This is a genomic window from Micromonospora sp. NPDC049529 (assembly GCF_055586685.1).
Genome location: NZ_JBVJHT010000018.1, coordinates 115,344 through 168,545, shown reverse-complemented (window position 1 = coordinate 168,545; position 53,202 = coordinate 115,344). Strand labels below are relative to the sequence as shown.

At 69.3% G+C, this 53,202-nt stretch carries 59 protein-coding genes and 1 pseudogene (1 of these 60 cut by a window edge); 32 read left to right on the top strand and 28 right to left on the bottom strand.

Annotation, left to right across the window (positions count from 1 at the left end; genetic code table 11):
* Positions 1 to 230 precede the first annotated feature (230 nt).
* A pseudogene (locus ACZ6QQ_RS28455) lies at positions 231 to 653 on the top strand (alpha/beta fold hydrolase); the annotation flags it as partial.
* Between the two features lie 380 nt (positions 654 to 1,033).
* Positions 1,034 to 3,793 (top strand): M36 family metallopeptidase, encoded by a 2,760-nt coding sequence (locus ACZ6QQ_RS28450; RefSeq protein ID WP_465880441.1) that lies wholly within the window; start codon positions 1,034 to 1,036, stop codon positions 3,791 to 3,793.
* An 84-nt stretch (positions 3,794 to 3,877) separates the two neighbouring features.
* Here ACZ6QQ_RS28450 and ACZ6QQ_RS28445 read toward each other — a convergent pair whose 3' ends face one another.
* Positions 3,878 to 4,465, bottom strand: a complete 588-nt coding sequence (locus tag ACZ6QQ_RS28445) for a hypothetical protein (protein WP_465880440.1) — start codon at positions 4,463 to 4,465, stop codon at positions 3,878 to 3,880.
* 22 nt (positions 4,466 to 4,487) lie between these two features.
* Positions 4,488 to 5,384 (bottom strand): nucleotidyltransferase-like protein, encoded by an 897-nt coding sequence (locus tag ACZ6QQ_RS28440; RefSeq protein WP_465880439.1) that lies wholly within the window; start codon positions 5,382 to 5,384, stop codon positions 4,488 to 4,490.
* Positions 5,385 to 5,858: 474 nt separating this feature from the next.
* On the opposite strand from ACZ6QQ_RS28440, the gene ACZ6QQ_RS28435 reads away from it, so the two are divergent.
* Entirely contained in the window at positions 5,859 to 6,827 is a 969-nt protein-coding gene (locus ACZ6QQ_RS28435; protein ID WP_465880438.1) for a hypothetical protein, read from the top strand.
* A 5-nt stretch (positions 6,828 to 6,832) separates the two neighbouring features.
* Here the strand turns inward: ACZ6QQ_RS28435 and ACZ6QQ_RS28430 are convergent, their stop codons facing one another.
* Positions 6,833 to 7,090, bottom strand: coding sequence for a zinc-ribbon domain-containing protein (locus ACZ6QQ_RS28430; RefSeq protein WP_465880437.1), 258 nt, complete (start codon positions 7,088 to 7,090; stop codon positions 6,833 to 6,835).
* Positions 7,091 to 7,225: 135 nt separating this feature from the next.
* Between ACZ6QQ_RS28430 and ACZ6QQ_RS28425 the strand changes: the two genes are divergently transcribed.
* The gene (locus tag ACZ6QQ_RS28425) at positions 7,226 to 8,101 is read left to right on the top strand and encodes an LLM class F420-dependent oxidoreductase (protein WP_465880436.1); all 876 of its coding nucleotides are present in this window, start codon (positions 7,226 to 7,228) and stop codon (positions 8,099 to 8,101) included.
* 10 nt (positions 8,102 to 8,111) lie between these two features.
* Here the strand turns inward: ACZ6QQ_RS28425 and ACZ6QQ_RS28420 are convergent, their stop codons facing one another.
* Positions 8,112 to 8,444, bottom strand: a complete 333-nt coding sequence (locus ACZ6QQ_RS28420; protein WP_465880435.1) for a cold shock domain-containing protein — start codon at positions 8,442 to 8,444, stop codon at positions 8,112 to 8,114.
* Positions 8,445 to 8,622: 178 nt separating this feature from the next.
* Between ACZ6QQ_RS28420 and ACZ6QQ_RS28415 the strand changes: the two genes are divergently transcribed.
* The 5 genes from ACZ6QQ_RS28415 to ACZ6QQ_RS28395 all read left to right on the top strand — a co-directional run bounded on the left by ACZ6QQ_RS28415 (position 8,623) and on the right by ACZ6QQ_RS28395 (position 14,268).
* A complete protein-coding gene (locus tag ACZ6QQ_RS28415; RefSeq protein WP_465880434.1) occupies positions 8,623 to 9,537 on the top strand; it encodes an NAD(P)H-binding protein in 915 nt (304 codons plus the stop codon).
* Complete coding sequence (locus ACZ6QQ_RS28410) at positions 9,534 to 10,376, top strand: NAD(P)H-binding protein (protein ID WP_465880433.1); 843 nt, start codon at positions 9,534 to 9,536, stop codon at positions 10,374 to 10,376. The genes ACZ6QQ_RS28415 and ACZ6QQ_RS28410 overlap by 4 nt, the downstream gene beginning before the upstream one ends.
* A gap of 236 nt (positions 10,377 to 10,612) precedes the next feature.
* The gene (locus ACZ6QQ_RS28405; RefSeq protein ID WP_465880431.1) at positions 10,613 to 13,015 is read left to right on the top strand and encodes a PEP/pyruvate-binding domain-containing protein; all 2,403 of its coding nucleotides are present in this window, start codon (positions 10,613 to 10,615) and stop codon (positions 13,013 to 13,015) included.
* A gap of 19 nt (positions 13,016 to 13,034) precedes the next feature.
* The gene (locus tag ACZ6QQ_RS28400) at positions 13,035 to 13,685 is read left to right on the top strand and encodes a PH domain-containing protein (protein ID WP_465880430.1); all 651 of its coding nucleotides are present in this window, start codon (positions 13,035 to 13,037) and stop codon (positions 13,683 to 13,685) included.
* Between the two features lie 13 nt (positions 13,686 to 13,698).
* A complete protein-coding gene (locus ACZ6QQ_RS28395) occupies positions 13,699 to 14,268 on the top strand; it encodes a TetR/AcrR family transcriptional regulator (protein ID WP_465880429.1) in 570 nt (189 codons plus the stop codon).
* A 10-nt stretch (positions 14,269 to 14,278) separates the two neighbouring features.
* On the opposite strand, the gene ACZ6QQ_RS28390 is transcribed toward ACZ6QQ_RS28395, so the two are convergent.
* Together ACZ6QQ_RS28390 and ACZ6QQ_RS28385 are read right to left on the bottom strand one after the other, a co-directional pair.
* Complete coding sequence (locus tag ACZ6QQ_RS28390) at positions 14,279 to 14,797, bottom strand: pyridoxamine 5'-phosphate oxidase family protein (RefSeq protein ID WP_465880427.1); 519 nt, start codon at positions 14,795 to 14,797, stop codon at positions 14,279 to 14,281.
* A 426-nt stretch (positions 14,798 to 15,223) separates the two neighbouring features.
* Positions 15,224 to 16,888 carry a glucuronyl esterase domain-containing protein gene (locus ACZ6QQ_RS28385; protein WP_465880426.1) on the bottom strand — a complete coding sequence of 555 codons (1,665 nt, stop codon included), beginning with the start codon at positions 16,886 to 16,888 and terminating at the stop codon, positions 15,224 to 15,226.
* A gap of 470 nt (positions 16,889 to 17,358) precedes the next feature.
* On the opposite strand from ACZ6QQ_RS28385, the gene ACZ6QQ_RS28380 reads away from it, so the two are divergent.
* The 4 genes from ACZ6QQ_RS28380 to ACZ6QQ_RS28365 all read left to right on the top strand — a co-directional run bounded on the left by ACZ6QQ_RS28380 (position 17,359) and on the right by ACZ6QQ_RS28365 (position 21,119).
* Positions 17,359 to 17,883: an SRPBCC family protein gene (locus ACZ6QQ_RS28380; protein ID WP_465880425.1), complete on the top strand. Its 525-nt coding sequence runs from the start codon at positions 17,359 to 17,361 to the stop codon at positions 17,881 to 17,883.
* Positions 17,880 to 18,224, top strand: a complete 345-nt coding sequence (locus tag ACZ6QQ_RS28375; protein WP_465880424.1) for a YciI family protein — start codon at positions 17,880 to 17,882, stop codon at positions 18,222 to 18,224. The genes ACZ6QQ_RS28380 and ACZ6QQ_RS28375 overlap by 4 nt, the downstream gene beginning before the upstream one ends.
* Before the next feature lie 26 nt (positions 18,225 to 18,250).
* Positions 18,251 to 19,471: an RNA polymerase sigma factor gene (locus ACZ6QQ_RS28370; protein ID WP_465880423.1), complete on the top strand. Its 1,221-nt coding sequence runs from the start codon at positions 18,251 to 18,253 to the stop codon at positions 19,469 to 19,471.
* A gap of 118 nt (positions 19,472 to 19,589) precedes the next feature.
* The gene (locus tag ACZ6QQ_RS28365) at positions 19,590 to 21,119 is read left to right on the top strand and encodes an MFS transporter (protein ID WP_465880422.1); all 1,530 of its coding nucleotides are present in this window, start codon (positions 19,590 to 19,592) and stop codon (positions 21,117 to 21,119) included.
* 24 nt (positions 21,120 to 21,143) lie between these two features.
* On the opposite strand, the gene ACZ6QQ_RS28360 is transcribed toward ACZ6QQ_RS28365, so the two are convergent.
* Positions 21,144 to 22,058: an NADP-dependent oxidoreductase gene (locus ACZ6QQ_RS28360; RefSeq protein ID WP_465880421.1), complete on the bottom strand. Its 915-nt coding sequence runs from the start codon at positions 22,056 to 22,058 to the stop codon at positions 21,144 to 21,146.
* 89 nt (positions 22,059 to 22,147) lie between these two features.
* On the opposite strand from ACZ6QQ_RS28360, the gene ACZ6QQ_RS28355 reads away from it, so the two are divergent.
* Positions 22,148 to 22,654 (top strand): MarR family winged helix-turn-helix transcriptional regulator, encoded by a 507-nt coding sequence (locus ACZ6QQ_RS28355; protein WP_465880420.1) that lies wholly within the window; start codon positions 22,148 to 22,150, stop codon positions 22,652 to 22,654.
* Positions 22,655 to 22,693: 39 nt separating this feature from the next.
* Here ACZ6QQ_RS28355 and ACZ6QQ_RS28350 read toward each other — a convergent pair whose 3' ends face one another.
* From ACZ6QQ_RS28350 to ACZ6QQ_RS28340, 3 genes are all read right to left on the bottom strand, one after another.
* Positions 22,694 to 23,518, bottom strand: coding sequence for an alpha/beta fold hydrolase (locus ACZ6QQ_RS28350; protein ID WP_465880419.1), 825 nt, complete (start codon positions 23,516 to 23,518; stop codon positions 22,694 to 22,696).
* 111 nt (positions 23,519 to 23,629) lie between these two features.
* On the bottom strand, positions 23,630 to 24,142 hold the full coding sequence (locus ACZ6QQ_RS28345) for a hypothetical protein (protein ID WP_465880418.1): 513 nt from the start codon (positions 24,140 to 24,142) through the stop codon (positions 23,630 to 23,632).
* A gap of 14 nt (positions 24,143 to 24,156) precedes the next feature.
* A complete protein-coding gene (locus ACZ6QQ_RS28340; RefSeq protein WP_465880417.1) occupies positions 24,157 to 25,473 on the bottom strand; it encodes an MFS transporter in 1,317 nt (438 codons plus the stop codon).
* An 81-nt stretch (positions 25,474 to 25,554) separates the two neighbouring features.
* On the opposite strand from ACZ6QQ_RS28340, the gene ACZ6QQ_RS28335 reads away from it, so the two are divergent.
* Positions 25,555 to 26,214, top strand: a complete 660-nt coding sequence (locus ACZ6QQ_RS28335; RefSeq protein ID WP_465880416.1) for a winged helix-turn-helix transcriptional regulator — start codon at positions 25,555 to 25,557, stop codon at positions 26,212 to 26,214.
* Between the two features lie 15 nt (positions 26,215 to 26,229).
* Here the strand turns inward: ACZ6QQ_RS28335 and ACZ6QQ_RS28330 are convergent, their stop codons facing one another.
* From ACZ6QQ_RS28330 to ACZ6QQ_RS28315, 4 genes are all read right to left on the bottom strand, one after another.
* Positions 26,230 to 27,798 carry an acetolactate synthase large subunit gene (locus ACZ6QQ_RS28330; RefSeq protein WP_465880415.1) on the bottom strand — a complete coding sequence of 523 codons (1,569 nt, stop codon included), beginning with the start codon at positions 27,796 to 27,798 and terminating at the stop codon, positions 26,230 to 26,232.
* A gap of 143 nt (positions 27,799 to 27,941) precedes the next feature.
* Entirely contained in the window at positions 27,942 to 28,415 is a 474-nt protein-coding gene (locus tag ACZ6QQ_RS28325) for a molybdenum cofactor biosysynthesis protein (RefSeq protein WP_465880414.1), read from the bottom strand.
* A gap of 76 nt (positions 28,416 to 28,491) precedes the next feature.
* Positions 28,492 to 29,718: a hypothetical protein gene (locus ACZ6QQ_RS28320; protein WP_465880413.1), complete on the bottom strand. Its 1,227-nt coding sequence runs from the start codon at positions 29,716 to 29,718 to the stop codon at positions 28,492 to 28,494.
* Between the two features lie 118 nt (positions 29,719 to 29,836).
* Entirely contained in the window at positions 29,837 to 30,313 is a 477-nt protein-coding gene (locus ACZ6QQ_RS28315; RefSeq protein ID WP_465880412.1) for an ArsR/SmtB family transcription factor, read from the bottom strand.
* A 5-nt stretch (positions 30,314 to 30,318) separates the two neighbouring features.
* Here ACZ6QQ_RS28315 and ACZ6QQ_RS28310 point away from each other — a divergent pair, with 5 nt between their 5' ends.
* The gene (locus tag ACZ6QQ_RS28310; RefSeq protein WP_465880410.1) at positions 30,319 to 30,900 is read left to right on the top strand and encodes a dihydrofolate reductase family protein; all 582 of its coding nucleotides are present in this window, start codon (positions 30,319 to 30,321) and stop codon (positions 30,898 to 30,900) included.
* A 73-nt stretch (positions 30,901 to 30,973) separates the two neighbouring features.
* On the opposite strand, the gene ACZ6QQ_RS28305 is transcribed toward ACZ6QQ_RS28310, so the two are convergent.
* Complete coding sequence (locus tag ACZ6QQ_RS28305) at positions 30,974 to 31,849, bottom strand: endonuclease/exonuclease/phosphatase family protein (RefSeq protein ID WP_465880409.1); 876 nt, start codon at positions 31,847 to 31,849, stop codon at positions 30,974 to 30,976.
* A 154-nt stretch (positions 31,850 to 32,003) separates the two neighbouring features.
* A complete protein-coding gene (locus tag ACZ6QQ_RS28300; protein ID WP_465880408.1) occupies positions 32,004 to 32,678 on the bottom strand; it encodes a hypothetical protein in 675 nt (224 codons plus the stop codon).
* Between the two features lie 103 nt (positions 32,679 to 32,781).
* Between ACZ6QQ_RS28300 and ACZ6QQ_RS28295 the strand changes: the two genes are divergently transcribed.
* Together ACZ6QQ_RS28295 and ACZ6QQ_RS28290 are read left to right on the top strand one after the other, a co-directional pair.
* Complete coding sequence (locus ACZ6QQ_RS28295; protein WP_465880407.1) at positions 32,782 to 33,753, top strand: LuxR C-terminal-related transcriptional regulator; 972 nt, start codon at positions 32,782 to 32,784, stop codon at positions 33,751 to 33,753.
* A 119-nt stretch (positions 33,754 to 33,872) separates the two neighbouring features.
* On the top strand, positions 33,873 to 34,349 hold the full coding sequence (locus ACZ6QQ_RS28290) for a hypothetical protein (RefSeq protein ID WP_465880406.1): 477 nt from the start codon (positions 33,873 to 33,875) through the stop codon (positions 34,347 to 34,349).
* 206 nt (positions 34,350 to 34,555) lie between these two features.
* Here the strand turns inward: ACZ6QQ_RS28290 and ACZ6QQ_RS28285 are convergent, their stop codons facing one another.
* A complete protein-coding gene (locus ACZ6QQ_RS28285) occupies positions 34,556 to 35,125 on the bottom strand; it encodes a dihydrofolate reductase family protein (RefSeq protein ID WP_465880405.1) in 570 nt (189 codons plus the stop codon).
* 229 nt (positions 35,126 to 35,354) lie between these two features.
* Here ACZ6QQ_RS28285 and ACZ6QQ_RS28280 point away from each other — a divergent pair, with 229 nt between their 5' ends.
* Positions 35,355 to 36,161, top strand: coding sequence for a DUF4328 domain-containing protein (locus ACZ6QQ_RS28280; RefSeq protein WP_465880403.1), 807 nt, complete (start codon positions 35,355 to 35,357; stop codon positions 36,159 to 36,161).
* A 106-nt stretch (positions 36,162 to 36,267) separates the two neighbouring features.
* Here the strand turns inward: ACZ6QQ_RS28280 and ACZ6QQ_RS28275 are convergent, their stop codons facing one another.
* Positions 36,268 to 36,996, bottom strand: coding sequence for a hypothetical protein (locus ACZ6QQ_RS28275; protein ID WP_465880402.1), 729 nt, complete (start codon positions 36,994 to 36,996; stop codon positions 36,268 to 36,270).
* A gap of 78 nt (positions 36,997 to 37,074) precedes the next feature.
* On the bottom strand, positions 37,075 to 38,004 hold the full coding sequence (locus tag ACZ6QQ_RS28270) for a hypothetical protein (RefSeq protein WP_465880401.1): 930 nt from the start codon (positions 38,002 to 38,004) through the stop codon (positions 37,075 to 37,077).
* Positions 38,005 to 38,428: 424 nt separating this feature from the next.
* Here ACZ6QQ_RS28270 and ACZ6QQ_RS28265 point away from each other — a divergent pair, with 424 nt between their 5' ends.
* Together ACZ6QQ_RS28265 and ACZ6QQ_RS28260 are read left to right on the top strand one after the other, a co-directional pair.
* Entirely contained in the window at positions 38,429 to 38,920 is a 492-nt protein-coding gene (locus tag ACZ6QQ_RS28265; protein ID WP_465880400.1) for a hypothetical protein, read from the top strand.
* 95 nt (positions 38,921 to 39,015) lie between these two features.
* Complete coding sequence (locus ACZ6QQ_RS28260) at positions 39,016 to 40,251, top strand: low temperature requirement protein A (protein WP_465880399.1); 1,236 nt, start codon at positions 39,016 to 39,018, stop codon at positions 40,249 to 40,251.
* Between the two features lie 66 nt (positions 40,252 to 40,317).
* On the opposite strand, the gene ACZ6QQ_RS28255 is transcribed toward ACZ6QQ_RS28260, so the two are convergent.
* Positions 40,318 to 40,929, bottom strand: coding sequence for a TetR/AcrR family transcriptional regulator (locus ACZ6QQ_RS28255; RefSeq protein ID WP_465880397.1), 612 nt, complete (start codon positions 40,927 to 40,929; stop codon positions 40,318 to 40,320).
* A 102-nt stretch (positions 40,930 to 41,031) separates the two neighbouring features.
* On the opposite strand from ACZ6QQ_RS28255, the gene ACZ6QQ_RS28250 reads away from it, so the two are divergent.
* From ACZ6QQ_RS28250 to ACZ6QQ_RS28235, 4 genes are all read left to right on the top strand, one after another.
* On the top strand, positions 41,032 to 41,586 hold the full coding sequence (locus tag ACZ6QQ_RS28250) for a DUF308 domain-containing protein (protein ID WP_465880395.1): 555 nt from the start codon (positions 41,032 to 41,034) through the stop codon (positions 41,584 to 41,586).
* 143 nt (positions 41,587 to 41,729) lie between these two features.
* Positions 41,730 to 42,638: a hypothetical protein gene (locus ACZ6QQ_RS28245; protein ID WP_465880393.1), complete on the top strand. Its 909-nt coding sequence runs from the start codon at positions 41,730 to 41,732 to the stop codon at positions 42,636 to 42,638.
* Positions 42,639 to 42,897: 259 nt separating this feature from the next.
* Positions 42,898 to 43,269, top strand: coding sequence for a hypothetical protein (locus tag ACZ6QQ_RS28240; protein ID WP_465880391.1), 372 nt, complete (start codon positions 42,898 to 42,900; stop codon positions 43,267 to 43,269).
* 114 nt (positions 43,270 to 43,383) lie between these two features.
* Positions 43,384 to 44,022: an RBBP9/YdeN family alpha/beta hydrolase gene (locus ACZ6QQ_RS28235; protein ID WP_465880388.1), complete on the top strand. Its 639-nt coding sequence runs from the start codon at positions 43,384 to 43,386 to the stop codon at positions 44,020 to 44,022.
* 48 nt (positions 44,023 to 44,070) lie between these two features.
* On the opposite strand, the gene ACZ6QQ_RS28230 is transcribed toward ACZ6QQ_RS28235, so the two are convergent.
* Together ACZ6QQ_RS28230 and ACZ6QQ_RS28225 are read right to left on the bottom strand one after the other, a co-directional pair.
* Positions 44,071 to 44,748 carry a maleylpyruvate isomerase family mycothiol-dependent enzyme gene (locus ACZ6QQ_RS28230; protein WP_465880386.1) on the bottom strand — a complete coding sequence of 226 codons (678 nt, stop codon included), beginning with the start codon at positions 44,746 to 44,748 and terminating at the stop codon, positions 44,071 to 44,073.
* On the bottom strand, positions 44,735 to 45,637 hold the full coding sequence (locus ACZ6QQ_RS28225; protein ID WP_465880384.1) for an alpha/beta hydrolase: 903 nt from the start codon (positions 45,635 to 45,637) through the stop codon (positions 44,735 to 44,737). Before ACZ6QQ_RS28225 ends, ACZ6QQ_RS28230 begins: the two co-directional genes overlap by 14 nt.
* Positions 45,638 to 45,714: 77 nt before the next feature.
* Here ACZ6QQ_RS28225 and ACZ6QQ_RS28220 point away from each other — a divergent pair, with 77 nt between their 5' ends.
* Positions 45,715 to 46,341 carry a TetR/AcrR family transcriptional regulator C-terminal domain-containing protein gene (locus ACZ6QQ_RS28220; RefSeq protein WP_465880382.1) on the top strand — a complete coding sequence of 209 codons (627 nt, stop codon included), beginning with the start codon at positions 45,715 to 45,717 and terminating at the stop codon, positions 46,339 to 46,341.
* A 335-nt stretch (positions 46,342 to 46,676) separates the two neighbouring features.
* On the opposite strand, the gene ACZ6QQ_RS28215 is transcribed toward ACZ6QQ_RS28220, so the two are convergent.
* Positions 46,677 to 46,805, bottom strand: a complete 129-nt coding sequence (locus ACZ6QQ_RS28215; protein WP_465880381.1) for a hypothetical protein — start codon at positions 46,803 to 46,805, stop codon at positions 46,677 to 46,679.
* A 167-nt stretch (positions 46,806 to 46,972) separates the two neighbouring features.
* Between ACZ6QQ_RS28215 and ACZ6QQ_RS28210 the strand changes: the two genes are divergently transcribed.
* Positions 46,973 to 47,842 carry a ribosome-inactivating family protein gene (locus tag ACZ6QQ_RS28210; RefSeq protein ID WP_465880380.1) on the top strand — a complete coding sequence of 290 codons (870 nt, stop codon included), beginning with the start codon at positions 46,973 to 46,975 and terminating at the stop codon, positions 47,840 to 47,842.
* A gap of 242 nt (positions 47,843 to 48,084) precedes the next feature.
* Here the strand turns inward: ACZ6QQ_RS28210 and ACZ6QQ_RS28205 are convergent, their stop codons facing one another.
* From ACZ6QQ_RS28205 to ACZ6QQ_RS28185, 5 genes are all read right to left on the bottom strand, one after another.
* Positions 48,085 to 48,366: a hypothetical protein gene (locus tag ACZ6QQ_RS28205; protein ID WP_465880378.1), complete on the bottom strand. Its 282-nt coding sequence runs from the start codon at positions 48,364 to 48,366 to the stop codon at positions 48,085 to 48,087.
* Between the two features lie 11 nt (positions 48,367 to 48,377).
* Positions 48,378 to 48,614: a hypothetical protein gene (locus tag ACZ6QQ_RS28200; protein ID WP_465880377.1), complete on the bottom strand. Its 237-nt coding sequence runs from the start codon at positions 48,612 to 48,614 to the stop codon at positions 48,378 to 48,380.
* 287 nt (positions 48,615 to 48,901) lie between these two features.
* Entirely contained in the window at positions 48,902 to 49,153 is a 252-nt protein-coding gene (locus ACZ6QQ_RS28195; RefSeq protein ID WP_465880375.1) for a hypothetical protein, read from the bottom strand.
* Between the two features lie 23 nt (positions 49,154 to 49,176).
* Positions 49,177 to 49,368 carry a hypothetical protein gene (locus ACZ6QQ_RS28190; protein WP_465880374.1) on the bottom strand — a complete coding sequence of 64 codons (192 nt, stop codon included), beginning with the start codon at positions 49,366 to 49,368 and terminating at the stop codon, positions 49,177 to 49,179.
* A 130-nt stretch (positions 49,369 to 49,498) separates the two neighbouring features.
* Entirely contained in the window at positions 49,499 to 49,888 is a 390-nt protein-coding gene (locus ACZ6QQ_RS28185) for a hypothetical protein (protein WP_465880373.1), read from the bottom strand.
* A 965-nt stretch (positions 49,889 to 50,853) separates the two neighbouring features.
* Between ACZ6QQ_RS28185 and ACZ6QQ_RS28180 the strand changes: the two genes are divergently transcribed.
* The 5 genes from ACZ6QQ_RS28180 to ACZ6QQ_RS28160 form a co-directional block, all read left to right on the top strand.
* Entirely contained in the window at positions 50,854 to 51,594 is a 741-nt protein-coding gene (locus tag ACZ6QQ_RS28180) for a GntR family transcriptional regulator (protein ID WP_465880371.1), read from the top strand.
* On the top strand, positions 51,594 to 51,959 hold the full coding sequence (locus tag ACZ6QQ_RS28175; RefSeq protein WP_465880370.1) for a hypothetical protein: 366 nt from the start codon (positions 51,594 to 51,596) through the stop codon (positions 51,957 to 51,959). Before ACZ6QQ_RS28180 ends, ACZ6QQ_RS28175 begins: the two co-directional genes overlap by 1 nt.
* 54 nt (positions 51,960 to 52,013) lie before the next feature.
* Positions 52,014 to 52,547, top strand: a complete 534-nt coding sequence (locus ACZ6QQ_RS28170) for a GNAT family N-acetyltransferase (protein ID WP_465880369.1) — start codon at positions 52,014 to 52,016, stop codon at positions 52,545 to 52,547.
* Positions 52,548 to 52,636: 89 nt separating this feature from the next.
* On the top strand, positions 52,637 to 52,969 hold the full coding sequence (locus ACZ6QQ_RS28165) for a DUF5753 domain-containing protein (protein WP_465880368.1): 333 nt from the start codon (positions 52,637 to 52,639) through the stop codon (positions 52,967 to 52,969).
* Between the two features lie 132 nt (positions 52,970 to 53,101).
* On the top strand, positions 53,102 to 53,202 hold the 5' portion of the coding sequence (locus ACZ6QQ_RS28160) for a DUF397 domain-containing protein (RefSeq protein ID WP_465880367.1). The gene runs 82 nt beyond the window's last position; the window shows 101 of its 183 coding nt (coding positions 1-101); the start codon lies at positions 53,102 to 53,104; the stop codon falls past the right edge of the window.

Here is a 53,202-nt window from a genome sequence, read left to right as displayed (position 1 = left end):
TGCCACCCCGACAGCCTTGACCCACGCCGGGTCCGCGCCGGGACCCCGGCCGGCGTGTCACCCAACCCGGCCAACGTTTGTGGCCACAGCACTAGCCATCACCCTCCTATCCACCTGACCCCCACCCCCACCCCCGCCAACCTCGTTGATCATGAAGTTAGCGCAGCCTTCCGGCTTCAACGGTTGCGCCAACTTCATGATCAACGAGGTGGGGGTGACCGGGGGCGGGCGACAACCCGACCGGGGTGCCGCAGGAGGTGTTCGACGGGATCCTCGCCGCCGTGACCGCCGACCGGTACGCCTACTTCACCGGCTTCTACAACACCGCCGAGAACCTCGGCACCCGACTGTCCGAGGAGGCACTGCGCAACAGTTGGAACGTCGCCGCCGGAGCCTCCTGGTACGCGTCGAGTGCCGCCGTACCGACGTGGGTCACCGACTTCCGGGGCGACATCCCGAAGATCGACGTACCCACGCTCATCCTGCACGGCGCGGCGGACAACATCCTTCCGATCGACTCGACCGCCCGTCCGTTCCACAAGCTCCTGCCGGACGCCGACTACGTCGAGATCGACGGTGCCCCGCACGGTCTGCTGTGGACGCACGCCGACGAGGTCAACGAGGCGCTGCTCGCCTTCCTGTCCAAGCGGTAGTCGACGGCACCCGCTCGGCGGTGGGTGGCGGCCCACCGCCGAGCGCGGGAGGTAGGGGCGGTCTTTTCCGGGATGGGGACGGGTCCGACAGCCGTAGCACGGGACATTGATGATTTTGAACATCCGTAGGACGACCGACGGTGAAGTGATCCGTACTGTCGGTCGAAACCCCCGGCATGATCTCCAGCCCACGACGGTCGAACCCAGCGGGCGCCGTCGTGGTATGCGGCGAATCCGTGCAGCCGCTGGCGAGTCGAAGCTCCACGCCCTCGTACCGCGCAACGAAGGGAGCACCGGTGCAGCTACCTCCCCATCCCACCCCGGTCCGCCGCCACACCGCGTTTCTACTGGTCACCGCAATTGTCGTAGCCCTGGCTCCGATGTCGGCACAGCCCGCGTCGGCCGCGCCCGACAACACCACCGGCGAGTCCGGGCGCAACGCGCTCTTCCTCACCGGCCCCAACCCGGGCAAGCCCGAGAGCATCGCGATCGACTACCTCCGGGCCAACCCCAATCGGTACGGGGTGACCACGGCCGACCTCGGTGACCTCGTCGTCTCCTCCAGTTACACGAGCAAGCACAACGGGGTCACCCACGTGAACCTGTCCCAGCGCTACCAGGAGTTGGAGGTGTTCGGCGCGACGGCCACGGTCAGCATCGCCCGCGACGGCAGCGTCATCTTCGTCGGCCACACCCTCGCCCCCGGCCTGGGGCAGAAGACCTCCGGCGGTGCGGCGCTGGACGCCCCGGCCGCGGTCGCGGCCGCCGCCGAAGCACTCGACCTGCCCGAGCCGGCGGACCCGAAGGTGCTCGAACGCGGTGCCGACCGGGCCCGGCGTACGGTGGTCTCCGGTAGCGGCCTCTCCGAGCAGCCGATCCCGGCCCGGCTCGGCTGGCAGCGGACCGACGACGGGCTGCGCCAGGCGTGGCAGTTGGTCATCGACGACGCCGACGACGCCCACCTCTGGAACGCCACCGTGGACGGCACCACCGGCGCCCTGCTCGACGTCGACGACTGGACCAGCCACGACGCGCCGGAGCAGTTGGCCGACACCCTGGGCCGGCACACCGGCACCGGTACCACCGGCCACGGCCCGACCCGCCCGGTCGACGTCAAACCGCAGTACCCGCCGACCCGGGTCAACGACGGTTCGAGCTACCGCGTCTTCACGTTCCCGAAGAACGACCCGAACGAGGGCCCGCGCAGCCGGGTGACGAACCCGGCCGACGCGCTCGGCTCCCCGTACGGCTGGCACGACACCGACAGTGTGGCCGGACCGGAGTCGACCGCGACGCAGGGCAACAACGTCCGCGCGTACGCCGACCGGGACGCCAACAACCAGCCCGACCCGGACAGCGTGCCCGATGGTGGTGCCGGTCTCGACTTCGACTTCCCGGCCGACCTGAACCAGCAGCCGCAGACCTACACCGACGCCGCCGTGGCGAACCTCTTCTACTGGTGCAACGTCGTGCACGACCTCACCTACCGGTACGGCTTCGACGAGGTCGGCGGCAACTTCCAGGTCAACAACTACGAGCGCGGCGGTGTCGGCGGCGACGACGTCCGGTGCGAGGCGCAGGACGGCTCCGGCCAGAACAACGCCAACTTCTCCACCCCCGCGCAGGACGGCGGCGCACCCCGGATGCAGATGTTCCTCTGGCCGGGCAACCAGTTCGGGCTGCCGAACGCCGTGACCGTCGGCTCCGGTCCGGCCGGCGGCACCTACCAGGCCGAGTACGCCCGCTTCACCCCCGCCCCGACCAACGCCGGCTTCGGCGGCCAGATCGTCGCGGTGGACGACGCCGTCGACGTGGCGGGCGACGGCTGTAGCCCGTACACCATGCCGGCCGGGTCGATCGCGCTGGTCGACCGGAGCGCGACCTGCAACTACTACACGCAGGTGGTGAACGCCGAAGCGGCCGGTGCGATCGCGGTCGTTGTCGTCAACAACGTCGCGGGTGCCCCGGTGGTGATGAACGGGTCGATGGACCCTCCGGTCGGCATCCCCGCCGTGATGGTCAGCCAGGCCGACGGTGCCACCCTGCGGGCCGGCCTGCCGGCGTCCGGGCGGGTGCACCGCAACGTGGACCGGCCGGCGATGCGCGACGCCGCCTTCCGGTCCGAGACGATTTTCCACGAGTACGGCCACGGCGTCTCGAACCGCCTGACCGGCGGCCCGAACGTCAACTGTCTCAGCGGCCAGGAGCAGATGGGCGAGGGCTGGAGCGACTTCCTCGCGATCGTGTCGCTGATCAACCCGGACCTGGACGACCCCGAGGGCCCGCGCGGCTACGGCCAGTACGCCCAGTTCGCCGACAGCCGCTCGGGTGACGGCTTCCGGCCGCGGCCGTACTCGCGCAACATGGAGATCCAGCCGTTCACCTACGACAGCATCAAGACCGGTGCCTGGCTGGACGGCACGTCGCTGGCCGCACCACACGGCATCGGCCACGGCTGGGCCGCGGTGCTCTGGGACATGACCTGGGACCTGATCGACCGGCACGGCCTCAACCGCAACGCGTACGGAAACTGGAACACCGGGGGCAACAACCTCGCCATGCAACTCGTCATCGACGGGCTGAAGATCCAGGGCTGCGCGCCCGGTTTCGTGGTCGGTCGGGACGCGATCATCGCCGCCGACGCCGCGCTGACCGGGGGTGAGAACAACTGCACCCTGTGGGCCTCCTTCGCCCGCCGGGGCCTCGGCTACAGCGCGGTCCAGGGCACCACCGGCCGGGACGACAACTCCGCGGCGTACGACACCCATCCGTCGTGCGAGCGGCCGTTCTCGAACCGGTCGGCCAAGCCGGCGCTCAACAGCGTGAAGGCGGGTTCCACCGCACCGATGCAGTTCGATCTCGGCCGTTACCGTGGCCGGGACATCCTCGCCAGCAATTCGCCGTACTCCCGGTTGGTCGACTGCACGACCCTGGCCACCGTGAACCCGGACGGGACGATCACGCCGGGGCCGCTGCCGATCAAGGCGGAGACGCCCGGCCGGTCGAAGCTGGAGGCGAGCGGGCACGGCCGCTACACCTACCCGTGGAAGACGGAACGGGACTGGGCCGGAACGTGCCGCGAGTTCGTCCTCTCGCTCGACGACGGCAAGCAGTACCGCGCGTACTTCCAGTTCCGCTGACGAGCACCGAAGTAACCGGGCGGAAGACGAAGTAACGGGAGAGGCAGGCGATGCCTGCCTCTCCCGTTCCCTGTCTTCGAACCGTTACGCCGGGCCTGTCCCGCCGTCCTGGGCCCCGGAGTCTCCTGACTCGACCCGCGCGGAAGACCTGCCGGAGGGCCGCTTCGGGGCTGGGGGGAAGCGCCCCTGCCCGAGCGCTGCCCGCATGGTCGCAACGCAGTGATCCCGAGCGAGGTCGACGCGCCTTCGGTCGTAGTGCTTTTCGAGGTTCATCTCCGCGTCCGTGGTGCGCAAAGGTTTCTGCCACGCCGTCTTCATCTGCTCGCCGACCTCGGCCTTCGCTTCGCGCGCGAGCAGTCTGTACGCGGCCGCGACCGGGGGTGCCTCGATGTCGAGCAGCGCCTGGTGGAACGCGAGCCGCGAGTAGATCCGGCTCACCTCCTCGGTGAGCTGCTGCCGTCCCTCCACTGTGCCCGGCCGCCGCCGGATGCGGTACGGCATCTCCGCATAGTCCTCGACGACACTGAGTGCCTCACCGAACGCCAGGGCGCGGCGCTCGCGTCGCGCGGCACGCCGGTTCAGCTCGTAGGTCAGCAGTGCGGTGAGCGCGGCGCCGAGGATCGCGATAACCGGTGCGAGCACCACCGTCGTCTGCGCGGCCGTCCAAGTCATGCTGCGGCTACCGCCCGGGGATCTAGATCCTCTGTAGGACGTCGACGATTCTGCCAGCCACGCCGGCCTCCCACTGATCCGGACCCGAGCCGAAGAGTCGGTTGATGCCGTTCTGGCATGGCAGCTCGGCGAACGACACGGGATCCTCGCGGTGGCACCGGCGCAGCCAGTCGAGCGCGCCACGGTAGGCACTCCCGGTGGAGGATGTCCGGTAGACGTGGTCGGGGACGTTGTAGAGGAGGCACTCGATCAGGTACGAAGGAGCGGTTCCCTCAGCGACCATCCGCTTTCGCTCGGCCAGCCTCCGAACGCGTTTGGCCGTTCGGACGACCTCCTTGAAACGGCCGCCGGTGCGCAGGTCCTTCTCGTCGCCGTTACGCCGGTGCTGCTTGGGAAAGTTGACGATCGGCCGGCCTTCGCGGTCGCGGAAGAAGACGCCCTGCTCGTAGAGTTCGACGCCCGGCGCCGGGAACGCCGAGTACAGGCGGTACTCGGTAGCGAGGAGGATGTCGACCATCTCACCGAAGAGTGAGTCCGGGTCATCGACGTTGACGCACCGGCGACCCATGCGCACGACGTAGAACTCACCCAGCGTGGCGAGGACATCGTCGCGGAATTCCTCCCAGTCGTAGCGGCCGGCCTGGTAGCGCTCCCTGAAGTTGGCCATACCGGTTTCGTCGAGGGCCTCGACGTTCGATTCGAACGGCATCCTGAGCATGAGGACGAGATCGATGTCGCTCGTATGCTCGATATAGGTGTTGTTCGCCCGTGAGCCCTGGCTGAAGATTTCGTAGGGCCGAGTGGCGAGAAGAGGGGACCGGCACAGCGCCTCGCGCAGCACACCCTCGGCCCAGGACAACAAGAACGCGTTGGGCTGCCCGGACCTGGCAGTCGCGCTCTCTTCGTCTGCGCGGCGCACATGCCAAGGCTCAGCGGTGAGCCCGGGCGTCAGGGGCGGCCGGGCCACCGTGGCAGTCACTAGTCGTCGCACCCGAGCCCAACAGGTCCGTAGCCCCATCGCACCCGTCCGCGAAACATCGTGGTCATGGGGCCAATTATGCCTTGCCTGCCTTATCGGCCATGAGTGACGCGTCGACCAACGGCAGTTGCCGCCCACCGGATAGGTCGGTTCCCTGTGCGCCCTGGTCCGTTCTCCGATGGTTCCCGGACGGGCTGCCCGTACGTCACAGCTCGGGGTCGGGAGACGACTCAGAGTTCACGGGTTGGTCCGAGGATTGTGTCGTTGGTGACTCAGATCTTCATATTCCGCCTTTCTCGGGGCATGTCCTGTCGTGGATATCTTGGATGATCCCTACAAGCCGGATCAGGCAGCAGCCGTCAACGCAAAGAGGGCAAAGCGCAGTCTCCGTTCGTCGTCGGCTAGCTTCTGGTGGTGACCTCGATTCCTGGCCTGCTCGCCCGAATCGAGGGCGGTTTCATCCACGCGTACGACCTCTCGGTCACACTCTCGGCGGCCGACCTGTCCGGCTCACCGGCGATGACCGTCGTCCCGGTGGCGGCGTTCCCGCTCGGTGCGGATGTCGACCGGGGAAGCCCGGCGGTGGCACCCGACCTGAGTCACGCGGTGTACGCCGCCGAGGGTGCGGTGGTGAGCGTCGACAGCAGCGGTGAGGCGCTCTGGCGGGCTGCGGTCGGGGCGGGTACGCGCTGGCCGGTCCCGTCGACCGCGAGCTGCCTCTTCTCGCTCGACGCGGCGGTGGTCTGGAGCTATGGCGCCGACCCGGCGACCGAACCTGGCACTGGTCGGTGGCTCGCGCTGGACGCGGGTACCGGAAGAGTGCTGGGGCAGGCGGTACTCGACGGGACCGGCGGCCGGGGGCGGCAGTTCGCCCATCCGGACGGCACGCACGTGCTCCTCGGCGTGGACAACGGGCGGGACGGCACGCGGACCTACCGGGGGTGGCTGGACCGGGGGAGTGTCGAGGTGACGGCGTACCCGTGGGCCGACCGCCACCTGGTGGACCTGTCCCCGGACGGTGACTCCTTCATGACCGTGCACCACGACGGCGGCGACGTGGCGTTCCACCGTTACCCGGATGGCGAGGTGCTGTGCCGGGTGACGGCGACATCCTTCGGGTACGACGACAACCGCGACACGGCACGGCTGACGTCGAACGGCGGCTACCTGGACCCCGCCACCGCCATCGTCACCTTCACCGGCGACCTCGACGAGGACCTGGAGTGGGAGCTGCGCCACTGTGTCGACGTCCACACCGGGCGCGACGGCGGAATCCTGAACCGGGAGCCCGGTCCGTACTGGGACGGGGACGTGATGCCGCTCGGTGACGGGACCTGGCTGACCGTCGACGTCGACCACCGGTTACGCCGCAACCTGCGGTGACCGGATCAGTGTCGTGCCACGGCGCCTTCGGCGAGCAGGCGGCGGGCCTCCCCGGCGCTCACGTCGGTACGGCCACCGCAGTACGGGCTCGCGCACTGCAACACGTGCTTCGTCCTGACCGGAATCAGTGGAACGAAGAACAGGCTCAGCTTGGTGACCTCGCGAGCCACCAGCAGGTTGCCGGGCTGCCCGCACACCCGGCAGGCCATCAACACCCGGCCGAGAAGCTGGGCCTTCGTGCGCCAACCGAAAATCAGGAACATCGGCAATCCTCCCCGAGTCTGTCCTGATCGTCGCACGTGCTCGCCCGTACGGCAGCGGGACCGACCCGTCGGCCGGTCTTGCCTTGACACCGGCGGCAAGGTCTAGCGTCGCTGCGACCGGCGAAGGGGAAGATCATGAAGTACGCGATCAGCTACAGCACACCGTTCTACGGCGTCGATCCCGAGCGGATCGTCAACTACGCCCAGCACGCCGAGGCATGCGGATTCGAGGCGCTGTACCTGCCGGAGCACGTGGTGCTCTACCCCGGTGCGACGTTCGGGGCCATGCCGGTGCCGCCGTCGCTGCCGTACGGTGATCCGCTCGACTGTCTGACCTTCGTCGCCGCGCACACCCGACGGATCCTGCTCGGTACGGGCGTGCTGCTGTTGGCGTACCACCACCCGGTGACCCTCGCGAAACGCCTCGCCACGATCGACGTGCTCTCCGCCGGGCGGATGCGCCTGCTGACCGTGGGGCTCGGCACCCTGCCCGGTCAGGCGCGGGCGCTGGGGGTGGACTTCGACAGCCGGGGCCGACGCGTCGACGAGGCGATCGACGTCCTGCGGCTGCTCTGGGAAGGTGACGAGCAGGGGGTGAGCTTCCACGGGGAGTTCTTCGACGTCGACGCCCTGGTCAGCTTTCCGAAGCCGTACGGCGTCACCCACCTGCCGATCCACGTCGGCGGTTCGAGTCGCCCGGCCGCCCGCCGGGCCGGCGCACGCGGCGACGGTTACTTTCCCGGGGGCGCCCTCGCCGTTCAGGAGCGGGCATTCCAGTGGGACCTCGTCCGGTCGACCGCCGCCAGGTCCGGTCGTGACCCTCAAACCCTCGAATACACCAGGTGGGGTTCGATCGACCTGTCGGTCGACGCGGTCGAGGCGCTGGCCGCCCAGGGCGTGACCCGGATCGTGGTGAGCCCCGCCTCGGCCGACCCGCAGGAACAACGCGACCAGATGTCGGCGTTCGCCGACCGGTTCGGCCTCACCGACCAGTTCGGGGACAGCAGGTAGCCCGCTGCGGTCAGTCCGGCGGGAGGCCGAGGTCGGGTCGGTCCACTCCGTCGTCGAAGGTCAGGGTCAACCAACTGTGGTAGGCGGCGGAATCGCCGGAGACGCGCGGACGGTCGGGCGGCTCGACGTCCTCGGTCCACACTTTCACGGCCCGGAATGTGTACCCGTCCTGGTTCGCCGCCTCGGCCCGGAACGAGACGCGCTGGCCCTGCGCCAACGTCCGGTACCCGTCCGTCGCGATGGCGGAGAAGTGCACCCAACACCCGCCGGGCACCTCCGGGGCGTCGATCACGCCCCAGCCCTCGTCGGGGTCGAATGCGCGTACCAGACCGACACTCGTCACCGGCACAGTGTGCCCGATGATCGGTCAGCGTCGACGCCATATTCCGAGCCGTTCGTACATATGTGCTATGTGCGAGCTCGCGGAAATCCGCCTATCGTCCGGGTGACCGCCGCCGTGAACCTTGGCCGGGTACGACGGCGGTCCATTGCACCCATTCAGGGATCCGGACAGGAGCAACATGACAATCCTAGTGACCGGCGCGTCCGGGAACACCGGCCGTCAGGTGGTGGACCGGCTGGTCGCCGCCGGCCGGCGGGTACGCGCCATGACCCGCGACCCGCAGGCCATTCCGCCCCGGGTCGGCGTCGAGGCGATCCGGGGTGACTTCCAGCGGCCCGAAACCTGGTCGGCGGTCCTCGACGGAGTCGACCAGGTCTATCTGTTTCCGTTTGTCGACGTCGACAGTGAGCCCGGCAACGGGTTCGTGGACCTGGCCGTACGGGCCGGAGTGCGCCGATTCGTCGTGCACTCGGCGGCTGCGGCCGGGTTCGAGTCCGACGACGCTCCGGACGACCCGCAGATCAGTGCGTTGCGGCGGCACCTCGCCGAGGAACGGCTGGCCCACCGGGCGGTCGAACGGCTGGTGGAGGCCAGCGGTGCGCAGTGGACCCACGTACGGCCGGGTCTGCTCGCGGTGAACGCCCTGGACTGGGCCGATCGGATCCGGAGTCGGCAGGTGGTACGCGCGCCGTACGCCTCGGCCGGGTTCCCGTGGGTGCACGAGGCCGATGTCGCCGACGTGGCCGCCGCGGCCCTGCTCGGTGACGGACACGTCGGCGCGGCCTACACGCTCACCGGTCCGGCGAAGGTCAGCCAGGCGGAGCAGGTGGCCGCGATCGGCGCGGCGATCGGGTTGGACCTCCGGTTCGAGGAGTTGACCCCGGAGCAGGCCCGCGACCAGTGGTCGGCCGACGGCTACGACCGGCCGACGATCGACTGGCTGATCGAGTTGCTGGCCGCCGCCGTCGACGGGCCGGAGCTGTTGCCGCCCACCGACACCTATCGGCGGATCACCGGGCGGCCACCGCGCACCTTCGCCCGGTGGGCCGCCGACCACGCGGACGACTTCCGGCCGGCGGGAGGGGGCGCGTGACCATCCTGCTGACCGGGGCCACCGGTTTCATGGGGCGGCGGATCGTCGACGAACTGGTCCGGGCCGGCGAGACCGTTCGCGCCCTGACCCGTACGCCGGAATCGGCCGGCCTGCCCGACGGCGTGGAACTGTTCGCGGGCGACCTCGAACGGCCCGCGACCCTCGGCGACGCGCTGCGGTCGGTGGACCGGTTGTACCTGGTCCCGGCGGCACCGCAGACCGCGCCGGAGGTGGTCGCGATGGCGCGGGCGGCCGGTGTACGCCGGATCGTGGTCCTCTCCGGTGCGGCGGCCGACGACAAGGCGTGGGTCGATCACGGTTACCTGCCCGTCGAGCGGGCCGCCGAGCGGTCCGGTCTGGAGTGGACGGTCGTGCGGCCGGGGGAGTTCGCCGGCAACTGGCTCGGCTGGGCACCCTCGATCCGCGAGCGCCGGCTGGTCCGTCGCCCGTACGGCAACGCGGTGACCCAGCCGACGCACGAGGCGGACGTCGCCTCGGTGATCGCAGCGGTCCTGACCGGCGACGGTCACGCCGGTAGGACGTACACGTTCGCCGGCCCGGAGGCGCTGACCACGGCCGAGCAGGTACGCCTGATCGGCGTCGCGCTCGGCGAGGAGGTCGGGTTCGAGGAGGACGATCCGGTGCGGGCCCGCGACCAGTGGATCCGGGACGGCTATCCGGAGGTCTTCGTCGACTGGATGTTCAGGGTCTGGGCCGACTCCGCCCGCGATCCCGCCCCGGTGAACGAGGCGTGGGCCGCAGTGGTGCCGGCGCTGACCGGCGCCCCTGCCCGCACCTTCGGTCAGTGGGCCGTGGAGCACGCCGAGTCGTTCCGGTAGCCGGGCAGCATCCCGGCCGGGTGAGAGTCCGCGCCGGCACCCGTCTCGCGGCCGTCATCTTCGGGCGGTCGCGAGACGGTCGGGCGACGGTGTCCCGTCAGACGAGCAGTACGTCTCGGGCAGGACCAGCGGGAACCATCGGGGCGCACCCATCTCCTTTGCATTGCAGTTGCACTGCCAACCGGGTACGGTGGTTTTGCGATGCAGTCGTATCGCCATAACGGGGGAGGTCCCGGGTGCAGGTGGTCACGTTGGCCGAGGCAACCGCCGACCTGGTCGACCTGGTCGGTGGCAAGGCAGCCGGCCTGGGCGAGTTGATCCGGCAGGGTGAACGGGTGCCGGCCGGGTTCTGCGTCACCACGGAGGCGTACCGGCTGGGTGTGCTCCCGGAGGCGGAGATCGTCGAGGCGTACCGGCGGCTCGGTGCGGGGCCGGTCGCGGTCCGATCCAGCGCGACCGCCGAGGACCTGCCGGACGCGAGCTTCGCCGGACAGCAGGAGACCTTCCTCGACGTCAGCGACGAAACCGAGCTGCTCGCCGCGATCACCAAGTGCCGGGACTCGCTGCACGGCGCCCGCGCGGTCGCGTACCGCGAGGCTCGGGGCATCGACAACGAGCCGGTACGGATGGCCGTGGTCGTACAGCGGATGGTCAGCGCGGAGGTGGCAGGTGTGCTGTTCACCGCCAACCCGCTCACCGGCTCGCGTACGCAGATGATGGTCGACGCCGCACCGGGGCTCGGCACGGCCGTGGTGGACGGCGGCACCGCCGTGGACCACTACCTCCTCGACGGGTCGGACCGGGAGATCTCCGGCTCGCTGACCTCGGCGCGGCTCGCCGAACTGCGGGCGGCGGGGGAGCGGATCCAGGACCGCTTCGGCTGCCCACAGGACATCGAATGGGCGTTCGACCGGCAGGGCACCCTGTGGCTGTTGCAGTCGCGGCCGATCACCACCCTGTTCCCGTTGCCCCCGGCGACCGACCGGCCCCTTCCCCGGGTCTACCTGGAGTTCGGTCACGTCCAGGGCATGCTGCAACCGGTCACCCCGATGGGGATGTCCACCCTGAAGACGATGGTCGAGGGGATGGTCGCCGCGCTCGGCATGCGGGTCGAGGTCATCGACATCGGCGGGCGCCTCTACGGCGACCTGACCGACCTGGCCCGGGGCAGAGCCACCCGCGAGCGACTGGTCAGACTCATGGCGGTCGACTTCGGTCCCCGCGCCCAGGTCGCGATGGAACACATCCTGGCCGACCCCCGGTTCGCCCCGCAGCGGGTCGCCCCGCGACCCCGATCCGGGACGGAGGTCTCACCCCTGCGTACGGCGGCACGGGCGATAACCGGAATCGTGCGTACGCTAGCCCGGCCCGACGCGGCCCGGATGCGGATGTTCGACGCGATCGAGCGGCTGCGGCTCACCTCCGCGGCACCGGACGGGTTGACCACCCCCGCCGACCGGCTCAGCTTCGTACGGGCACAGGACACGACGGAGAGTTCCGACGAGATCGTCTGGCCGATCGTGGCCGGCATGCTCGCCGCCGCGCTGCCGGCCCAGCTGCTGAAGGGCGTCGCCGGCCCCGACGAGATCCACACGGTGCTGGGCGGGATGCCGTACAACGTCACGATCGAGATGGACCTGGCCCTGTGGCGGCTCGCCCGGGGCGCTGCCGTTCACCGCGAACTGCTGCTCGGCACCCCGCCGGACGACCTTGCCGCGTCCTACCTGCGCGGAACGCTCCCGGAGATCGGCCTGGCGGCGTTCCTCGACGCGTACGGCCACCGGGGTGCCGCCGAGGTCGATCTCGGCGTGCCGCGCTGGGACGAGGACCCGGCACCGCTCTTCGCCGTGATCGTCAACTACCTGCGGGTCACCGACCCGGAACAGGCCCCCGACCGGCGGTTCGAGCGGGCCGCCGCGACCGCCGAAGCCACCCTGAGCGAGCTTGTCGCGCGGGCCCGTCGGCGCCGGCCGGTCCGGGGCCGGATCGCCGGGTTCCTGCTGCGCCGGGCGCGGATGCTGGCCGGGCTGCGGGAGGCGGGCAAGTTCGCCGGCCTCTACCGGCTGCGGGAGGTGCGCCGGCAACTGCTGCTCATCGGCGCCGACCTGACCGGTGCCGGACTGCTGGAACAGCCTGCCGACATCATGTTCCTGACCGTGGACGAGGTGCACGGCAGTGTGCACCACGGGGACGACCACCGGGCCACGACCGTGGGCCGACGCGCGGTGCACCGGCGGGAACTGCGTCGTCGGAGCGTACCGGTGGCGTTGCTGTCCGACGGCACCGACGTCGAGACCGTACTGCCCGCGCCGCCGGCCACCGACGGCGTCCTGACCGGGGTGGGGGCCTCGGCGGGCCGGGTGTCGGGTCCGGCCAGGGTCGTCCACGACCCGGCCACCGCGTACGTCGAACCCGGTGACGTCCTCGTCGCCGCGACCACCGATCCGGGCTGGACGCCGTTGTTCCTGACCGCCGCCGCCCTGGTCACCGAGACCGGCGCGATCATGGCTCACGGCCCCACCGTCGCCCGCGAGTACGGCATCCCCGCCGTCATCTGCGTGCCCGACGCCACCCGCAGGATCACCACCGGACGGATGGTCACCGTGGACGGCGTGGCCGGCACGGTCACCGTCCACTGACACCGTGATGAGGACGACGATGAGCGACACCACCGGGAAGATCGGCCCACTGCTGCGCCGTGCGGCGGTGACCGAGGCCGCGATGTGGCGCAGCACGTACGTGTGGGCGCGGCGCCGGCCGCTGCCGCTGGCACCGGGCGACGAACCGTTCGGTTACCTCGGTGTGGTCAAGCCGATCCTCGGTGTCTTCATCGGCCTGTCGGCCGTCGAGATACCCATCTTCGACCTGATCGTCTCCCGCGTCGTGCCCTGGCAGCCGGCCCGCTGGATCGTGCTCGGGCTCGGTGTCTGGGGCCTGCTCTGGATGATCGGCCTGCTCGCGAGCATGAAGATCCACCCGCACGTCGTCGGAGACAGCGGGATCCGGGTACGCCTGAACGCCGGCGTCGACTTCACCGTGCCGTGGGAGAACATCGAGACGGTGAGCCGGAGTTACCGCACCATGCCGTCGGGCAGATCGGTGCAGATCGAGGAGGCGGACGAGCGTCGGGTGCTCTGCGTGGTGGTGGGCAGCCAGACCAGCGTCGACGTACGGCTGCGCCGGCCGACGAGCATCCCGCTGCCGAAGGGCCCGTCCGAGCCGGTCGACGAGGTGCGCCTCTACGCCGACGACCCCGACAGCTTCGTCCGCCGGTCGCGTACGGCGACCGTCGGCGCCAGCGCCCTGTGAAAGCATCGAGCCCATGCCCAAGAAGGTCGACCACCAGGAGCGACGGACCCTCATCGCCGACGCGCTGATGCGGGTCGCCGCGGATCAGGGGCTGGAGGCGGTCAGCCTGCGCCACGTGGCGGCCGAGGCCGGTGTCTCGTCCGGGATGGTGCAGCACTACTTCCGGACCAAGGACGAGATGATGGCGTTCGCGCTCTCCGTCGTGCGGGACCGGGGGCAGGTCCGGGTCGGTGCGGCGGTGGCGCGGCTGGGTGACGACCCGCCGCCGAGGCTGCTGCTGCGTACGCTGCTCGCCGCCCTGTTGCCGCTCGACGACGGCGCGCGTGACGACGGCCGGGTGGCGCTGGCGTTCCTCGCCTACACCGCCGTACGCCCGACGGCCGGCACCGGACTGCGTGCGGACACCGCCCAGTTGGTCGGTTTCATCGCCGGTCTGCTGCCCGCTCCGCACGCCGACGAGGCCGCGGCCGGCCTGCTGGCGTTGATCGAGGGGCTGGGTGTCTACCTGCTCGGTGGCCAGTACACCGCCGAGCAGGCCCTGGCCGCGCTCGACAACCACCTCGACCTGATCTTCGGCGGATAGTCCCGGCCGCTCAGGGCTGTCCGCGCCGGTTGTACTCCTCCAGGCTGGCGCCACCGGGCAGTCGGTTCTGGAAGTCCAGTACGCCGACCCAGGTCGGGCGGACCGCGATCCGGATCATCCTCGTACCGGGATGGTTGACCGAGGCGATGTTGACGGCGCCCTGCTCCGGACCGGCGTACCGGTGCATGGCCAGTTCGTACTCCGGGACGATGCCCTCGATGTCGGTGACCTCGGCCCGGCCACGGATGAGCAGGAGTTCCGGCGGGGTGCTGGCGGCGTCGATGGTGAGGGCGACGGCCGGGCGGGCGCGCAGGGCGGCGACCTTCGGCCCGCCGAACGTGGACATCACCACCTCGGTCCCGTTCCAGTGGAACAGCATCGGGATGATCCGCGGTGTGCCGTCGGAGGCCACCCACGCGATCCGGGCCAGTTCGGTGCTGTTGAGCAGGCGCTGCGCCACCAGGGTGTCCAGCAGCCGCAGGTCTCCCTGCGGCAGGTTCCCCACGTGGTCGCTGCGTACGGCGGTCACCGGCCCGCTCCCGACGACCCGGCACGGTCCGCGTCACCGACGATGCGCAGCCGTCGGGTGCCGCCCGGTCGAGCGTCCGACGGGCCGGTGGACGGGGGCGTGGGGCGTGCCTCGTCGGCGCTCCGGGTGGGCGTGCGGTTGTCGTTCGGGGTCTGAGTCATTCCTGTCGTCCCTCGGTGGCCGACTCCGCGCGCAGCTGCTCGGCAGGCTGCACTTCGCGGATTGTCGGCAAGGCGGTCAAGGCCGCTTCCCCGGAATCGCGGGAAGCTCACCAGCCAAGTTTGTGGCCACCAGGACCGGAAGAAAAGGATGAAACACCATGCGTACGGCAAAAAGTCTGAATCCGGCTTGAAAGCGCAGAGCGGGCCCGGTGCGGAGGACTGTCGCCTCCCCACCGGGCCCCGGAAACTCCGTCGAGCGCGGGTACTACCCGGCCGAGCAGGTGGGGCTCAGCCCCGTGCCCGTGCCGGTGCCCTGGAAGCCGAACTCGGTCGACTGGCCGGCGTCGATGGACCCGTTGTAGGCGACGTTGGTGAACTGGACCGTGCCGGTGTTGCCGCTGCGGTTGGCGTTCCACGCGTTGGTGATGGTGACGCCCGACGGCAGGGGGGTGGTGACCGTCCAGCCGCTGACCGGCGAGGACCCGGCGGTGACCCGTACGGTGGCGACGAAACCACCCGTCCACTGGTTGACCGAGACCGTCGCGGTGCAGCCCGCACCGGTCGGCGGCGGGGTGGTCGACGGCGGGGTGGTGGGCGGCGCGGTGGTCGGCGGAGTCGTGGGCGGGGTGGTCGGGGGCGTGGTCGGCGGGTTGGTCGGGCCGTCGGCGAGGGTCGGGGTCTGCCAGTCCCGCCACTGGGCCAGGTCACCGGCCGCCCGGCTGGAAATCCTGATCACGCCGGGCGCGTTGCCGGTCTTCAGCAGGAACTTCTGGATGTTCTGCTGCAACGGGGTCCGCCACTCGGCCCGGTTTGCGCAGTGGGTGCCGTCCTGGATGTCGGACCAGTAGGTGATGTTGGTGCCCGCGCCGAGCGCCTTGTAGACCTCCGCACCGCCCAGCGCCGCCACGCTCGCCGACCGGGGGCCGAGGTTGACGATGTGTGGGTTGTCCATGATGAACAGGCCGCGCGGCGCGACCATGGCGACCATCTGGTGCGTGTCCACCGGCAGGTTGTTCGGGTTGCCCGTGAAGGATCCGAACGCGTCACCCAGCCAGGGCTGTTCCCCGTACGCGCTGCTCAGGCTCTGGGCGCCCTCGCCGGGGATGCCACGGAAGATCGGCACGCCGGCGCTGCCCGACTCGATCGGCATGGTCAACGCGATGCGCTGGTCGAAGGCGCCGACCACGAAGGCGCCCTTGCCGAACCGGGAGCATCCCGTCACGCCGGTCGCGTCGGCTCGCAGGATGTTGCCGCCGGACTGTTCGAGGACGTCGATGATCCGGCTCACGCCCCAGGACCAGGCCATCAGCAGGCCGGTGCTGCTCGAAGAGCCGTAGATGGTGTAGAACGCGCCCTGCTTGTTGTTGCGTGGCGTGCCCTCGCGCCCGACCACGTACGGGTCGTAGTTGATGACGGCGGCGCCGGCTGCCCTGATCGCGGCCGTGTCCGCGCCGAAGCCGCCCAGGACGACGACGGCCGGGAAGGGTCCGGTGCCGCTCGGCAGCTGGACGCTGGCCGAGAAGCTGGAACTCCGGCCGTTCTGCGACACGTTCACGGTGATGCTGCTGTTCGAGACGGTTCCCGTGACGGTCCCCGGCTTGGCGGGCTTGTCGCCGTAGACGTACCTCTCGGCCAGTTCCCTGGTCTCGGCCCGTCGGCACCGCCAGTCGGACCTGGCGGTGATGCGCGTGCCGTCGATCTTCCGGAAGGGGTCGGGGAGCCGGGAGTTGGCGGTCAGCGAGCCGGGCAGGGACACGGGGCAGTCGGCACCCTCGTCTTCGACGAGAGCGGCGGCGACGACGTCGCCGGCGGCGGCCTCGGCGGTGGTTGTTCTCGCCACTACGGTGACCGCTCCGGCGACCGTGAGCGCCGCTACCGCCAGCACCACTGCCGTCGAACGGATCTTGGGGCGGCCCGAGCTGATGATCACCAGGGCTCCTTCGGGTAGGAAATGGAAGCGACGAGATCGATCGATGATCACGAATGTCAAGCCCTACAAGTGTCGAGCAGAATATCGCAGAGTGTCAATACTGTTTCCGAAACTTTCGGTCATCCCGCCGGATGGTGCCCGGCGGTCACCGACCCGGCTGCGGTGAATCGTGGCATATCGGGCCAGCTCGGGACATCGCCGAGCCGGTTGACCTGCTGGGCCGTGGTCGGGGGTGTGTCGGTGCCCGTCCGGCAGTGCCTGGGAGCGCTGCCAGATGCCCTGCTGGGCGGTGCTATGTCCCGGAAACTTTCCGGCAGACGAAGCCCCGGGCTTGTCGAACCGGTAGCGGTGAGTGACGGACGGGGTGGTGGCTCGCCCCGTACACGGCCGCGAAAAAATTCTGGGGTGGACCGGTAGTGGAGCGCCCTTCCCGTTCGTCATCCGGATGACACACGGAAAGGAGAACCCTGATGGATGTTGTCACCGGTGCGCGGGTGGCGATCGACCTGACGGTCGGGTTGCCGCGCGAGCGGATGTGGGACCTGGTGACCGCGGTGGATCGGCTCGCCGAGTGGAGTCCGGAGGTGATCGCGGGCGCCTGGGAGGACGGGGTCCAGGGCCCCGCCCCGGGCAGCCGCTTCGTCGCCCGCAACCGCTTCGCCAGCGGAGTTGTCGGTACGGTGACCTGCGTGGTCACCGAAGCGCAGCGACCCGACACCTTCGCCTGGACGGTGCTGGACCCGTCCGGTCTGGTCGGCGCGACGTGGCGCTACGAACTGCGGGAGGGTGCCGAGCCGGGACACACCGTGGTCCACCACTCGTTCACCCACGGTCCGGGGCGCAGTGGCACCAGGGCCGACGCCGAGGCGGACCCGCAGACACTCGCCGAGCGCCTGGTCACCCTCTGCCGGAACATGACCACCACCCTCGGCGCGATGGTCACCACTGAAACCGAGATGGTCACCACTGAAACCGCGATGGGAGCGACCCGATGAAGTACCTGATGTTGGTGTGCACGGACCCGGACTACACGCCCGGTCAGGACGAGGGGGCCCCGGACGTCGCGGACTGGGTCCGGGAGATGGACCGCCGGGGAATCCGGCTGACGGGCAGCCGTACCCGGCCGGCGAGCGACGCCACCACGGTTCGGGTACGCAACCACGAGGTGCTGCTCACCGACGGTCCGTACGCGGAGACGAAGGACCAGATGGCCGGCTTCGACATCATCGAGTGCGCCGATCTGGACGAGGCGATCGAGGTCGCGTCGAAACACGCGATGGCCTGGACCGGAATGATCGAGTTGCGGCCGTTCTGGCCGTTCGACGAGAACGAGTAGCGGCAGCGAACGGGGGGCGAGGACGAGTGACCGACCAGGTCGCGGACTGCCTCGCCGAGATCTACGCCGACGGGTGGAGCCGGATCGTGGCCGCCATGATCCGGTTCACCGGCGGCAACTGGGATCTCGCCGAGGAGTGTACGCAGGACGCGTTCGCGCAGGCTCTGCAGAAGTGGCCGGCTTCGGGCGTACCGGACCAGCCGCTGGCCTGGCTGACCACCACCGCACGCAACCGGGCGATCGACCGGATCCGCCGGGCGTCGGCCGAGGCGGCGAAGCTACGAGAGGTGGCCGCCATGGAACCGGAGCCGGCACCGGCGTATGTGCGTGACGGCGAGATTCCCGACGAGCGGCTCGAACTCATGTTCACCTGCTGCCATCCGTCGCTGAATCTCGACGCCCAGGTGGCGTTGACCCTGCGGAGCCTGGCCGGGATGAGCACGGCCGAGATCGCGCGCGCGTTCCTGGTGCCGGAGCGCACCATGGGGCAGCGCCTGTTCCGGGCCAAACAGAAGATCGCCCACGCGGGCATCCCGTTTCGCGTACCGCCGGCGCACCTGCTGCCGGAGCGCCTGCCGGCCGTACTCCATGTGCTTTATCTGCTGTTCAACGAGGGATACGGGGACCCGCTGAAGGCCCGGCTGTCGGGGGAGGCCATCCGGCTGGCGCGGGTGCTGACGGTCCTGATGCCCGACGAGCCCGAGGCGCACGGCATGCTCGCGCTGATGCTGCTGCACGACGCCCGCCGGCCGGCGCGCATCGGCGCGGACGGCAGTCTGGTCCCACTGGACGAGCAGGACCGTTCGCTGTGGGATCGGGATCAGATCGCCGAGGGCGACGCGATTCTCCAGCGGGCGCTGCGCCGACGCCGGGCCGGACCGTTCCAGATCCAGGCGGCGATCGCGGCGTGCCATGCCACCGCCCCGGTCGCGGCCCGCACCGACTGGCCGCAGATCGTCGCCCTGTACGGCCAACTCGCGCTCGTCGCGCCGAGTGTGATCGTGGAGTTGAACCGTGCCGTCGCGATCGGCATGGTCGACGGTCCCGAGGTGGCGCTACCCCTGGTCGACGCGATCGCCGCGTCCGGGCAGCTGACCGGGTACTACCTGTTGCACGCCACCCGGGCCGACCTGCTGCGCCGGATCGGTGCCGGCGCCGAGGCCGGTGAGAGTTACCGTACGGCGCTCGACCTGGCGCCCACCGAGGCCGAACGGCGATTCCTGCGCAACCGGCTGCGCCGGCTCTGACACCCGGCCGGGGCAGGCCGGGTTGCGGCCCGGGGATGTCAGTCGTTTGTTCATCGAACGGTCCAACGCGGGTTGACGCTGCACCACCCGCGACCATTCGAGGAACACAGGTGGCGACATGCGTAAGTGGCTCCCGCTGGTGTCGGTCTGTCTGGGCACGTTCATGCTGCTGGTCGACGTCACGATCGCGAACGTCGCCCTGCCCGACATGGTCCGCGACCTCGACACGTCGTTCGGGGCCCTGCAATGGGTCGTCAACGCGTACGCCCTCGCGCTGGGCGCGCTGGTGCTCGGCGCGGGCTCGATCGCCGACCTGGTGGGGCACCGCCGGGTCTACGTCGCCGGGCTCGTGACCTTCGCCGCCGCGTCACTGGCCTGCGGTCTCGCCCCGGAGACGGGAGTGCTGATCGCCGCCCGTACGGTGCAGGGCCTCGGCGCGGCGGCCATGTTCGCGACCACGTTCGCCCTGCTCAACAGCGCCTACGCCGGCCGTGACCGGGGCAGCGCGTACGGCATCTGGGGCGCGGTGTCGGGCGCCTCGGCGGCGGTCGGCCCGATCGTCGGCGGACTGCTCACCGACGGCGCGTCGTGGCGCTGGATCTTCTTCGTCAACCTGCCGATCAGCGCCGTCGCCCTCGCGGTGTGTCTCACCTTCCTCACCGACTCCCACCGAACCGGGCCCGGCCGGGTGGACATCGGCGGCATGGCCAGCTTCACGGCCGCGGCCGCCGTCGCGATCTACGCGCTCATCCGGGCGAACGGGGCCGGCTGGTCCGACGTCGGAGTCTGGGGACTGCTCGGGCTGGCAGCGGTGCTGCTGGCGGTGTTCGCGCTGGTCGAAGCCCGCTCGCGACACGCGATGTTCGATCTCGCCCTGTTGGCCGACCGCTCGTTCGTCGGGGTCCTGCTCGCCGGACTGCTGTTGACGTTCGCCGCCTTCGCCACGTTCACGTACACCTCGATCTGGTTGCAGTCGGTGCTGGGGCTGAGCGCGATCGGTGCGGGGCTGACCGGTCTGCCGATGTCGGTCACGGCGTTCGTGGTGTCGGCCGTCCTGGGGCGGGTGCTGCACGGTCGGCGGCCGGACCTGGTGATCGGCGCGGGGCTGTTCCTCGTCGGTCTCGGCAGCCTGCTCACGGCCGTGCTCGTGCGCGGTTCGGCGGGTTGGCCGGCGTTGCTGCCGGGTCTCGCCGTGATCGGCGTCGGCGTCGGTCTGGCGACGCCGATTCTCGGCTCGGTCGCCATGTCCCTGGTGCCCGCCGGTCGCGGCGGGATGGCCGGCGGCGCGGTCACCACCGCCCGGCAGCTCGGGTTCGCCTTCGGTGTCGCCGCCCTGGGCAGCGTCTTCGTCACCCGCGCGCGGAGCGGCCTGTCCGACGCCGGCATCCCGGACGCGACCCACGTCGCGCACGCCGTGGCCGGCGGGCAGCTGCCCGGCCTGCTGCGAGCCGCGCCGTCGGACGGGCGACAGCTTCTCGACGGCGCGGCGCACGCGGCGGCGGTGGGCGGTGTGCAGGCGACGTTCGCCGTGGCCGGGGTCGTCGGTGTCCTGGCCGGTGTGCTCGTGGTCATCCTCATGCGACCGACCGGGACGCCCGTCGTCCCGGAGGAGAAGCGCCCGTCCGTGCCGGAGCCGAGCGGGCGCTGACCTCTCCGTCGAGTGGGTGGGCGGTCAGAGGGTGATGACGGTCCGGCCGGTCAGTGTTCCGGCGTCGCTGCGGGCGTGGACTGCGGGCAGTTCGTCCAGGTCGACCCGGTCGGCGACGTGGATGTGCAGCTCGCCGGCGTCGACCCGGTGGACGAGCGTGGCGAGTTGCCCGGCGTCGGGGCGGACGAACACGCTGATCGAACGAACCCCGCGCGGGTTCTCCGCCGGGCCGGGTGTGGTGGTCGTGGCCAGTACGCCGCCGTCGCGGACCAGGCCGGCCAGGGTGTCCATGTCGGCGGGCGGGACCGGGGCGAAGTTCAGCACCGCGTCGAACCGCCCGGTGACACCGTCGATGTCGCGCCCGGGTACGTCGGCGCCGTAGCCGCGTACCCGCTCGGCGTTGCGGGTGCCGGCGGTGGCCACGACGGTGGCGCCGGCCCGGACGGCGAGCTGGACCGAGAAGTCACCGACGGCGCCACCGGCACCGTGGACCAGGATGCGCTGTCCCGGCTGGACGTCGGCGTGCTCGAACAGCGCCTGCCAGGCGGTGAGCCCGGTGACCGGCAGCGCCGCCGCGTCGGCCAGCGGCACCGTTGTCGGCGCGTCGGCCAGGGCCTCGGCCGGGACGAGTACGTACTCGGCGGCGGCGCCGTCGGTCGTCATCGGCAGGAACCCGACGATCCGGTCGCCGGGTTCGATCCGGGTGACGCCCTCGCCGAGCGCCGTGACGGTGCCGGCCACCTCGATACCGGGGGTGTGCGGCAGGGTCAGCGGGAATACCTGCCGCAGGTGGCCGGCCCGGATGGTGGCGTCGACCGGGTTGAACGACGTGGCCGCCACCTGCACGAGCACCTGTCCGGTGCCGGGGGTGGGTCGTTCGACGTCCTCGACGAGCAGGGTGCCGGCGTCACCGTACCGGTGGAAACGGACAGCCTTCATGGCGATCACTCCTTTGAGAGGTTGCTTCGAACTCGAAGCATCAGCCGACTATAACTTGCTTTGAATTCAAAGCAAGTAGAATGGTGGGTGTGACCCACGAGACACCGCCTCTGGACGCCGAGCAGTTGGGCGCCTACTTCGCCCTCATGGAGGTCAGCAGCCTGTTGCAGCACGCCGTCGACGAGCACCTGCGCGCCGACGGCGACGTCAGCTACGTGCAGTTCCAGATCCTGGCCCGCCTCACCGACACCCCCGAGGGTCGACTGCGGATGACCGACCTCGCCGACGGCGTCGTCTACAGCCGCAGCGGCCTGACCTACCAGGCCGGCCTGCTCGAAAAGCGCGGCCTCGTCACCCGGTCACCCGCCCCCGACGACGAACGCAGCACCGTCGTGGCCCTCACCGACCTCGGCCGGGCGCTCGTGGCCCGGGTCCTGCCCGGTCACATCGACGTCGTCCGGCGACTGCTGCTCGACGCGCTCAAACAGCGTGACCTCGGCACCCTCGGCGGCATTCTCGGCCGCGTACGCGACCACATGCGCGCCGCGCCACCCCGTTCGGCAAAACCCCGAGCCGGCCGCGGCCGCACCGACTGACCGCCGCGTCCGCTACCTGATTTCGCGTACGGACATGACTCAGGCTGCGCTGATCAGCTGACCGACGCGTTCGGGCTCGTCCACCTGCACGTAGTGCTGCGCGTCGGACAGCAGGTGCAGTTCCGCGTTGGGGAACAGCTCCGCGAACCGTAGGGCGACCCTGGGGTTGAGGTTGCGGTCCCGCGCGCCGAAAATTACCCGCACCGGGGGAGTGAACCGTCGCATGTCCGGGATTCGGCGACGCCTGCTGATCAGGGTGCCGAACAGATCGGCGTTGAGGCGGAAGAACGCGGGCTGGGTGGACGGGAAGGCCTGTGCCAGTTGCGGAACGAGTTTGCGTCGTGCGTCGGGATCGCTCATGAATGAGCCGACCTGCCACGTGTACAGACGCGTTTGCACACCGGGTCGACGGCGGGCCAGGGCGCGGGCGATCGTGCGTACTCCCGGTGTGGAGAAGAGCGCGATCGCCCGTGGCAGCCGCAGGGCTGGCACCCATTGGTAGTACGTGTTGAGCAACACCAGCGCCGCGACCCGGTCGGGATGGTCCAGCGCCCAGTCGATGGCGGGCGGGCCGGACGAGTCGTGCGCCACGAGGACCACCTGGTCCTGGCCGAGGCGGTCCGACACCGCGTCCATCACTGCGGCGAGGTCGAGCGTCTGGTTGTCGGCCGTGTACGGGTAGCCCGACGGCTTGTCGGAACTGCCCCAACCGAGGAAGTCGAACCGCACCACCGGCCGCTGCTTGTCCAGGTGGGGCAGCAGCCGGTCGTACAGGTGCAGGTTGTCGGGAAAGCCGTGCAGCAGCACGATCGGTGTTCCGGTGCCCGGCGTCACTTCGGTGTGCAGCCGATGGGCGCCTCGCATTACCGAAAGTACCGCAGTGGTCATTCAGCGAACGTAGCAGTGGCACTGTACGTGGTGCGTGCGGTCGCCACGGGGCAGCCGATCGAGTGTCCGTCGTGCGAATGTCGCCGGTCACCCGGTGGGCTGTGGCGTCTGATCGCGTGCTGGTCGGAGCAGGGTCCGGAAAATGTAGAAGTGGGAGACGAGTAGCAGTGGCACGTAGAACGTGGGAATGAAGTAGGTCGCACCGAAGTCGCCCGGATGGGCGATGAGCAGCCCGCCGACGAGGAGTGCCGTCAACAGGTCCACCGTGCCCACGACGTTGAAGATCCAGACGAGCGAGTTCCGGAGGCGTTTCCTGCTCGACCGGTGCAGTGCGGCAAAGCACAGCAACGCCAGCACGAAGGCGGCGAGGTCGCCGGCGACAGCCGGCACGGTGAACCCCGAAGGTAGCTCGTGGGCGGTCACGCCGATGATCAGAAACGTGGCCCCGAGGTAGCGGAAGAGGTGGATGGACAGCAGGCGTCCGTAGAGCTGTGGCCTGGGCAACGTGGCTATGCGTGGCCAGATGAACGTCCCGAATACGACAGACCAGCCGAGCAGGCCGGCGATCACACTGATTCCGAAGAGAAGAGTGCTCAGCATCTCGTGCGCTCCTGCTACCTGGTTCCGACCAGCTCGGCCGAGTGTTCTTCCGGTTCGGGGTGCTGGGGAGGCCGGTTGGGCAGGAAGGCCACGGCGAGCAGTGCCCCGGCGACCGCGACGCAGGCGGCAACGACGGACCCGACGCTGAGCCCGTGGTTGAACGCGTGGACGGCGGCTGTCGTACGGCGTCCGCGGTGTCGTCGCGCCCCTGGGCGGTCAGCTGGTGGGAGACCTCGAACGCGGCGCCGACGGATTGGCGCGCGGTGTCGGCGAGAGCGTCGGGAAGACCGGTGGGCAGGGTCGCGCCGAGTCGAGAGTTGTAGAGCGAGGCGTAGACGCTGCCGATGACGGCGACGCCGAGGGTTCCACCGAGCAGTCGGGTGGAGTCGTTGACGGCTGACCCGACGCCCGCCTGATCGGCCGCGACCGCTCCCATGATCGATTCCGTGGCGGGTGCGGTGGTCAGGCCCATGCCCAGGCAGGAAGATGAACCCGAAGAGGGTGAAGAAACCGATGGTGACCGCGGCGCTGGCCGCGCTGAAGCGCATGTTCCTGAACAGCCGCACATCGAGCATCGGGTGGGCGGCCACGCGCTCCCTCCGGATGAACGCCACCAGCAGGGCCACGCTGCCGGCGAAGCCGGCGATCGACAGGGGGGATCCCCAACCCTCGACGGGCGCCTCGATGATCGTGTAGACGAGCAGCGCCATGAACCCGGCGGACAACGCGAGCCCCGGGAAGTCGAGGTGCTTCGGCGACCGGTCCCGGGACTGCGGTACGAAGAGCGCGACCAGGATGATCACGGCGACGGCCACCGGTCCGAGCAGGTAGAAGATGCTCGACCAGGCGAAGTGCCGGAGCAGTAGGCCGCCGACGATCGGTCCCAGGGCGATGGCGACGCCTGCGGTCGCCCCCCACAAGCCGATCGACAGAGTTCGCTCCTTGCGACTGGTGAAGACGTTGGTGAGCAGGGACAGCGTCGCGGGGAATGTCATCGCCGCACCCAGGCCCATGACGGCTCGGGCGGTGATCAACTCGGCCGGCGAGGTGGCGAAGCCGCCGACGAAACTGGCAGCGCCGAAGACCAGGAGACCGCCGAGCAGCATTCCCTTGCGGCCGAAGCGGTCCGAAAGACTTCCCGACGTCAGCAGGAGGGCGGCGAAGACGAGGTTGTACGAGTCCACCACCCACTGCAGTTGCCGGTCGGTGGCGCCAAGTTCGCGGGTCAGCGTGGGCAGCGCCACGTTGACCAGCGTGGTGTCGAGGTTGACGGCGAAGGCCGCCAGGAGAAGTGCGACGAGGACGAGTGGCTTGGACCGCGTACGAGGCATGGTTGAAAATTACTACCAGCAAGTTCAAATCGTCAACCGATGCGTGTTGCTACTCAACTTTGAGGTTGATACCCTTGTGTGATGCGCAGCTATGGTCAGTACTGCCCGATCGCCCGGTCCCTCGACGTCGTGGGCGACCGATGGACGCTGCTCGTCGTCCGCGAGCTGCTGCTGCAGGGGCCGTGCCGATTCACCGACCTGAAGAACGGTCTGCCCGGGATCGCCTCCAACCTGCTCTCCGGTCGTCTGCGAGAGCTGGAGGACGCCGGCCTGGTCCGCCGCGACGAGGCGCCGCCGCCGATCGCCACCACCCTCTACGCCCTCACCCCGAACGGGCTGGCCCTGGAGCCGGTCCTCAAGGCACTGGGCATGTGGGGCGTGCAGTTCATGGCGGTCGAGCGTGACGAAGACGCCTTCCAGCCCCACTGGCTGGCGTACGCCGGCTCGTGTTTCACCACCGATGCGGACCCCGACGCCCCGCCGGTGGTCATCCAGTTGCTCGCATCCGGCAGGGCGGCACTCATCGAGGTTGACTCGGGAGCCGTCCAGGCCCGGATCGGGCGGACCCATGCCCCCGACCTCACCCTTGAGGGCTCGCCCCGCTCGGCCCTCAGCCTGCTCACCGGAACGATCGACCTGGCAGAGGCGACGCGAACTGGGCTCACCGTCACGGGCAATCTTGACGTGCTGACCCGCCTGCGCCCGATTCCGCTCGGCAGCCCGCAGACGGTCGCAGGGTGAGTGCGGCCGGGTCGCTCACGCGATGGGTGGGATGACCACTTCGATCAGGTGGGGGCCCGGCTCGGCGAGGGTGCGGGCGAACTGCTCGGCGAACTCCTCGGCGGTGGTCGCGCGGCTTCCGGGCACCCCGAACGCGCGGGCGAGCCCGACGAAGTCGATGTCCGGGCCGGAGAGGTCGAGCAGCCTGTTGGTGTGCGGGTCCGACGAGCCGGAGCCGAAGTGGTGCCACTCCTCGCGCAGGATGGCGTACGAGCGGTTGTTCAGGATCACGTTGGTGATGTTCAGGTGCTCCCGGGCCTGGGTCCAGAGCGCGGAGAGGGTGTAGATGGCGCACCCGTCGGCTTCGAGGGCGATCACCGGCCGGTCCGGAGCCGCGATGGCGGCGCCGATCGCGAGCGGCATGCCTTCGCCCATCGCACCGCCGCACAGGGCCAGGACGTCGTGGCGGGGCGCGCCCGCCGTTGCCGCAGGCACCCCGATCCCGGAGCTGATGGTCTCGTCGACGACGATCGCGCGCTCCGGCAGCAGCGCTCCGATCACCGCCGGCCAGGTCTCGACGGTGAGCGGCCCGGTGGGCATCGCCGGACGCCTCGGCTCGGTCACCGCCGGCTCCTGACCGGGCGCGACCAGGTCGGCCAACGCGGTCAGCGCCCCGACCGCGTCCTGGCCGACCTCCGCGAGTACGTGGGTCAGCGCGTCGTCCGGAACCAGGCAGCTTGGCTTGTCCGGATAGGCGAAGAACGCCACCGGTGCCGGGGTGCCGGCGACGATCACGTGCCGGACCCCGTCGAGTTGGCTCAGGACCTGCTCCGGAAAGACGCCGAGCCGGGGGAACGACGGCAGACCGGCGCCGTGCTCGACCCGGCTGGAATAGGTCTCCAGGAAGACCCGCGCACCGGTGGCGGCCGCGATCCGGCTCGCCGCGCACAGCCCCGCCTCGCGACCCACCGGGCCACCGATGACCAGCGCCGACGCCTCCCCGCCGCGTAGCACCTCGGCGATCCGGCCGATCAACGCCGGATTGACGACCGGCGTCGCTCGGACGCGGATCTCCGTCCGGTCCCCGTCACCGTCGACGGCGACACCGTCGGCCCACGACACGTCCGCCGCCATGATCACGGTGGCGATCTGGCCCGGCGGTTCGAGCGCCGCCTCGAACGCGGACACCGCGTCGTGACGTACACCGGCGGCGTTCTCGGGTCGGCGGACCGGTCCCCGCAGCGAACGCGCGACGGTCTCGATGTCCGACTCCAACGGCGGATCGAACGGCTTGTGGTACGTCGGATGGTCGCCGACGATGTTCACGATCGGCGAGTTCGCCCGGCGCGCGTTGTGCAGGTTCGACAGACCATGACCGAGCCCCGGCCCGAGGTGCAGCAGCGTCGCGGCCGGCTTGCCTGCGATCCGCGCGTACCCGTCCGCCGCTCCGGTCACCACACCTTCGAACAACCCGAGCACGGCACGCATCTGCGGCACCGTGTCCAACGCGCCGACCAGATGCAGCTCCGTCGTACCCGGGTTGGTGAAGCAGACCTCCACCCCCGCGTGTGCGAGGGTGCTCACCAGCGATTCCGCCCCGTTCACCGCAGCCACCGCCCTTTGGCTCGCCGCCGAACCCGGCAGCCCAGGGCGGCAGAAGACTCGTACCGGCAGCGTAGCCGCCGGAACCGGGATGAATCAGCAGCATTTGGAACCCCGTCCGACCACGTCGTCGTCGGCGACCATCCCTACTCGCGGATTGTCACCTGGACCGGGCCCAGGCGCAGGATGCCGTCGTTGAGCGGGCTGCACCGTACGCCGCCTCCACCCCGCAGCGCACGCCAGGTGCCGGGGCCGATGGTCACGTCCATCCAGGCGCACGGGTGCGCCCGCCGGTGCAGGCGCAGGCTCACCGGACCGTCGCCCGAGTCCAGGGTCAGCACGGAACCGATCAGGTCGTCGACCGGGATCCCGGAGACCAGGATGTTACGCCGGAGCTGCACCAGGTCGGCGCCGGGCGGCAACGCCTCCTGTGCGTACACGGTGATGCTCGCGTCGCGGTGTGCCGGCTGCCCGAAGTACCGGTCGCCGACGATACCGAGGCCCGCCCGGATCCGGATCTCCTCGACCAGCTCGCCGGGTGGGGCCGGTGCCGGACCGTTGGCCGGGCGTCCCTCGTACCGGTGCACCGGCGAGGCGAGCAGCTGGACGATCTTGGGCATGAGTCGAGTCTACGAACCCGACCATCCCGTTGCCGGACTCTCGGCTTTCGGCGCCTCGGCTCCAACGAAACGCCGGTTATCGGCGTCGACCACCGCGTGAGCGCCGCTTGGCGGAGCGACGCCGGGTGTTCGCCGGCTGCGGCGCCTTTTCCGAAGCGGGACCGGCCGCCGTGACAGCGCTCTTCGCAGCCGGCTCGGTTACGTCCTGCTCGGCATGGGCCTCTGGGCCGGGCGAGGACGCCGGTTCCCGGACCAGGCTCGTCAGCCGACCCCGGACCCGACCCAGGCTCCCGGCGCCGCGCAGGATCACCACACCCACCCCGACCGATCCGACTCCGGCGCCCACGAGGCCCACGCCGAGCAGGACGTATCCGGCGAGCAGCACGACGATCCCGGTGCTCGCCATCAACGCGCCCGTACCGATGGCGGCGGCGCTGACGACACCGTACCTACCGTGCAGGGCCGCCACCGACGCCCCCGCGTACACGACTCCCAGGACGATCGCGGCGGCACCCGGCAGGCCGTACCCGAGCTGGATCACCACCACACCGAGGTTCACGAACGTCATCCCGACACCGATGCGGGCCAGGGCGAAGACCACCTCACCGCCGTGCAGGGCGGCCACCCCCATACCGCCGACCGCCAGGCCCCCGCCGATCGCCACCGCCCTCGGCACCGCCTCGTCCACGGTCACCCCGACGCTCACGAACAGGATGCCGGCGCCGAGGCGGGCCAGGCCACGAAGGTTGTTCGCGTCGTGCAGGGAGGCGATCCCCATCAGCACGGTGATCAGACCGACGCCGATGACCAGTGAGCTGACCTGTGTCGTACCGGGGAAGCCCCGGCCGCCGAACGCGGGCGCCACGCCCATGCCGACGACTGCCACCCCGATTCCGACGATCGCCGCGCCGGTCAGGAGTCGTACCCCGGTGGTCAGATCACGGACGAGCACGGCCGCGACGACCAGCCCGACCGCGGCCACGATCATCGGTTTCTCCCACCCACCGGGCGCCAGCGCGGCGACGACGGCGGCCGGCAGCGCCAGGCCGAGCAGCCACCAGGGGGCGTGACGGGTCAACGGTGCGCCGGCCGGCAGCCGTCGCATCCAGGCCGCCGCGCTGAGCACCGCACCCACCCACGCGGCCACCGCCACACCCCGGTAGCCCACGTCGGTGCTGAGCAGGTTGATCGCCATTCCGCTGGCCAGACCGACGAACACCCCCGCCAGCCGGGCGACCGGATCCAGGAGCCCGCGCCGCCGGCCGCTGTCGGAATCCTCGCCGCCCGCTCCCGTGGTGGTCATAGCGTCCTCATCCCCGAGCGATGTCCATAGTGGCCACTGTGTCACCCGGGGTACGTTCCAGGGCCCACGGAGTCCGATACACCGCAACCGAGGCCTGCGGGATCCGTAGCCACTCAGGCTACGGGCCCGCCCCGGTCAGCAGTCGGTCGCCGAGTTCGGTGCGCGAGTAGAGCACCTGCCGGCCGGCCCGGCGTGAGCTGAGCAGCCCGGCGGCGCGCAGCGCCTGGAGGTGCACGCTGAGCGTCGGCGCGGAGAGCGCCATCTGGGTGGCGGCTTGATTGGTCGACATCGGCAGGTCGAGCAGGGCCAGCAGGGCGGCCCGGGTCTGTCCGAGGATGCCGGCCAGCGGCGCGCCGGTCTGTTCCGGGTGCCGTTCCCAGAGCCGGCCGAGGCCGCGCGGGGAGCTCGGAGCGCCCGGCCGCGCCGTCCGCACCAGGACGTCCGGCCAGGCGAAGACACACGGTACGAGGAGCAGCCCGCGCCCGCCGCAGTCGGCGTGCCCCTCGTAGTACTTGACGATCCGCAGTGTCTGGTCGGCGAACGTGACCGACGGGTGCAGGTTGCTCATCATCCGGTCGGACCACGGACAGGACATCGACAATGCGCAAGCTGATCTACACCGCCTTCGTCTCGCTGGACGGCGTCGTGGACTCTCCCGGCGGCGGTAGCCGATCCGAGAACCACCGCAGCGGTGGCTGGACCTACAAGGACCTCGAATTCCTGCCCGAGGCGTACGAGATCAAGGGTCGGGAGTCCGAGGAGGCGACCGCGCTGATGTTCGGCCGGACCAGCTACGAGGTGTTCTCGCCGGTGTGGCCGGAGATGGAGGACTTCGCCAACCTCAAGGAGCTGCCGAAGTACGTCGTCTCGACCACCCTCGACCGGGACGCCCTCGTCGACAACTGGGGCGACACCACGATCCTGCGCTCCCTCGACGATGTCGCGAAGCTCAAGGAGACCGACGGCGGCCCGATCGTCATCCACGACAGCGCCACCCTCGCCCGCACCCTCGCCGACGCCAACCTGATCGACCGCTACCACCTGCTGGTCTTCCCGGTGCTGCTCGGAGCCGGGAAGCGGATGTTCAGCGACACCGACAGGGACAAGCAGATGCTGAAGGTGGTCGAGTCCGAGACCTACGCCAACGGCATCACCAAGTTCGTCTACGACGTCGTCCACTGACGAGGTGGTGGCCGTGGCCCGCACCCGGGCCACGGCGACTCCGCCCACCCGGCCGCCGGCGGGAGGTGCCGGGTCAGCTCTGGATGGAGAACATCGCGACGACACCGTTGTGGTCGGAGTTGGTGCCGCTGACGATGTCGTAGCCGGTCATCCACATGAGCTGGTACTCCGGCAACCGTTTCCAGAAGTAGACGTAGTCGATGTGCCGGTTGCCGTGCGTTCCGGTGCCCTTCTCGCCGTAGAGGTTGTAGTTGGAGCGCAGGTTCGGCAGCTCGTTGGCCTCGAAGACCTGCCACGGGAACTTCGCGTACCCGTAGCTCCGGTCGGCGCTGAAGTCGACGTTGAGGTCACCACTGACGATGACCTGGCCCTCGTCCTGCTTGTCGACCGCCAGGTCCCTGAGGGCCTGGAACTGCGCCTCGGCGCACCTGGTGCGGGGCAGGTCCTCCGGCCGGCCGCCGGTTTCGATGCTGGCCACTGCGTGGGCGTTGATCTGTGTGACGTTGCGGCCGCTGGCCCGGTGCCGGTACTTGACCCAGTTGTTGTACCGCGCGGGCGGCACCTCGCCCGGACCGTTCGTGTCGCAGACGAAGATCGAGCCCTGGTCGAGTACGTCGAACACGCTCTTCCTGGCGATCAGCGCCTCGCCAGCCTGGTTGGTCCCGCCCGGCGCGTACAACCACCAGCCGTTGTCGGCGGCCCAGCCCTCCAGGAACGCCTTGCGGTTGCCGACCTCGTTGAGACCGACGAGGTCGGCCTTTGACGCGATCAGGTTCAGGTCGTGCGCGAAGTCGGCCTGGTTCAGCCCGTTGTAGATGTTGAGCGTCGCCGCCTTGAAGGTCACGTTCGCCGCGGCCGCCGGGGTGGCCGGCAGCAGGGCCGCCACCAGCGCGACCGCGCCCGCGAGAGCGCCCAGGGCGCGGGCCGACCAGTGTGTTGTCCTGCGCATCGATCTTCCCTTCGCACGAGACCGCCGTCGGTGGTGGTCGACGCACGCTATCGATTCGAGTCGACGCGACACCGAACAACGGGCAACCGGCAACGGAAGATCGACAGGGCCGCGCCGACCGGCCCGGCCCGCTGGCCCAGCCCTCGGCGGGGCGCTAGGAGTCCTCCACCAGCAGGCAGCCCTGCCGACCATCGTCGGAAAGGAGGGCGAGTGCCACCGGGGCGGCGCCGAGATTGAGATGGAACGGTGTCCAGTTCGTCGCCAGGCGCAGCAGGGACCGCCAGGGCCCACCCGCCGGCCAGTCCCCACCGTCGGAGAGCAGGGCCGTCCCGCCGATCTTGTCGTGGTCGATCGCCCGGAAGTAGCGGTCCTGTTCCTCGGACGGCAGTGCCAGGTACGCCTCGGCCGACACGGGTTCGGGGTCCTCGCCGCGGACCAGGTCGACCGTGTACTCCGCCGGTGACCCGTCGTCGTGGTAGAGCGTCGGGCCGCTGGTCAGCGGGGCGGTCGGCCCGGTGAAGGTGCCGGGCTGGACGATCACCGCGTTCTCGCCGCCGTCGGGGAGGATGACGTCCGGGTCGAACTCCTCGACGTCGTGCCCGTGGTCACCGTGGCTGACGAAGACGTACGCGATCCGTGCCGGGCCGTCGCCGACAAGCTCGGGCTCCAGTGCGATCTGGCACACGAAGCGCATCGGCGTCCCCTGCGCCGCGCCGAGCGGCCACTGTGGCTGACCGAGCCAGGTGGGCTGGCCGCCGAACTTGGTGACCGGCTCGGTCACGGGTGCGTCGGCTCGGCGGTACTCCGCGATCCGCCATACGGCCACCATGGCGCAGACCGTAGCAGGGCTGTCTGTTGCTACCTGGGTTGAGCACCGGTAGGACCGTTCGCGCGCGGCGATCGGGCCGGGTGGACGCACCGATAATCGGTGCATGACCGACGGAAGCACCAATTTTTCACTCGTCGTGGCCCGAGCACTGGAAACCGCCGACTTCTCCATCCGACATCTCGGGCCGGGGGAGCACCGGAAGCTCTACAACCTCGTCCGCGTCACGATGTCCACCATCGCGCCGGTCGACAGCTTCTACATCGCCTTCCTCCGTGACGAGCACATGCTGGTGATCACCTACGTCTACGACGGGCACGAGCACGAACACGCGGGCTTCCAGACCTATGGCCCGGACGGCCTCACCGCGTGGATCAAGAAGAACGCGCGACCCTACCGGTACGGGTCCGACGAGGGTCGCCTGCTGCACAAGGGCCACAACTTCGGTGACCACGAACGTCTTTCGAGCGACGCCGTCGTCGTGCCGCTGCTGGAACCCGCCGAAGACGGTCAGCGGGTCGCGGGGCTCGCGTCCATGCTGACCTACCAGCCCGACGCGTACGACGACGAGGTCGTCCGGGCGTTCGAGTGGCTCGCCCGCAGGACGATGCGAGCCCTGGCGCGCGAGCGGGAAGACGCGCGGGAGATGCCCGGACTCGCCGAAGCAGGCGAGCGGACCTCGCTGACCCACGGCTCCGTCCCCGGTGTCGTGGAGATGGTCAGCCACGCACTGAGCTCCATGCAGGCGAAAATCATTTCGGCGATCCACCGCCCCGGCGACGACCGCGACGCCACCGATCGCGTCCTGCGCGATCTGCTCGAACAGTGCGAGCGACTGCAAACCGACATCGCCGAACTCCTGCTGATGCCGACGACCGAGGGCGGCGACCTGCTGACGACGCTCACCCCGAGAGAGCGCGAGATCGCCGGACTCATCGCCGACGGTTTGAACAACGAGGAGATCGCCACCCGGTTGGTCATCTCCGAGAAGACGACCAAGACGCACGTGACCCGTATCCTGCGGAAGTTCGGCGTCCGACAACGATCGGCCGTCGCCGCCAAGCTGCGACCGTTCTGACGAGCGCGTACGACTTTGTCGTAGGTGTTCCGCGAGCACGGATACACATTGGGGCAATAGCGTCGAACCCGTCCTCCGCCAATTATGAATGCATGAAGACCGTAACCGGAAATCGCAGGATGCTGTATCGGCTCGTCGGCGCGCTCGTGGCCACCATGGCGCTGGTGATGTCCGGCGCGACGGCCGCCCAGGCTGAAGGTGCCAGCGGTGGCAGCAACTACTACGACGGCAAGGACCCGTCGACCACCAGGGGCCCGGCCGGCGCCTACTGCAACGTCAACGCCTCGCAGATCGCCACCCGACCGATTCTCGACCGCTACAGCGGTCAGCAGGTCGCCACTATCCAGATCTTCTACTCGTGGTCCTGCCAGTCGAACTGGATTCGGGTGACCGGGAACCCGTACGGCGGCAACACGACCAAGAACATTTCTTCCTCGCTGGGGGGTTGGAACAGTGAGTGGGATCTCGGATACGGATCGAGCTACTCGATGATGGTCTACGCACCGGGTACGACGCAGATCAACGGCGACGTGTCCCTGTGGGAACCCGGAATCAACGAGTACAACTGGAAGGCGATGGGCACGTTCGCTCTGTAGACCTGTGCCGACGGTGCCGGTTCGACGGGAACCGGTTCCGGTCGGAGCGGGCATCGTCGTACGGCTCAGGGTTCCTGCCGGCTCCCGGGTACGGAGAGCCGGCAGGAACCTGTCCGCACGTTCGGGGACGGTCCGAGCCCTCACATCAGGCGTGAGAACCGTCGTTCCGTCGCGAGGCGGCGGCCAACGTGCCGGGACGAATCACGTCACGCCGTTACTCGCGCGGGCCGGTATCGCAGGGCGACCGCCCCCGACCGGAACTCCTTGCGGTCCACGAGTTCGAGCTGGATGCGCTCGCGCAGACCGGCGAGCAACGTCGGCCCGTGTCCGGCAAGGACCGGCTGCACAAGGAACGCGTACTCGTCGATGAGCCCCAGATCTGCCAACGCCAGGGGGAGCGTCACACCACCCACGAACAGGCCCTCGCCCGGCTCCTGCTTGAGCCGCTGAACTGTTTGCCCCAGGTCGCCTCGCACCAGCTCGGCATTCCAATCGACCCCGCTCAGCGTGCTCGACACGACGTACTTCTTTGCCTGGTCGATGGTCTCGGCGAACGGGATTCGCCACTCATCCATCCAGTCGGGCCACGTGCCGGTGGCCGGCTGCCGCCACGCCGACTCCATCATCCCGTAGGTCACCCGGCCGAATAGCAGGGCATCGGCTCGTTCCATTTCATCGGTCCAGTAGCGCATCGACTCCTCGTCGGGGGCGAGCCCTGCCTCGTGATGGCAGCAACCGTCGAGTGTGACGTTGATCGAGTATCGAAGTGGTCTCATCTCGTTGCTCTCCCTTGATGCGCACCGCGCGTTTTCACCGGATCGTACTCAGACTACTGTCGGCGCTATTTCCCATCCGCGCCCGATCCCACCTGCTCCGACACCGGCCATGATCAGAGTGACCCCACCAGGGCTGTCCACAGGTTTTGACCATTGTCTCCCCCTGTCTGCGTACGGCCGGTGGCATCGCGGGTACGCTGACCCGCCTGTCCACTTTGGAGGAGCCGGGATGGCCTGCCAGACCTGCCGCGCCGAACAGGCGCCGACAACCCCGGCGTGCCCGGTCTGCCGTACCCCGGCGGGTGCCCCGGCGGTCATTCCCGGCGCACGAACCTACCGTCTGGGCGGCATCGGGCGGTGGGCAACGAATCTGATCGGTCTCATGGTGGTGGCCGACGTGCTGATCGCCGTCTTGACGATCATGGACAGCCGGGTGGTTCGGCGCGCCGCGCGGGAATTCGACGCCGACGCGATCGACACCGCCATGCTCAGCACTGACCTGGCCCGCCTGGTCCTCTTTGCTCCGGCCGTCGCCGTCAGTGTGCTGGTCATCATCTGGTGCTACCAGGCGCGGGTCAACCTGGACGCGTTCCCGGGTGCCAGGCCGACGCTGCGAAGGGGCTGGGCAATCGCCGGCTGGCTGGTGCCGTTCGCGTATTTTGTCGTTCCGCCGCGCGTGATGGCGAACATCGCCCGGGACAGCCTGTGGCGGTCGACCACGCCAGCCGTGGCGCGGATCTGGATCGGTAGCTGGTCGGTCTACGGGCTCGCCATCACGGTGCTGCCCATCCTCGAATTCCAGCGCTTCCTGGCACTGCCGACGCAGATCGAAGGCACCGCCGACTACCAGATGTACGTCGACTACTACACCTCCTTCGCCGTGCCGTCGAGCCTGCTGGTGGCGGCGTTCAGCGCGGTGCACGGGGTGTCCCTGATCGTGCTGGTCAAGCAGGTGTCGGCCGCGCAGGACGCCCGAATCGGGCGTGGCGTGCCGGCCGTGCCGGTGATGTCCGGCTTGCCCGTCGCGCGCGCCTGAGCGATCACCTGGCAGGCCAGTGGGGGCGAGACCTTCACGCAGCGAGGGGACGCCACCGCGCCTGCGGTCACCGTGGTTTTCGGTCGGCTGACCGCTGATTGTGCACCTACCCGGTGAGCCCCAGTGCACCCGTACGCAGCACATTGGTTGCGCTCTGGCGCAGACGACGGCAGAAGTCGGACTCCTCGACCCATGGCTGCCCGGCGTCGGCCTCGTCGGGGATGCGGGCATCAAGGGCGGCGAACGATCGGTCCCGGACCGGGGTCCCGGTGGTCCAGTCCACTACCGGCGAGTCGGCCAGATCAGGGTCACCGGTGCGCAGCACGTACCCCAGCGCCACCGACTCGGCCCACAGCCGGTGCGCCGAGACCAGGCATCCGTACCCGTCGGACGAGCCGTCGTAGATCACCCGGTCCAGTGGATGCGGCAGCACGACAACCCCGTCAGCGCAGGCGGCGAGCAGGTGGTCGAAGGCCAACCGACGGTCGGTCAGTTCGTCGTACGCGTCGTACACCTCCGGCTCGTACGGCGGCTCGGAGGACGGCGCCGCGCCACGGACCGCGACGTACCGCGCGAACCAGTCCAACCGGTCGGCCCTTCGGGAATGCGACGAGTACGAGCCCATCGACACGCCGAGCAGGCAGGGGTCGGTCTCCGGGGCCAACGGCGGGTCGATCTCGGCGATCGAGCGAGGCTCTCGATGCTCCGGCAGTCCGAGGTGCCGCAGCCGGGCGTTGACGCCGTCCAGAAACCGCTCCTTCTCCCGGAGCGGCCAGACCGTTTCATCCTCCTCGTCATGGCACAGGAGAAGCCCCACGTTGACATCGAAACCCATGCCGGCACCCTAGCCACCGGTCTCGACCTCCATGCGGGGAGTCGAGGCGTAAGCGAATCAGCCCTGCGTGCCGTCGGCTCAGGGGGTTGCCGCCGGACAGGTGCTGCCGGCGTAGCGGAAGAGGGAGTCGGTGACGTCGTTCCGGATCGACCGGCGCCGGGTGAGTGAGTAGGTGCTGACCACCGGTTCCGCGGCCAGCGGGTCCGGTCGGACCGGGCAGGCGTCGAGGCGGTCCAGCAGCCACACCCGTTCACCGCTCGGGCCGGTGCCGGTACTGAACGACAGGGTCAGCGCCGTGGTGCCGACGTACCTGGGCGGCGGGGCCGAGTCGAGGGTGGGCCGGGTCAGGCAGGCCGGCGTCGTGTCGACCACCTGGGCCATGACGACGACGTGCCCGTCCGGCTCCTCTGTCGCCCGTACCGACCGGGGTTGCGGCGCGACTTCGATCCGCTGCCAGTCGTCCCAGAAGTTCCCGGTCGGGCGGGGCGCCGCCGGTGGCGGAGTGCCGGTCGGCAGGAGCACCTCGCACTGCCGGGCGTTGCGGTGCAACTCGTTGAGGGCGGTGCCGTAGACGCCGTCGCGGTGCAGCGCGTGGAGGTACGGCGTGACGTCACTCGGAACCCGCGCGTCCAGCAACGTGAAGAGCCGGTCCAGATAGGCGTCCAGGAGTTCCGGTCCCGGATCGACCTCGTCCGCCGATATCGACAGCAGGTGACGCAGGCCCGTCGGACAGGTGCTGGCCAGCGACGGGGTGTTCATGACGAGCGCGGCGGCCCGGACGGGATCGTTGCAGACCTCGACGAACGCGGCCCGGTCCCGCGCCTCCTGCTCGGCGTCCAACGACCCGGCCCGGTGGTCGATGTACCAGGTGGCGACCGAGGCGAGCGCGATGAACGCGGCGCCGAGCGTGGCGCCGACCGAGCGGGTACGACGTCCACCGTCGCCGCCGCGCCCCGGTTCCGGCTCCGCCGGCTCGGTGGGCTGGTTGCCGCCTGTCCGCTCAGCCATGACCGACCCCTCTCTCGATCGTCCCGACTCCACGCTAGTCATTCGCGACAAGATCCCCGTCGACCCCGCTATGTAGCCGGACGGCTGCCGGGCAGGCTTGATCACGTGTCCACTTCTGCTTGGTGCGAGCGGACGGTGGTCGGCGGGCGCTGGGAACCTGGCCTGCCGTGGCGACGTCCAAGCGGGTGTGCCGATGCGCCGTATGGTCATTGTGGGTGTTGTCGTGGCGGTCGTCGTCTCGGCGGTGACCATTGGGGTCATCGCGACCGGGAGGCCGGAGCCGGCCTGCGGGTGCACCGCCGAGCCTAACCTCCGGGGTCCTGCACGCGACGCGGCCGTACGGTTCGAGGCCGCGGTCCGGCGTGCCGATGTCTCCGGCGCCTGGGTGTTGTTGAGTGACGGGGCGCGGTCCCGGTATGGGGATGTGGCGGGCTTCCAACCCGTCTTCGACCGTCTCGGCAAGGCGCTCCACGAGGCCGACGCCGGTGCCGGCGGGGATCGCGCGGCGGCGGGCTGGCTGGCGGTGGACGACCGGGTGCGCCACGACACACTGAGCGAGGTCGTGGTCGTGCGCTCGACCGGACCGATGCGACCGGTCTGGCCGCTGCTGGTCCTTGTCCCGCTCGGTCACGTCGGCGACGAGCGGATCGATCCCGAGCTGCCGACGCTGCCGATGACCGCCGTCAGCGACGGCGACGGGGTACGGGTCGACGTTCCGGACGGCGACCTGAGACTGACCTCGTTCGCGATGATCGACGGCACCGGACAGCACAGGCTGCCGAGCCGGGAGCACGTGACCGAGGACGTGGTCAGGTTGACATGGAGCATCCCGTTGCAGAGCCCGGTCGTGGCCATCGCGATCGAGAGGAGCGGGACCGCTTTGCGGGTGGGTGCCGCTGCCGCGACTGTTGGTTGACGACCACGTCGCTCCATCAGAGCGGGGGGAACTCACCCACGCAACCCGGTCGGCGGCCGACTCGTTGGTGCCACGGGGGCGGACGGGGGCGGACGATGGTGGCGGGACGCGGTGCCGAGCTGCTGCGCTCGGAGACGAGTTCGGGGCGTGCCACGTTCCTGGAACTCTTCTTCGACCTGGCCTTCGTTGTCGCCCTCACCCGGGTCTCGCAACGGTTCGGCGACCTCGGCAGCGACACCGGCTGGACGCTTGTCGCCGGGCTCGGTCGTACCCTGCTGCTGTTCCTGGCGCTCTGGTTGATCTGGTCGCACACCACCTGGATCACCAGCCGCTACGAGCCGGAGCGGACGATCATCCAGGCGGTCGTGGTCGGTACCATGTTCGCCGCCCTGGTGATGGCGGTGACGCTGCCGCGCGCCATGGAGGAGCGGGCGTTGCCGTTCGCGGTCGCGTACCTGTTGGTGATGGTGGTGCGGCCGTTGGTGGTCGCTGCCGCGCTGCGTGGCCATCCACGACGGCTGGTGCCGTTTCGGCTCGCCGCATGGGCGGCGGTGGCCGCGCCGCTCTGGCTGGTCGGCGCGTTGGGCCCGGACCAGCTTCGCCTGCCGCTGTGGGCGGCCGCGCTCACCGTGGACTACCTCGCCTGGGCTCTGGGCTGGCCGCTGCCGTGGCTGGGGGCTGCGGTGGTGAGTCGCTGGCGGATCGCCGGGGAACATCTGGCCGAACGCCACCAGCAGATCTTCCTCATCGCGCTCGGTGAAACCATCGTGGTCATTGCCGCCGTTTTCAGTGGCGTGGGCTACTCCGAGGTGCGGGCCGCCGCCTTCACGGTCGCGTTCACCACCAGCGTGCTGCTGTGGCGGATCTACTTCTACCGTGCCGGTCAGTTGCTGACCGAGGCGTTGGGTCGGGCGCGCATGCCCGGCCGGTTGGGTACGGCGTCGGAACGGACGCATGCGTTGATCGTGCTCAGCGTGCTCGTCACCGCGGTCGGCTACGAGCTGGTGATCACCGATCCGTACGGGCCGCCGCGCCCGACGTGGCTGCTGTTCGTGGTGGGCGGCCCGGTGCTCTTCCTCGTCGCCCGGGTGCGGCTGGAGTACGAGATCTTCGGCCGGGTCTCCCGGTCGCGGATGATCGGCTTGGTCGTCCTGCTGCTGGTCACGACGGTGTTGGCCCGATGGTCGCCGATGGTCGGACTGAGCGTGGTGGCCGGAGTGCTGGCCCTTGTCGCGCTGCTCGACGCGTTGCGCGGTCGGCGGCGGCCGGGGGAGGATTCCGCCTCGCCGATCGGGCGGGAGACGCCGGGCAATCACGGGCCCGAGGCGTGACCGCGCGGCTGCCTGAAGCGCCGAGTCGCCCGGAGCGGTATCAACTCGCCTGTCCCGTGGGCGGGATCAGGCATTCACCGACTCGGCAGGATCGGACGCGGCATGAACTCGCAGCAGTCCCTCGACGCCGCGCAGGAAGGTGTCGCAGACCAGCGTCGGATCGAACAGGCAACCGGCGGCCATGGCGCCGTCGCGCAGCATGACGAAGTGCCGGGCGGCGGCCTCGGCGGGCGCTTCCTGAATGCGCGCCAGCAGTTCCGTGACGGTGTCCAGGAACCACTGGCGGTGGGCGAGCACGGCCAGGTGCACCGGGTGATCGGGGTCGGGATACTCGGCGACGGCGTTGAGGAAGGCGCAGCCGCGAAAACCGGAGGACTGGATGCCCTGGGCGATCGACTCGCTGAGAGCCCGGATGGTGTCGGCCGCCGATAGCCCGCCGTCGGCAGCCTGGTCTGCCTGAGCGCGGATGGCCTCGTCGACCTGGTTCAGGTACGCCAGGACGAGATCCTCCTTGCCGGGGAAGTGCCGATAGAGGGTGGCCCGTGTCACCTGCGCTTCGGCGACGATGCGGTCGATGCCGACCGAGTGGATGCCCTCGGCATAAAAGATCCTCGTTGCCGTGTCGAGCAGCCGGGACCGCGCTTCGGACGGCCGGCCTTCGGATTCTCCACGCACCATGCACCCATGGTAGCGGATAGAACGTTCGGTCTTGACGTCGTCCGGCGGCCATGTCATCGTTGCCCGAGACAGAACGTTCGTTCTACCTGAAAAGGGATCATCGTGACCTCCATCGCTGCACCCGCCATCCCGGCAGCGGCGTCCGCCCTGCGCCGGCTGTACGTCGTCCGCTTCGCGTTCGCCGTCGTCTGGGCCGGCGTGATGTTCACGACCGCGTCGCACCTCGGACCGCTCGCCGTCACGCTGCTCGTGCTGTATCCGCTGTTCGACGTGCTCGCCGCGCTCGTCGACGCGCGGTCGTCGCGGGCCACCGGATCGGTGCTCGGCCTTCACGTGAACGTCGCCGTCAGCCTGCTCACCGCCATCGGCGTGGCCGTCGCCAGCGCGTCCGGTATCCCCGCGGTCCTGCGCGTCTGGGGCGCCTGGGCGATCGTGGCCGGGGTGGTACAGCTGATCGTGGCTGCCAGGCGTCGCAAGATGGGTGGACAGTGGCCGATGATCATCAGTGGTGCCATCTCCGCGCTCGCCGGCACCTCGTTCATCGTGATGGCCGGAGCGGACGGTGCCACGCTGACCAACGTGGCCGGCTACGCCATCCCCGGCGGCATCTTCTTCCTTGTCTCGGCGCTCCGCCTCGGCCGCTCCACGGCGAACTGATCGGCAAGCTGTCAATGTGGCGAGGGGTGTGCTGCTCGCCGCTGTCAGCTGCGTCGTATGGTCGCTGTTCGCCGGAGGAGCGGCTCTAACCCGGTCGGCTCCCGGCAACGGGAGCTGAGGCATATCAACCGGGACGGTACGCGGTGAAGCTGATCGAAGACAGTCGCTACGGGTACCTGTACCCGCCGACGGGCGAGGGGATCTACTGTGTCGGCAACGCCGCCGAGTGTGATCATCTGACGTACGACGGCACGGCGGTACGGATCCCCTGGGGCGGCACCCCCGCGCCGGAGCGGCTGCCCCGGATCCGCTGCCTGCACCTGCTGCCGACCTCGGCGCAACTCGCCCGGGGCAGGCTGCCCGCGTTCCTGCCCCACCTGCCGGCGCTGCGGTCACTGAGCATGCCGAGCGAGCTGCTGCCCAGCCTGGACGCCGGGATCGCCCCGCCGGGTCTGGCGATGCTGATGGTCGACGGTGCGGCCGACGCGCGGGCACCGCGTACGAAAATCGAGCTGGACGTCGTCCTGCCGCACCTGCGTGGGTTGATGTTCCTGGCCCCGGCGGCGAAGCCGAACCTGATGGACCTCGTGGACCCGCTGCCGGTGGCGCTGGAGTTCCTCCACCTGGAGGTGAACGGCCGGCTGGCGGCGCTGGAGCAGTTGCCGGCGCTGGAGCGGCTGCGTCACCTGGAACTGGAGCGGGTACGCACCTTCGACGTCTTCGAGCACATCCGCGCACCGTTGCGAGTACTGGAGATCGGCGGTGCGAGCCGGGGCTTTCCCGTCGAACGGCTCGCGACCGTCGCGTCACTGCGGGGTGTACGACTCAACGCCGTCTACTCGGAGGTCGACTGCGCGATCTTCCGGGAGCTGCCGGAGCTCGTCGAGCTGGACGTGCTGAACTGCAACCGGGTCGGCAACGTCGAGGCGCTGCTGGACTGCCCGAAGCTGACCAGCGTGCGGTTCGTCAACTGCAAGGGGCCGTTCGACGCCCGTACCCGGAAGGTGTTCCAGGAGCGGGGGTTTGACCACCTGGACATCAGTTTCGCCTGACCGCTGCCAGTCCTTCGGTCGAGCATCGTCTTCCGGTCAACCCTCACCTGTGCCACGCTGTCGATCCAGTTTCATATTGGTCAGGGTCGATAATGAGCGGTTCGGTGCGTAGGTGGTCCACGATGCTCGGCGCGCTCACCCTGGCCGTCGTGGCGGTCGTCGTACCGAGCGGGTCCGCGACGGCGACGGCGGCTGCCGTCATCGCCGAGCCGGACACGGTCGCGGTGCCCGAGGGGCGGGCCCGCGATAGCATTTATGCATGCCTATCTATCGATCATTCGTCCGTCGGTCGTTCGGTGTGGCCGTCGTGACGGCGGCCGTCGTGGCCGGCACCCTGGTCCCCGCCCCGGCGTCGGCTGCGGTGCCGCCGCGCATCTGCGAGGTCGTCGTCGCCGCGGCCGGTGACGGCCAGGCGGTCCGTAGCGCGCCTGGGTTCGCCAGCGCGCCGCTCTACACGATGAGCACCGGGAACAGCTTTTCGCTCTGGGGCACCGGCATCACCGTGGACAACGTGAACTGGAAGCCGCAGACTCACAACGGCTCCACCCCGGTCCAGGAGTGGGTACCCGTCATCAACGTCATCACCGGCCTGCGCTACGTCGACAACATCTTCTGCGACCGGGGCGTCTGACCGCACCCGGCCACCGCCGGGCGGTGGCCGATCGTCAACGGCGTCGACAAGGACCTGCGGGCGAGTCGTGCCGGGCGGTTTGATCAGCGAATACGTGCCACCCTCGCGTTCGTCATGACGCTCCGGCCGGCGACTCAACCACGACCTGTGGCATCTGGACGAGTCCGGAGGACCGTCACTACCCTCCCCAGCATGACGCGGTACCTCGTCGTGCCCGGTCGGGGTGTCCCATTGCCCGACCACTGGTCGCGCAGTTGGGTCAGGGACTACCCGGGATACCAATGGGCGCCCGAACCGCCCGGGCCACCGTACGTCGCCGCCGAACGTGTCGCCGCGCTGCACGCTGCTATCAGTGCCGACGGTGAGCCGGCGATCCTCGTCGCGCACAGTGCGGGCTGTCTGACCGTCGCAGTGTGGGCTAGTCAGCACGTCGGTCCTGTGCGTGCCGCCCTGCTGGTCACGCCGCCGTACCTGGATCCGGACTGGATTCCCGACCCGCACGAGACGGTCGATGTCTTCATCGACCACGTGCCACGCGAGCCACTGCCCTTCCGCTCGATCCTGGTCGCCAGCCGCAACGACCCGAATACGACGTTCGAGCAGTTCGAGCAGTACGCGCGAGACTGGGGCTCGGAACTGTTCGACGCGGGCGCGGTCGGGCACCTGGACTCCAAGACCGGGTTCGGCGCGTGGCCCGACGGCGAGCGCCTGGTTCGATCATTGACCCAGCCGGTACAGCCTCAACACCGCTGACGCCACCGCAGTCGTGGACTTCGCACCGGTCAGGGGCTGGCCCGTTGCTCAGTGGCGGGACCTTGGTGGGGTCGGGCGGCGGTGTCGCACCCGCTGGCGTAGGACGGGGAGTCCGTCGCCGTGGCAACGCGTGAGTGCCTCCTGCCGTCCGGCCAGGGCCGAGGCGAGGTCGGCGGCGGAGGCGATCACGGTGGGTGGCTGGCCCGCTCCTCGGGTGTGCTCCCAGGGGATGTCGTCGGCGTGCAGGTGTAGGCCGGCGGCGCGGGCGCGGGCTGGGATGAACGGGTTTGGTATGTGTACCTCGGTGTTGAGTACGGCGGCGAGGACGTCGGGCGGGATGGCTGGTTCGCGGTGCAGCGCGGTGGTGATGTCGAGTTCGTGGATGACGTGGTCGCCGAGCAGGAGCCGGGGCGGGAAGAGACGACCGATGCCACGGGGTTTGCGGCTGGCTTGGGTGAACTCGGCCAGTAGTTCGGCCGGTGTGGTGCTCGCGGCCAGTTCGCGGGCGAGCGTGGCGTTGGCCCGGTTGAAGGATCCGCCGTGGCGGGCCATCGCCGTGAGCACCTGGTGTAATGGGATGGTCAGGCCTATCACGAGGTGGGCGAGAACGTCGTGGTTCGTCCAGCCGTCGCAGCGGCTGGGCTGTTCCCACTCGCGGTCGGTGAGCCCGGCCGCGAGGGCGGCGAAGCGTTCGTCGTTGCGGCGGCGCAGGTCACTGGTCGACATTTAGGTGCTCCATCAGGAAACGAGTCTGGTCGGCCAGCACGGTGGCGAGCATCGGCGGGTGGTAGACCTCGAAGTGGTCGGCGGCATAGTGGCGGGCGATGCCGCGGGGTGCCCGTGCGGCGACGAGTTCGGCGTGGCGCGGGTCCATCAGCGTTTCGTTGTCCGAGACGCAGACGAGCAGCGGTGCGGTGATGTGGCGGGCGTGGCGGGTCGCGGTCACCGTGGCCAGGCCGATCGCGTTGGCGGCGGCGATTCGGTTGTCGAAGATGGCGCCTGCTGGGGTGGTCGAGTTCCAGCCGTCGAGTGCGCCGGGGACGGTGACGACGGCGGTGGCTCCGGGCGCGGCGACGATCGGTACGTACCGTCGTTCCCGGCCGAGCAGGAACCGCGCCGCGTCGGCGAGGATCGCGGGGCTGAGCCGGGCCACCGCGCGTGGTCCGGATCGGGCGGCGGCGGCCGGCCCGTACACGATGGGGCACTGCACGACCACCGCGGCCAGGTCGTGGCGGGCGGCGGCGACGCGTAGCGCGTGCATCGCCCCGAGGCTGGTGCCCCACAGGCCGATTCGGTTGGCGTCGATGTCGTCGCGTGCACGCAGGTAGTCGAGCGCGCCGTGCACGTCGGCGCGGTGGCGGCGCATGCTGATGCGCTGCCGGGGTGATCCGCCGGAGGCTCCGGTGTGCCGGTAGTCGAAGGCGAGGGTGGCGATTCCCGCGGCGGCGAAGTGGTGTTCGTACTGGCTGAGCATCATGTCGTGGGTGGCGCCGAGGCCGTGTACGAGCACGACGGCCGGGTGCGGTCCAGGCCGGTTGGGCAGCGTGATCCAGGCTGCGCAGCGGGTGTCGTCGACGGTGAACGCAGTCGGCGAGGTTTCCAGGGTGGCGGTCATTGACTCCTCCTCTTACGCGTACGTTGTACGTGTAAGGTACGCTTGCATACGTACAACGTACGTGTCAAGGAGGTGTGATGGTCCGCGCACGCTATACGCTCGACGACATCCGGTCCGAGGCGTTACGCCTCGTCGATCGCGACGGTCTGGCAGCCCTCAACATGCGGTCATTGGCGACGGCGCTGGGCACCGGACCGATGACGCTCTACAACTACGTCCGAGACCGGGAAGGCCTGGAGGAACTGGTCGTGGACGCCGTGATCTCCGCCGTCGACCTACCGCAGCCCACATCCCACTGGCGGCACGACACCGTCCAGATCGCCACCGCGACCTGGCGGGCGGTACGCGCACACCCGGCCGCCATACCGCTCGTGCTCACCCGCCGGTCCACCTCTGCGGCCGGCTTCGCCCCGGCCGAGGCTCTCATCGCCGCGCTGCACCGCGCGGGGCTCAGCGACCGGGACCTGCTCGCGGCGTTCCGCGCCGTCCTCGGCCTCATCATGGGCAGCGCCCAGGCCGAACTCGCCGGCCCTCTCACCCCACCCGAGCCAACGGCGCAAGACACCGCTGCCCGCATCGGCGCACTCGCCGGGCGAGACTTCCCCCACATCGAGGCGCTTTCGCACGTCAGCCGGACATCTACCCCGGAAGCCGACTTCACACGCGGCTTGGAGATGCTCGTGGCTGGCATAGCGGCAGCATGAGAGACCTTACGTGCAGAGCCCGGGTCGAACGATCACGACCTGTGCCGAACGATCCTCGCCCAGCCGAGCCGGGGCATCCATGTGCGCCGTTGTCACGGTTACCGAAGATCCCGTTACCCAACCTGCCCGGCGAAGCGCCACTCGACCGATCCGCCCATGATCCAGTGCCCTCATCTCGACATGAGCGTGCGCCACTGCGCAGCGACCGCATCGACGAGGGCGTCACCTACCGTTACCTAAGCGCATCAGCTCAGCCTCGCGGTGGCCAGCAGAACGTGGCAGCACTGCCGACCGCCTTTGACAGCCCCGGCGACGATCAGATGTACGTCGACTACTCACTCGTCCGCCGCGCCCCGGACCTGTCCGCGCACCGAGGCGATGGTGACGACGGGCAGCCGGCTCAGCCGGGTGAAAACATCGGTGTACGGGTGCATGCCGCGCCGCTTCGAGCTTTCGGTCGCCATCGATGGACTGAACAAGTACTGAACGACGAATAAACTATCCGTCCAGAGTGACATGACACGATCTCTCCGATTCGGCGGCGCGTCGGGCACGGTGTCCGACAGGTGCGTTGTCACCGCCGTCGACGGAGAGGTGTGACCCGGAGATGCGAAATACGTATGCGCGAGGTGTGCTCGCCTGGATCGCCTCCTTGGTGACCATGGCGGCGTTCCTCGTAGCGGTACACCCGTCGGCTGCGAAAGCCGACCCATCGAGCCCGCACACGATCATCGACTGGGACGTGTCCGACCTTGACGACGACACGAACTACGGCCGCCAGATGGCGGCGCAAGCCTACGTCAACATGATCACCAACCTGCGCCGCATCGCGGGTCACGATCTCGTGAATCGGGTCGGTGAGACGACGGACCGGGGCCAGCGGGTGATCGAGGTCCGGGTCAGACGCAACGGAGCCCACAACCTGTCGATCTACCTCTGGGCCCGAAGCCTGTACGTCATTGGATTCTGGGCCCGTACTGCCGACGGACAGGTTGGACACCGATTCTTCAACGATCCCGCGGTGAACGCGGCCGCCGGCATCTTGCGGATCCCTCAGCCGCCACGGCTGCCATGGACTGGCAACTACGCGACGACTCCAGGCGGTTCGTACCGCGAGGACATGCGCTACACGGCGAAACATCTGAACGATGCGATTTACACTCTCGAAGGCATGCCGGCCCAGTTGAACGGAAGCAACGAACAGCGGACCCATCTCGCTCAGGAGATGATTCGCCTGATCGGTGCTGTGGCAGAGGCGGCCCGCTTCGGCGCGATCGAGAACTTTGTCTATTACCGCATCCGGGATCGGGGCGATATCGGCCTCGGCACCACAAACCGTGAGCTTGAGAATAACTGGGCTCGCCTCTCGGACTGGGTTCTGGACATCGTCGACAACCCCACAACCGCGCCGGTGTACCTGCTCGGACGATACTTCTACACCGTGGCGGGCCTCGTGGAAGTGCTCCACTACCTGATGATCCGGAACCCGAGCACCAAGTAACCGGGATCTTCGCCGGACGTCGGCAAGCAGCGGCAGGATGCTCAAGCCGGCAGCGGGGGAGCCGGCTTTGTCAGCGGGGCGCAACCGCGCCCCGCTGATGCCGGTGTACGTGCCACCGGATCATGCGTACTCAGCCCTGCTCCTCCTCTGTCCCGACCTCTGTCTTCGCTGCGGCGGCGTGCTCACTTGGTGCCGAATCGCGAGCGCGACGGCCAGCGGGTGGTCAGGTCGTCGCGGGACGTCTAAACCGCCCGCAGTCGGCGGCGGACCGATGGGTCGTGGACCCAGCCGACGAAGCGGGCTTCGGCCTGTTCGGGGGACAGGTCGGGCAGGGCCGCCGTTGCCTTGTCGCGGAAGCCGCCCATCACCTCGGCGAGCCGGGGCTGGTTTCCCCGGTAGAGGGACCACATCCGGCGGCGGAACACCTGGCAGGGCCATTCCTCGGCGTCGTCCTTGCAGTGCCAGTCATCACCCGGTCGGTGCGGGGCGCCCATCGGGTCGCCATCGTCTGGGTCGTGTTCCACGCTCTCTCCGTTCACAGCAGGTGCACCCGCTCGGTGCTGCGGTCGGGGTTTCGTACGGTGAGGGTTCCCCCGCCCCGTTCCATCAGGTCGAGGACCAGGTCGAAGACGACCAACGCCCGGTTGATCGTGTCCGTTTTCGTGTCCCGTGTGCGGGTGCACGCGGAGCCGAGCGCGTCGACCGCGCGCGGCACCAGGTTGACCGTCACCTTCGTCAGCGCCGACCGGTCCGGCTCAACCACGACGGGCACCGATCCCGATCACAAAGGTGGGGGCTCCGCCCGTGCCCTCGTCAACGGCATCCTGTCTACTCACGACTCCCTATCCCTTTCACCGTCTCCGGCGTCGGCCCGCGTATCGGTGCCCGCGACCTTCGGAAGGGCCTGGAGGAACTCGATCGCGCGATCCATGTACGGGCCAATCCGTAGTGGGTGCAGTGCAGGCAGACCGGCCGCCAGAGGGGTCCTCGGCGGTGGCGCTTCACCTCCGCGCGAGCGATCCACGCCAACGTGTCGATGCTCAGTTCCCCACTCATCGGTCAGGCCGTCCTCGGTACGGGCCGCTCGATGTCCGCCAGGACACGGCGACGGATCGCGTATTCCGCCTCGGGCAGCTCGGGCTTCCCCATCGGCTTCTCGACGCCGCGTACGGTCACCCACTCGGTGTCGTACGCCCCGGCGTCCATCGCCACGTGCGTCACCCGCAGATGGAGATCACCCATGCTGTCCTCGTACGCGGGAACCTCGCTCCGGCGGTAGTCACCCGCCTCGGCGTTGATGACATCACCCACCCGTACGAGCGCACTACCGATCATCACGGCCGCCGTTCCGAGGCGCGGTAGCCCGAGCGCTGCCCGAACGTGAGCACCGGCCCCAGGTCCGCCGTCGACTCACCGACCCGCGACGAGCGGGCAAAGGTGGACGATGACCAGACGAGTGGCTGCGGTGCGGCAGCCCCGAGGGACCACGGCCAGACACAGCCCCACCAACGGCGAACCAGGAACATCGCGATACCTCCTTCTTATCGAGAGCACCCCGAGCGCCGGAGCTGGACCCTCCCGGTCCAGCCGAACCTCGACCTCCGAGGAGGTAGAAGCGCAAGCGACACATGCCGGGGCGGGGCAGCGGTCCGAACATCAGGGGAGCGGGACGAGTAGGCCCGGTGGTTCGGGGGAGATGCGGACCCAGCACTCGGCGTGCTCGCCGCAGGTGGGGCAGCGTCCGTCGGGGTCGGGGGAGTGGGCCCTGGCCAGGTCATACGTGCTGACAAGAACATCAACCGAGGTGTACGGCGCCGCCTGCTCGTCGGTGCGGATCCAGCCGACGAAGCGGTTGTGCAGCCAGCCGCTCGGCACGTGCCGCAGGTCCTCGGCCGCGACGACGAAGTACTGACCCAGGTAGAGCCCGAGCGACACCCGACTGCCCGCGAACTCGGCCCGCAGCTCCCGCCGCCGACTCGCACACGGCCAGTCCCCACCACACCCCGAGCACACCCACGTACGCGGCACCGGATTATGCGTACTCACCTCTGCTCCTCCTCTGTCCCGACCTCTGTTTTCGCTGCTCATCGCGCGGCCAAGCTCACGGACGATCGCGGCCACCCGTACCAGAAGTTCGATGCACGGAGTCGTGCAGTCGGACGGCTCCCACGCGCACCCCGGGGCGTGCCCGGTCACCCACACCTCGTCCGACCGAACGTGCACGCGGTCCAGGTGAACCCGCGCCACGACGACATCGACCCGTGCGCTCGCCGGCAGATCGCGGCAATGCGACCACTCGCCCGACTCAAGCCGAAGTACGGTCCCGACCGGCACTTTTGGCAGCCCAGCGGGCGTAGTCATGACCGGCGCCCGTACCCGAGACGGAACCGGCAACCTCGGTTGCTACGCAGCCGCGCGAGCGTCATGTCCTCGGCATTCAGTGGCGATTCCGGCTGCACGTCCTGCGGCGCGCTCGGCGCCGAGGTCGGACCGTGGTGTCGGTGCTGGTAACCGGCGCGCTCCGGATACTGCGTCGCGGGACCGATCCCGTCGTCCTCCGGCTCGCACGGTCCGCTGAACCACCGCCACCTGCCCACTCAGGACCGTCCGCGCATGTCGGCCGACACCTGTTGTCCGACGTGACTCAGCGGGCACTGTTGCCCCTGGCCAACCTGCTGGTTCTGTTCGTTCGCCACCCGTTCGCCTCCTTGCGATGGAGGCACGGCGGCCGGGACATGCTTCCCCTCACCGACCGCCGCACCCGCTCCGGTGGACACGGCGAACTGGCGCAATGGGGTGCGCCAGTTCGCCGTGTCCGGACTGGGTAGGGGCGTCGCGACCGAGTGGGATCGTTGCTGATGGCCGAGAATCCGACACCCCTTCGCGTCCTGTCCGCCGTGACAACTTGTCGGACAGGACGTAACTTGAGGTTAGGATTGGTGTGAGCGCAGCCACAAGGCCATCACCGTACGTATTGTTGTTCGTACAGGACGACCGGATCGGAAGCTCTGATGACCGTGACCCTGTTCAGCCGCGTCGCAGACGACCTGCGGCGCGATGTTGTCCAGATGTCGGCCGGGCAGAAGCTGCCCAGCGAACACGACCTCACCAAGCGCTACAAGGTCTCCCGACAAACCGTCAGGACTGCCCTGCAAACCCTTGCCCGGGAAGGACTGATCGTCTCGACCCAGGGTCAAGGGTGGTCCACTCGCGACCAGCGAACCTTGGACTGGGTGGCCTCCGAGCCGGAGCGGAACACTCGCATCGACAGGTCGCCGGCCGACACCTGGTCTAACGGGATCCGAGCGCAGGGACGCGAACCGAACGAGGTGATCACCACCGAGACGATCCTCGCCTCCGGCCGCATCGCGGACTTCCTCGAAGTACCCGAGGGTGAGCCGGTGACCGTTCGCCGACGACTGCGGTACGTCGACCGGCAGTTGCACACAACTTCGGACAGCTACTACCCGCGCTCCCTTGTAGCCGGAACAGCGATCGAGCTTCCGGCCGACGTGCTGCCCGGCACATATGCGATCCTGGAAGCGGCTGGTCATGGTTGGACGACCTGGCGCGACACACTCAGGTCCCGGCCACCCACAGCCGCCGAGCTTGACCTGTTCGGGCTCGACCCCGGCGTCGCGGTCACCGAACACACCAGGATCCGCAGGGCCGAAGACGGCAAGGTCGTCGCGGTGTCGGTTACCGCACTACCCGGCGACCGCAACGAGATCATCTACGAAGGGACGGCGTGATGGCTACGCAAACGATGCTGGGCGTGCTGGCGGTCGAAGAAGTTCCGGTCTACGACTCCGCATACCGGACCGACATGGCCGCGCGCATTATGTACCAGCCGACCGGGGTGCCCCTGCGTAACGACGGGATCTTCCGTCACTGGATGCTCCGGGGCGAGACGTACCGCCTAGAGCACGACGGCACCGGCTGGCGAGTCCACAACGATCTGTTCGGCCGACACGAATACCGCCTTGTCGATGCACAGGACGCCCAGCATGTTGGTCGGCTCCCCCTGGTCGATGGGGAGCTGACCTTGAATGCGGGAACCATCTACGAGATCCGTACGGATGAGCCGATGGGCCTGTGGAGCGTGTACTCACGCTAAATCGCTCGGGACTCGATCGCCGTTTTGACCCCATCCGAGCTGAAAGCACTGCTCATGTCGATCTCGTATATACAGCTCACCGGGCAGTCGGCCGCTCTGTGGTTTGAAGGGGTAGCAGACCTCTACGCGACCGTTTATTCCGAGGCGCCGTACGAGGAAGGCCCCGAGCAGGTGGACGTGTTTCGATCCAAGTTGCCGGAGGAGCTGTCGCGGCCTGGCTTCGAGCTGGTGGTCGCAGTCGAGGACGAATCGGTCTTCGGGGCCGCCTACGGATGGACAATGCCAGCGGGGACCTGGTGGTCCAGCGCCGACCGGGAGCCGCCACCGAACCTCCTGGATTCCGACAAGTTTGCGCTCATGGAGTGGATCGTCCACCCAAGTAGGAGGGGTCAAGGTGTGGGTGCAGAACTCATCCAACGCCTGATCGACGGACGGCCGGAGTCCTGGGCGATCCTGGCGTCTGATCCACGATCAGCGGCGCGGAGCATGTATGAACGTGCAGGGTGGCGCGATGTCGGCAGAACAGCGCTGCCGTGGGGACCGGCGATGCATCTTCTGGCTCTCCTCCTGCCGTCGCGTGACAGGTAGAGGGAACGGATTGAATCAGGAGGATGTCGCCGGGTTGCGGCAGCGGGCCGAATATCAGGAGAGCGGGATGAGGAAGCCAAGGCGTTCCGATGCGTGATGAGGAGGTGGAACGTCAGGTGTCCCTGCGGCTGGATCGCCAGGCCATCCTGACGAGCGACGCGCCGCCAATGCTCCGGATGGTCGTTGATGAGGCTGCTGTACGCCGGCTCGTCGGCGGTGCCGAAGTGATTCGTGGTCAGATCGCACACCTACTGGAGATGAGCCGCAAGAGCAACATCCAGATCCAGCTACTGCCCTACCCGGCAGGTGTCGGGTACGACGGCAGCTTCGTCATTCTCGATTTCCCGGCTCTGCCCGCACCGTACCCTGACGCGACCGACGACAGCATGGTGTACGTCGATACCTCGACGGGCGCCCTCTAGATGGACCATGACCGGGAGGTCTAGGCGTACCGGGCGGCACACGAACAGCTCCAGGCTCAAGCGCTGGGCGCTGTCGCCACCCGAGAAGCCCTGCGTAAGATCGCCGAGGAGTTGGCGATGTAGGGGGCCGGCATGGCAGTGTGGCGCAAGAGCACGCGTTCGGGTTCATCGGGCGACTGCGTGGAGGTCGCGGATGATCTCCCGGAGCTTATTCGCGTGCGCGACAGCAAAAA

Excerpts from the sequence above, each read along its gene's own strand:
- ACZ6QQ_RS28450 (WP_465880441.1), top strand. The coding sequence starts at position 1,034 with ATGTCGGCACAGCCCGCGTCGGCCGCGCCCGACAACACCACCGGCGAG.
- ACZ6QQ_RS28445 (WP_465880440.1), bottom strand. The coding sequence starts at position 4,465 with ATGACTTGGACGGCCGCGCAGACGACGGTGGTGCTCGCACCGGTTATC.
- ACZ6QQ_RS28430 (WP_465880437.1), bottom strand. The coding sequence starts at position 7,090 with ATGTTCCTGATTTTCGGTTGGCGCACGAAGGCCCAGCTTCTCGGCCGG.
- ACZ6QQ_RS28425 (WP_465880436.1), top strand. The coding sequence starts at position 7,226 with ATGAAGTACGCGATCAGCTACAGCACACCGTTCTACGGCGTCGATCCC.
- ACZ6QQ_RS28415 (WP_465880434.1), top strand. The coding sequence starts at position 8,623 with ATGACAATCCTAGTGACCGGCGCGTCCGGGAACACCGGCCGTCAGGTG.
- ACZ6QQ_RS28400 (WP_465880430.1), top strand. The coding sequence starts at position 13,035 with ATGAGCGACACCACCGGGAAGATCGGCCCACTGCTGCGCCGTGCGGCG.
- ACZ6QQ_RS28395 (WP_465880429.1), top strand. The coding sequence starts at position 13,699 with ATGCCCAAGAAGGTCGACCACCAGGAGCGACGGACCCTCATCGCCGAC.
- ACZ6QQ_RS28380 (WP_465880425.1), top strand. The coding sequence starts at position 17,359 with ATGGATGTTGTCACCGGTGCGCGGGTGGCGATCGACCTGACGGTCGGG.
- ACZ6QQ_RS28375 (WP_465880424.1), top strand. The coding sequence starts at position 17,880 with ATGAAGTACCTGATGTTGGTGTGCACGGACCCGGACTACACGCCCGGT.
- ACZ6QQ_RS28365 (WP_465880422.1), top strand. The coding sequence starts at position 19,590 with ATGCGTAAGTGGCTCCCGCTGGTGTCGGTCTGTCTGGGCACGTTCATG.
- ACZ6QQ_RS28360 (WP_465880421.1), bottom strand. The coding sequence starts at position 22,058 with ATGAAGGCTGTCCGTTTCCACCGGTACGGTGACGCCGGCACCCTGCTC.
- ACZ6QQ_RS28350 (WP_465880419.1), bottom strand. The coding sequence starts at position 23,518 with ATGCGAGGCGCCCATCGGCTGCACACCGAAGTGACGCCGGGCACCGGA.
- ACZ6QQ_RS28345 (WP_465880418.1), bottom strand. The coding sequence starts at position 24,142 with ATGCTGAGCACTCTTCTCTTCGGAATCAGTGTGATCGCCGGCCTGCTC.
- ACZ6QQ_RS28340 (WP_465880417.1), bottom strand. The coding sequence starts at position 25,473 with ATGCCTCGTACGCGGTCCAAGCCACTCGTCCTCGTCGCACTTCTCCTG.
- ACZ6QQ_RS28335 (WP_465880416.1), top strand. The coding sequence starts at position 25,555 with ATGCGCAGCTATGGTCAGTACTGCCCGATCGCCCGGTCCCTCGACGTC.
- ACZ6QQ_RS28325 (WP_465880414.1), bottom strand. The coding sequence starts at position 28,415 with ATGCCCAAGATCGTCCAGCTGCTCGCCTCGCCGGTGCACCGGTACGAG.
- ACZ6QQ_RS28320 (WP_465880413.1), bottom strand. The coding sequence starts at position 29,718 with ATGACCACCACGGGAGCGGGCGGCGAGGATTCCGACAGCGGCCGGCGG.
- ACZ6QQ_RS28315 (WP_465880412.1), bottom strand. The coding sequence starts at position 30,313 with ATGTCCTGTCCGTGGTCCGACCGGATGATGAGCAACCTGCACCCGTCG.
- ACZ6QQ_RS28310 (WP_465880410.1), top strand. The coding sequence starts at position 30,319 with ATGCGCAAGCTGATCTACACCGCCTTCGTCTCGCTGGACGGCGTCGTG.
- ACZ6QQ_RS28305 (WP_465880409.1), bottom strand. The coding sequence starts at position 31,849 with ATGCGCAGGACAACACACTGGTCGGCCCGCGCCCTGGGCGCTCTCGCG.
- ACZ6QQ_RS28300 (WP_465880408.1), bottom strand. The coding sequence starts at position 32,678 with ATGGTGGCCGTATGGCGGATCGCGGAGTACCGCCGAGCCGACGCACCC.
- ACZ6QQ_RS28295 (WP_465880407.1), top strand. The coding sequence starts at position 32,782 with ATGACCGACGGAAGCACCAATTTTTCACTCGTCGTGGCCCGAGCACTG.
- ACZ6QQ_RS28290 (WP_465880406.1), top strand. The coding sequence starts at position 33,873 with ATGCTGTATCGGCTCGTCGGCGCGCTCGTGGCCACCATGGCGCTGGTG.
- ACZ6QQ_RS28285 (WP_465880405.1), bottom strand. The coding sequence starts at position 35,125 with ATGAGACCACTTCGATACTCGATCAACGTCACACTCGACGGTTGCTGC.
- ACZ6QQ_RS28280 (WP_465880403.1), top strand. The coding sequence starts at position 35,355 with ATGGCCTGCCAGACCTGCCGCGCCGAACAGGCGCCGACAACCCCGGCG.
- ACZ6QQ_RS28275 (WP_465880402.1), bottom strand. The coding sequence starts at position 36,996 with ATGGGTTTCGATGTCAACGTGGGGCTTCTCCTGTGCCATGACGAGGAG.
- ACZ6QQ_RS28270 (WP_465880401.1), bottom strand. The coding sequence starts at position 38,004 with ATGGCTGAGCGGACAGGCGGCAACCAGCCCACCGAGCCGGCGGAGCCG.
- ACZ6QQ_RS28260 (WP_465880399.1), top strand. The coding sequence starts at position 39,016 with ATGGTGGCGGGACGCGGTGCCGAGCTGCTGCGCTCGGAGACGAGTTCG.
- ACZ6QQ_RS28255 (WP_465880397.1), bottom strand. The coding sequence starts at position 40,929 with ATGGTGCGTGGAGAATCCGAAGGCCGGCCGTCCGAAGCGCGGTCCCGG.
- ACZ6QQ_RS28240 (WP_465880391.1), top strand. The coding sequence starts at position 42,898 with ATGCCTATCTATCGATCATTCGTCCGTCGGTCGTTCGGTGTGGCCGTC.
- ACZ6QQ_RS28235 (WP_465880388.1), top strand. The coding sequence starts at position 43,384 with ATGACGCTCCGGCCGGCGACTCAACCACGACCTGTGGCATCTGGACGA.
- ACZ6QQ_RS28230 (WP_465880386.1), bottom strand. The coding sequence starts at position 44,748 with ATGTCGACCAGTGACCTGCGCCGCCGCAACGACGAACGCTTCGCCGCC.
- ACZ6QQ_RS28225 (WP_465880384.1), bottom strand. The coding sequence starts at position 45,637 with ATGACCGCCACCCTGGAAACCTCGCCGACTGCGTTCACCGTCGACGAC.
- ACZ6QQ_RS28220 (WP_465880382.1), top strand. The coding sequence starts at position 45,715 with ATGGTCCGCGCACGCTATACGCTCGACGACATCCGGTCCGAGGCGTTA.
- ACZ6QQ_RS28215 (WP_465880381.1), bottom strand. The coding sequence starts at position 46,805 with ATGGCGACCGAAAGCTCGAAGCGGCGCGGCATGCACCCGTACACCGAT.
- ACZ6QQ_RS28190 (WP_465880374.1), bottom strand. The coding sequence starts at position 49,368 with ATGTTCCTGGTTCGCCGTTGGTGGGGCTGTGTCTGGCCGTGGTCCCTC.
- ACZ6QQ_RS28180 (WP_465880371.1), top strand. The coding sequence starts at position 50,854 with ATGACCGTGACCCTGTTCAGCCGCGTCGCAGACGACCTGCGGCGCGAT.
- ACZ6QQ_RS28175 (WP_465880370.1), top strand. The coding sequence starts at position 51,594 with ATGGCTACGCAAACGATGCTGGGCGTGCTGGCGGTCGAAGAAGTTCCG.
- ACZ6QQ_RS28170 (WP_465880369.1), top strand. The coding sequence starts at position 52,014 with ATGTCGATCTCGTATATACAGCTCACCGGGCAGTCGGCCGCTCTGTGG.
- ACZ6QQ_RS28165 (WP_465880368.1), top strand. The coding sequence starts at position 52,637 with ATGCGTGATGAGGAGGTGGAACGTCAGGTGTCCCTGCGGCTGGATCGC.